This window comes from Hydrangea phyllody phytoplasma, from assembly GCF_036985185.1.
Lineage (GTDB): Bacteria > Bacillota_I > Bacilli_A > Acholeplasmatales > Acholeplasmataceae > Phytoplasma > Phytoplasma asteris.
Genome location: NZ_BSDA01000002.1, coordinates 1 through 57,671, shown reverse-complemented (window position 1 = coordinate 57,671; position 57,671 = coordinate 1). Strand labels below are relative to the sequence as shown.

Genomic DNA, 57,671 nt, shown 5'->3' with positions numbered 1-57,671 from the left:
CCTTTTTAGCAGGAAGGTGGGCTTCTAAAGAAGCTCTTTTTAAAGCTTTTCAAACACCCCAAAAAATCGACCCTACTTGCCAAAACTATTGCAACTGGTCTATTCTTAACGACAAAAACGGCGCTCCTTATGTGAAAAACAACACATGCACCACTTTTTTCAACCCCATTTTAATTTCTATCACTCACACCGATAATTACGCCTTAGCCCTTGTTATTGTAAAAAAGTTGCCACAAAGCACGCCATAATCAAATTCGTTTTATTTTTTTTGATTATCCTACAATTTTATTTATTTTGTCAAGTGTTTTTTAGGTATAATTAAAAGTGTATAGCAAAAATAAAATTAAATAAAAAAAACAAAGAAAAAATCCAAAGGAGTTAATAACAAAAATATGAAAGTTATCGTTGTTGGTTGTACTCATGCAGGAACTGCTGCAGTAAAAACAATTAAAAAAAACAATCCCCAAGCTGATGTTGTTGTATATGAAAGAAACGATAATATCTCTTTTCTTTCTTGTGGAATTGCCTTGTATGTTGGAGGAGTTATCAAAGACAGTCTAGGACTTTTTTATTCAAATCCTGATGAACTGGTAAATATGGATGTTTGTACCAAACTTAAACATGAAGTATTAAAACTAGATTTTAACAAAAAAGAAGTTTTAGTTCAAAGTTTAGAAACTGGCAAACAGTTTAAAGACAACTACGATAAATTAGTAATTGCAACTGGTTCTTGGCCTGTTATTCCTCCTATTAAAGGAATTGATTGCAAAAATATTTTAATGTCTAAAAACTTTGATCATGCCAAAGATATTATTAATTACAGCAAAAACGTTAATAAAATCACAGTAGTAGGCGCTGGCTATATCGGAATTGAGTTAGCTGAAGCATTTGCGGTACAAAAAAAAGAAGTAGTTTTAGTAGACGCAGAAGATAGAATTATGTCTAAATATTTAGACAAAGAATTTACAGATGTAGCTCAAAAAACCTTAACTGACCACGGAGTTACACTAGCATTAGGACAAAAAATAGCAGGATTCGAAACTAAGGACGGCTTAGTGACTCATGTAAAAACTGATAAAAACACCTTTGAGACCGAAATGGTAATTATGTGTATCAGCTTTAAACCCAACACTCAATTATTTGCTCATCATCTCGAAACATCCTTTAATGGTGCTTTAGTTGTTAACGAATATATGCAAACTTCAGACCCTGATGTTTATGCTTGTGGTGATTGTGTTAACGTTTATTACAACCCTACCCAAGAAGTAAAATACATGCCTTTAGCAACTAATGCTATTAGAATGGGAACACTTGTAGGACTTAACATTGAAAAACCTTGCGTAAAATATTTAGGAACTCAAGGAACAAGTGGCATTAAAATTATTGATTTGAGTATTTCTTCAACAGGACTTACTGAAAATGTAGCCAAAGCTTTAGGTAAAAACTATGGTACTGTTACAATCAAAGATGCTAATAGACCTGAATTTATGCCTGATTATGATGCTGTAATGTTAAAGCTTGTTTTTGACAAAGAAACTCGTAAAATTTTGGGAGGACAAATTGTTTCTCGCGTTGATTTAACTGAAAAAATGAATACTTTAAGTGTTTGTATGCAAAACCAAATGACAGTAGAACAACTTGCTTTTGTTGACTTTTTCTTCCAACCCCATTTCAACAAACCTTGGGGATTACTCAATTTAGCAGGACTTAAGGCTTTAGAAGTTAAATCTTAATAACTATTTGTAAACTACCAAATGCGCGACAAAATAAATTAGATAAAAAAACACAAAAGACAAAAACACAACAAAACATTGTTTGTTATAATTACAAACAGTGTTTTTTTATTCCATTTTATCACAATTAACCCCTCATTCCAACACTACCCCCCAAAAAATCTTTTCATTAACCATTAAAGGAGCAAACAAATGAACTTTACTCTACTTTCTCTTCCTTATCAATATGATGCTTTAGAACCTTTTTTTGATACTCAAACTATGCAATTACATCATCTCAAACACCATCAAACATACATTAATAACCTTAATGATGCTCTCAAAAAACACCCTCAACTAAATTTATCTTTGGAACAAATGCTAACTGATTTATCGTTAGTACCACAAGATATTAGACAAACAGTTAGAAATAATGGTGGCGGACATTTTAATCATTCTTTTTTTTGGAACATTCTAAAAGTAAATAATGGCAATACTCCTCAAGGATTATTAAAAGAAATGATTGACTGCGAATTTGGTTCTATAGATTCTTTCAAAGACAAATTTGCTAATGCTGCTAAAACCATTTTTGGAAGCGGTTGGGCTTGGCTTGTATTAACTCCACAACAAAAACTTGCAATTACTTTTACTCCTAATCAAGATGTAGTTCTAAACCAAGGAACTCCTCTTTTGGGTCTAGATGTTTGGGAACATGCTTATTATTTAAGTTATCAAAATCGTAGAGTTGATTATATTGAAGCTTTTTTTAGTGTCTTAGACTGGGAAAAAGTAAAAAATAACCTTACTCAAACATTAAAATAATTTACCATGAAACATCCTCAAAATAAAAAAGAATCACGGTTATTACGAATTGAAGTGATGAAATTATTATATCAATATGATTTTTACCAAAATAATTTGACTTTGTCACAAACAAATCCCAATCCCATTTTTACTTTTTTTCAAAAAATCATCACCAAACTTAAATTTATTGATGAAATCATCACAAAAAGTTTATATGATTATAAAATAAATCGCCTTAACAAAGTAGACAAAGCAATCATTCGCTTAGCTACTTATGAATTGTTAGAAACAAACATTTCTCATGCCATTATAATCGACGAGGCAATAGAACTTACCAAACAATTCTGCAATTTAAACGATGAAAAACAACATAAATTCAACAATAAATTATTAGATCAAATATATCAACAATTACAAATGTATAAAAAAACTTATTACCTAATTGAATTGAAAAAATACCCAAATAATAAATAATTTTTTAAAGACTTTTCTAATTGAAAGGTCTTTTTTTATTTTATTTGATAGCATACCTTAAATAATTATGAAAAATTTACAATAATTCTATACCAAAAAAATAAAAACAACAACAATAAAATAATTAACATCTCAGCAAAACAAAACACCAATTTTAGATCGTTTTAAAAAACTTTTAAAATAACAAGTTTAGTAAAAATTCTTTTTTCTTTAGAAAGCATAATTAATGGCTCATTTTTATAATAATTTTTTTGATTTGATAACAGTAGCAAAAAACAAACTTGCCAAATTAAAAAAATATAGATATCCTCCTTAAATCTTTTTAATTACAGAAACATTCAAAAAACTTTAGCTTGAGCAGTTAAAAAAACTACAATAAAATAATTATTTGGTATTCATTTAACCCTATTATTTTATTTTTTATTAAGGAAACAAATATTTTGAATATTAAATTATTTAATCAAAAATATAAATTAGTGCCTTTTTTATGTGTTATTTCATCAATAATATTAGTATTATTGTTATTAATATTAAGTTTACAAAAAAGACATTCAACCTTTAGATCATCAGAAAAAATACAATTAACTAACAACCAAACCCAAAAACCCAATCAACAAAATTTCGTCAAAACTCCCAATTTGACAAAACCAAAAACACAAGAATTACAACAAGGAAAAGAAACACTACCTCTTTATATTCAAACAGTAAATGACAAAAAACATTATCATTTTATAGTGCCTGATAGTGAATTTATGCAAGATGGCACACTTAAAAATTCTGAAACCCATGTTTATATGGAAAATCTAAAACCTACTTTAATGCATAAAATTATCTACAAAATACAACCTCAATATGATGGTTGGGTAGCTTGTTTCCCTTCATTTAATGGACAAGATCTTGCAGGCGCTTTTTTATATAGCGTTATGACAGGAATCAAAACTCCTCCTTTAGATTTAGTAGGGATTTATTTTGAATCTCCTTTTGATAAGTTTGATATTAGTGATTGGAACAAATACACTTTAGATGATATTTTACAAATGAAAAATGAAAGCCAAAATATTTATTTTTTTTGGAGAAGCCCAAAAATGACTAACATTTACAAAAAATATCATTTATTTAAACCAGGTAAGGAAAAATACCATCCTACACTTAACAAACCTATAAGTCCTCAAAATGCCTTAATGCTTACCGAAGAATTTATAGATAAATTCATCCCCAATTCACCTTCAAAAAATTCCAAAGAAACTGAACAATAAATTATTTAGTTAGTTCCAATACTTTTCAAAATATTTAAAACTTGCCATATTTTCAAATTAAAAACAAATTAAGATCGACTTTAAGTTGGTCTTTTTTGCTAATTATTTATTATAATTTTGCTTGCTATACTACTTATTTATTCTTATTTTATAATTTTTTTGTCAAAATAAAAATGTGATTTAATTGGATTTTAACATAATTTATAACTTTAATAACTTTAAAATTACAAAAAAACACTAATTTTGTACTTAGAAACTATTTTTTTGTTATAATAAATTTTGAATTAGATATTAAATAATTTAACTTTACAATGATTTATAATAGTTATTTTAAAAAACTTAAAAAAGAATAAAACAACCTTAACAAACTACCAAACCCAATAACCAAAAAAATAATAACTATAAAATATCATTTCACAATCAAAAACCAATAAAAATCATAAAAATTAATTCTACCAAGCACAAACCACATTAAAACCCACAAAATCAAACTAAAACCAACCAACCAAAATATAAAGGAAATAAACAAAAAATGAACATAGAACAATTAAAAGAAAGGCAAAAACGCATACGTAATTTTTCCATTATCGCCCACATTGACCACGGTAAATCAACTTTGGCCGACCGTATTTTAGAATTTACAGGCACAATTGACAAAAGAATAATGAAAGAACAAATTTTGGATTCCATGGACTTAGAACGCGAGCGCGGAATTACTATTAAATTAAATGCTGTAGAAATTAACTACAAGTCCAAAGATGGCAAAAATTATATTATGCATTTGATTGACACACCGGGACACGTTGATTTTAGTTATGAAGTATCGCGTTCTTTGGCAGCTTGCGAAGGTGCTCTTTTAATTATTGATGCTGCCCAAGGCATTCAAGCCCAAACTCTTGCCAACGTTTATTTAGCTGTTGATAACAATTTAACCCTTATTCCTGTTTTGAATAAAGTGGATTTGCCAAGCGCAGATGTTCCTAAAGTTAAAGAAGAAATTAAAGAAATTTTGGGACTTGACCCTGAACAAGCCTTAATTGCAAGTGGAAAAACAGGGCTTGGAGTCATTGATATTTTGGAACAAATAGTAACTAGAATATCACCTCCTCAAGGAGACATTCAAAAGCCCTTGCAAGCCTTAATTTTTGATTCTTATTTTGATTCTTATAAAGGAGTTGTACCTTCCATTAGAATCGTCAATGGCACAGTTAAAAAAGGCGATCAAATTCGTTTTATGGCAAGTAATAGTGTTTATGAAGTAGTTGAAGTAGGAGTTTATAATCCCAAACAAATTGTAAAAGATTTTTTGGCACCAGGTGATGTAGGTTATCTTACTGCTGCTATTAAAAGTATTAATCATGTAAGAGTTGGAGACACCATTACTTCGCAAACCAATCAAGCTTTGCTACCTTTACCGGGATACAAACAAATGAATTCAGTAGTTTTTTGTGGACTTTATCCTGTCGAAACTAATAAATATAACATCCTTAAAGAAGCTTTGGAAAAACTAAAACTCAACGATTCTTCCTTAATTTTTGAACCTGAAAGTTCTAATGCTTTGGGACTTGGTTTTAGAACTGGGTTTTTGGGACTTTTGCATATGGAAATTATTCAAGAAAGAATTAGTCGCGAATTTGGAGTAGAAGTAATTGCTACTGCTCCTTCTGTTATTTATCATGTTTATTCTATCAAAGGAGAAAAACTTTTAGTTGATAATCCTTCCAAACTTCCATCCACTCAAATGATTGACCGCATTGAAGAACCCTTCATTAAAGCTACTATTATGTGTCCTGAAATCTATATTGGTAAAGTAATGGAGCTTTCCCAAAATAAAAGAGGAGCCCTTCAAAATATTGAATATATTGATAGTCAAAGAGTAATGATTAATTATTTGCTGCCTTTTTCAGAAATTATTTATAGTTATTTTGATAAGTTAAAATCATTAACCAAAGGCTATGCTTCTTTTGATTATGAAATAGATAAATATCGTGTTTCTAAATTACAAAAAATGGATATTTTATTAAATGGAGAAATTGTTGATGCTCTATCTTTAATTGTTCATCATGATTTTGCCTATGAAAGAGGAAAGGCTATTTGTGAGACTTTAAAAGAGTTTATTCCTAAACAAATGTTTGAAATTCCTATTCAAGCAGCTTTGGGTAAAAAAATTATTGCCAGACAAACTATCAAAGCTATGCGTAAAGATGTAACAGCTAAACTTTATGGAGGCGATGTTACTCGTAAAAAGAAATTATTAGAGAAACAAAAAAAAGGTAAAAAGAAAATGAAAACATTAGGAAAAGTGCAATTACCTCAAAAAGCCTTTCTTGCTATTCTTGCTACTAAATAATTATTTGTTTCAAAGATATAAAAGAATATTGAAAAAACTCCTTATAATATATAAGGAGTTTTTGTTTTATTTATTGTTGACATTTATATTTATTTTTATTATTTTTTGGGGGTATTTGTATTATTTTTGGATTGATTATTTTTACCATTAGGAGCAATTTGTGGTTTTGAATATATTTTACTTAAAATTAATTGGCTAAATGTTCTTCCTTTCATACTATCTACACCCATCAAAAAACGAGCAAAAAACAAATGGAAGGGATAAAAGTGCACATATCCAAAAAAATAATTTAACCATAATAAGAAAATTTTTCATTAAAGGGTGTAATGTGGTATTTTGTTTTAAAATACTATCTATATGAAATGAAATAAACCCCGAAGATAACAAAATTACCAAAAAGAAAAGGAAATTAAAAATATTTCTAATTTGAGTTTTCCAATTATCTACTTGCTTTCTTCCTTGTTTATCTAATTCTGGTTTAAAAATAATAAATTTGATTCTAAACATTTACTTGCCTCTTTTCTTTTTATAATATTATAATGATTTTAAAAATAAATATTTATATTATATCAAGTTTTTTAAGTTAATATTTTGATGATGAAATGCAATAAACGAATTAAAAATACTTATTTCAACGTTTTTATGCTTTTATATGCTCCTCTTTAATTGTGTATTTTATTATAACATATAAAAACAAACAAATTAACAAAACAATAATAAATTCATTTGGAAAACTTTTATATAATATGCTTAAAAAGCTTAAAAAAATGATAAAATAAAAGAGATTTACAAACAATATAAAGGAGAATATTATTTGATGTTAAATAAAGAAGATATTCAAAAAATTCTAAATTTATCTTTAGATAAGGGAGCTGATTTTGCAGAATTATTTTTTGAAAATGCTTATTCTCATACCCTTAAAGTAATTGGCAAAGATGTAGTTTCTGCTGATACTTCTAATACTTTTGGAGTAGGAATTCGCTTATTAAAAGGCTTTGATGAAGTTTATGGCTATACCAATAAAACTGATTATCAAAATGTTTTATCCTTGCTTTTAAAATTAAAAAAATCTTTTCAAGGAAAAGCAAATAAAGTTATTGCCTTGCAAACCAAAAAACCCCTAAAAAATACTATCCAAAAACCTTATAACAGCATGACTCAAGAACAAAAAGCCCAAAAATTACTTAAATTATCGGCTATTATTCAAAATTATGATCCTCAAATTATTCAATCCATCACCTCTTTAAACCAAAAAGAACAACATGTTTTAATTGCTAATACTTTAGGAGTTTATCAAAATGACACACGCAATTATATTAGATGTGGGCTTGTAGGAGTTGCACAAAGAGGACAAGAAATGCAAGAAGCCTTTGAAGGTCCTGGACGCGCAATGGGATTGGAATTCTTGGATGTAATTGATTTAGAAACAATTGCCAAACAAGTAGCAAAACAAGCAGTTGCTTTATTAGATGCTAAATCTTTAAAACCTCAAACTATGCCAGTTGTAATTAATCATGGTTTTGGAGGCGTTATTTTCCATGAGGCTTGCGGACATCCCCTTGAAGCTACTGCAGTTGCTAAAGGCCTTTCTCCTTTTTGTAATAAATTAAATCAAAAAGTTGCTTCTGAAGTTGTAACTGCTTATGATGATGGAACTATTAAAGCGTCTTGGGGCAGTCTTAATTTTGATGACGAGGGAAATCCCACCCAAAAAAATCTTTTAATTGAAAAAGGTATCCTTAAAGGTTATTTAATTGATTTTAGAAACGGACGCAAAATGAAGATGCAATCTACCGGTTCTTCACGTAGACAATCTTATAAATACTCTCCTACTTCGCGCATGAATTCCACCTACATCGAAAAAGGCACAGAAACCCCCGAACAAATTATTGCAGATACTCCTTACGGTCTTTATGCTAAAAGTCTAGGTGGTGGAACAGTTGTTCCTGCTACTGGAGAATTTAATTTTGTAGTTAATGAAGGCTATTTAATCGAAAATGGTAAATTAACAACCCATGTTAAAGGAGCGATGTTAATTGGTCATGGAGCAGATATTTTATTTAAAATTGACCGTGTTGCCAATGATTTAGTTTTAGGTCAAGGAATGTGTGGTTCTTGTTCTGGTTCTCTACCAGTTGATGTAGGACAACCCACTATTAGAGTAAAAGAAATGATTGTAGGAGGAAATCAAAAATGATAAAAGACGTAACTAAAACCCCAAAACCCCAAAGCCAAACCACTCACACAAACCCCACTCCTAACAATTATAAAAAATGGTTAGAAAAAGGAATGCAACAAGGTTTTGAAGCATTAGAAATTGCAATTCATGAAAGTCAAACTTTTAAACTATCTTTGGATAAAGGCAAAATAGATGCTTGTGTTTGGAGCGATGTTGCTTCTGTAGTTATAAGAGGTATTTTTGCCAATAAAAAAACTTCTATTGTTTTAGAACAATTAACTGACAGCGCTTTTGATAATGCTTTTGAAACCCTCAAAGAAAATTGCCAAACAATTACTTCTAAAGAACCTGCTCTTATTTTTGAAGGATCTTCCAGTTATCCTGAAGTATTGGAAAATAACTTTGATTTTGGACAAGTTCCATTAGAACAAAAACAAAATTTGTTGTTGCAGTTAGAAAAAACAATGTTGCAAAGTTCCCATTTGCAAGCTACTAATGGCATTATTTACCAAGAAGTTTGTCATAAAAAAACATTATTAAATTCCAAAGGGCTCAATTTATCGCACCAAAACAGCTTTGCTTATTTGTATGCTTCTGCGGTTTTTCAAAAAGAAAGCGAAATTGAAAGTTATGGCAAAAGTATTTTAGCTAAGGATTTTGTAACCTTCAATCCTGTTAAATTAGGTACTGAAATTGTTGAGATGGGCGAAAAAAAATTAGGAGCTAAATCTTTGGTATCTCAAAAATATCCAGTTATTTTTTCTAATGAAATGTTTGCAGACCTTTTGGAAAGTTTCAGCGATATTTTTACTGGTACAAGTGCTTATCGCAACTTAACTAAATTAAAAGATAAAGTTAATTGTTTAATTGCTTCTGAAAAAGTTAGTATTATTGATGATCCTTTAAACGATGGGGCTTATTTTAAAGAAAAATTTGATGATGAAGGAGTAGCTTGCCAAACCAAACCCATTATTACTAAAGGAGTTTTTCAAGGATTTATCCACAACTTAAAAACTGCTCGCATTTTTAAACAAACTCCAACTGGAAACGGTTTTGATGGCAGTACTTCTATGATTAATTGTTATTTGGTGCCTGGCAAAAAAAGTTTTTCAGAAATGATTGAACCTATTCAAAATGGTATTTATATTACTGATTTAGTAGGGATGCATGCAGGAATTAAAACTGTTAGTGGAGATTTTAGCCTACAAGCTAGTGGTTTTAGAATTGAAAAAGGTAAAGTTACAACTCCTGTTAAAATGATTGTTGTTTCTGGTAATTTTTTTGATATTCTTAAAAATGTAGACACCATTGCTAATGATTTTGAATTTCAAACTTCAGGATTTGGTAGTTCTAGCGTTTATGTAGGGGATTTAAATATTGGAGGAAAGTAAATTTTTCTTTGTAAATGATTTTTTGCCCCTTTATTATTTTGTAATTTTTATCGAAAAAAATAAATATTAAAATAATAATTGAAGTTTTGAAAACTTTTTAATTATGTATAAAAACAAAAAACACCATCTTAAAGATGGTGTTTTTTATATCTTAATCAAACAAATACTTGCGAAAAAACATCAGAAATGTTTGATACAGGAATAATATTTAATTTAGTTCTTACTTCTTCAGGAATATCTTCAATATCTTTGATATTTTCTTGAGGAATAAAAATAGTGTCAAGACCGCTACGATTAGCAGCAATAGCTTTTTCTTTTAAGCCTCCGATAGCTAAAATATTACCTCGTAAAGTAATTTCTCCTGTCATTCCCAAACCTTTTTTAACATATTTTTGGGTAATTGCAGAGACAAGGGAAGTTGCAATAGTAATTCCAGCTGAAGGACCATCTTTAGGAATGGCTGTTTCTGGAAGATGAATATGAAAATCGTTTTCTACAAAAATATTGGCATCAATTCCTAAATTTTGACAGTTAGCTTTGATGAAACTTAAAGCAGTATAAGCACTTTCTTTAAGGACTTCTCCTAATTTACCTGTAAGGACTAATTGTCCTTTACCTTTGTAATAAGTAACTTCTACTGGAAGCAAATCGCCTCCAAAATAAGTATAGGCAAGTCCGTTAGTGGATCCTATTTTTTCTTTTTGTTCATCTAAAAGATGTAGGTATTTTTCTTTACCTAAGTATTTAGTAACGTTTTGAGGAGTAATAATTACTTGTTCTTTTTTGGTAATTAAACATTCTTTAACTGTTTTTCTAGCTAGTTCTGCAAGGATTCTATCTAACTCTCTTACTCCTGCTTCTTTGGTGTAATGTCTAATTAAATAAAGGATAGTATCATTGTCAATAACTAAATTTGTGTCAGTGATTCCGTGATTTTTGAGTTGTTTTTTTAAAAGATATTTAGAAGCGATGTTAATTTTATCTTTTTCAGTGTAAGAACTTACTTCGATAATTTCCATACGGTCTTTTAAAGCTTCGGGAACATTGTCAAGGTAATTGGCAGTGGTGATAAATAATACTTGGGATAAATCAAATGGTTCGGATAAAAAATGATCCATAAAATTAATATTTTGTTGTGGGTCAAGGACTTCTAATAAAGCTGACGCAGGATCAAAGTTATAATTGGCTACTAGTTTGTCAATTTCGTCTAATAAAAAGACAGGATTAACTGTTTTGGCGTCTCTAATGCCTGCAAGAATGCGTCCAGGCATAGCTCCAATATAAGTTCTTCTGTGGCCTCTAATTTCTGATTCTTCTTTTAAACCGCCTAAGGATTGTCTGACAAATTGGCGTCCTAAAGCTTTGGCAATAGAAGAAGCAAGTGAGGTTTTCCCCACTCCTGGAGGACCTACAAGACATAAAATATTTTGAGGGTTTTTCTTAGTCATTATTTTGACTGCTGCATATTCTAAAATACGTTCTTTGACTTTTTCAAGTCCGTAATGTTGGTTATTTAAGGATTTTTCAATGGCAACTAAATCGTTTTCATCTTGGCTGGTTTTGCCCCAAGGTAATTCCAGTAAAAAATCAAGATAATTTTTAATTACAAAAGATTCTGCCATTAAAGATGATGATGATTGGTAACGTGATAATTCTTGTAAAGCTTTTTTTTTGATTTCAGGAGGTAAAGGAGTTTTTTTGATTTTATTGCGCAATTCTGCAATTTCTTCTTCCTTTTTGGCTTTGTCCCCTAATTCTAGTTGAATCGCTTTCATTTTTTCTCTTAAATAAAATTCTTTTTGGTTTTCATCAATACTTTGTTTTACTTTTTCATTGATTTTTTGTTCTAAATCAAGTCCTATAAGTAAGCTTTGGATGTCTTGAAGAATATAAAAAATTCTTTTATTAAGGTGAGCTTCTTTAAGGTATTTATATTTATCTAAAACATCGATTTTTAAATTAAAAACAATGATATCAGTGATATTTTCTGTTTCTGGTTCTGTTTTGATGATATCTAAAAAATTATTGGTGTTTTGAACAAGCAGTTGAAAAGGTTTGTCCATAATTTTTTCTATAACTAGCTTGATTAAGGCTTTTTCTTCTTCAACGTTTCCATAAATGGTGTTGACTTTTTCATATGAGGCTTTTAAAAAAGGTTCTTTTTGCAAAAATTTATCAATTTTTACTCTTTGTAAAATGCGAAATCTCACTTTAAAATCGCCGTGAGGGATTTTTACTTTGGTAATTATTTGTGCCAATACACCGTAACGTTGAAGATTAGTTAGTTTGGGTTTGTTGGGTGATAAATCTTTTTGAGTTAAAAGAATAACAAAAGAATTTGCGTTAGTTTCTGATTCTTTTAAAGCTTTTAAATAAGAATTGTCTGATACTTCAATACGAAAATCAACATTTGGAATAGGCATTACTTCGCTGATAACTACAACTGGAAGTTGTTCAGGAATTTCTTGAAAAATATCTTCAAATGCATCCATAGAAAGATCGGATTTTAATTTTTTGCTTTTGGTTTTCATATATTTTCATCCTTTTGATATTTTTTTAACTTTTAAACTTTTTCATTTTTAAGTTGTGGAGTGATTTTTTGGTGGGGTGATAAATTTTATTTAGCAACAACAGCTTTATTAATAACAAGTTCTAAGGCTTCATCCATCAAAAGAGAATGTTTTAGGTTTTTTTCAGGAAGGTTTTGTTTGATATGGTTAACTGGAACTTTGTAATGGTTACTTAAGTTTTGGTATTGTTGTTCGATTTTTTCTTGGAAAATAGTTAGTTTTTCTTGGGCTGCAACTTGTTCCATAATAAGTTGATATTGGAGGTTTTTTTGTGCTTGTTGGCTAAATTCTTTTTCCATTTTTTCATCATCAATACCTAAATATTGTTTGTATTGTTCCAAAGTTAAATTTTGTTGTTTTAATCGTGCTTCAAATTCTTTTTGGAGGCGGATTTGTTCTTGGGAAACAATTTCTTGAGGAATTTCTAATTCGGAATTTTTAACTAATTGTTCTATTACTTGTTTTTCAACGTTTTCTTTGTCTTTGTGTTTTTTTTGAGCTAAAAGAGTTTGTTTAGTGTTGTTTTTTAATTCTTCTACGGTTGAAGCATTGGCAAGTTTAAGTGATTTTACCAAATTATCTGTTAGTTGAGGTATTTTTTTAGTTTTGATTTGGTGTAGAGTTACTTTAAAAACAGCTTTTTGATTAGCTAAACTTTTTTGGTGGTAATCGCTTGGAAAAGTGATATTAATGTCTTTGGTTTGTCCTTGTTTCATCCCTAACATTTGGTCTTCAAAACCATGTAAAAATTGACCAGAGCCAATTTCTAAACTAAAATCTTTGGCAGTGCCGCCTTCAAAAGGTTTGCCATCAACAAAGCCTTCAAAATCAAAAATAGCATTGTCTGTTAATTCCAAAAAGTCGTTTTGGGTTTTGGGTTCCAAAGTTGTTTGTTTTTCTAATAAGGAATTTATTTTTTCTTCCACTTCACAATCTGTTACTTCAAGATCGTCTTTTGTAATTTCTAACCCTAAATATTTTTTTAAAGTAACTTTAGGTTTAACGATAAATTCCAGTCCGAAAGTAAAATTTTGATTATCTTTAAGTTTTTTTTCGTCTAAATCAATTACTTGAGGCATTCCCATACTTTCGAAATCTTTTTTTTGTAGGACTTCTTGATATTTGGTTTGCACGATATTTTCTAATGCATCGGAGTATAAATTGTCTTTACCGAAACGATTTTCAAAAATTTTTCTTGGAACGTGCCCTTTTCTAAAACCTTTAATTTCTACTTTTGGTTTAATTTTTTCATAAGCACTAGCCAGTTGGGTTTCTAATTCCTTTGAAGAAACTTCAAAAAAATATTGTACTTTTTGATCGTTGATTTTTTTAATTTCCATTTTTAATATCTTTTCCTTTTTGGTTTGTTGGGGTTTGTTTTATGTTTTGGGGTGTTATTTATTTTGATTATGAAGCATCAATAAAAACTAAAAAATATTGTTGTTGGGGGGTTATTTGGTTTGATTGGTGCAAATAGTTGCAAATAATTATGAGTTTTTTCATTTATATATTGATTATATAAGCAAATTCCAATTAAATTAGTGTTAATTGTTTTTTGGGGAAACAAGTTGGGTTTTTGCTTTTTTGTTTTACAATTTGGCAACTAATTTATAATTAAGTTTTTTAACTAAATTAAAAGTTGTTTTTTTGGGTTCGCGGTTTTATTTAGTTTAATTTTTTAGCTTTTTTTAATTCATTTAATCTTTTTTATAAATATTTTGTGGTAGAAAAATAATTGTCATTTATAAATTTTGTAATTGTGTAAATTACTTTTCTTTCCTACTATTTATTATACCATAATAACTAAATATTTCTTGAAATTATTAGTAATTTTTGCTTTCTGATTAAATGGTTTTTTGGTGAGGTTGTAATTAAAATATTTTTTTGTAGAAGGACAAAATATTTCCTAAAATTGTTTGGTTGGTGTGAGTTTAAAAGTGGTTTTTGTTTTTGCCCATTTTGCAATTTTACTTAAATATTAGTTTTTTAAATTGTTAAATTGATTTTAATTAGTCCAATGTTTAGGATGTAGTTAGTTGGGATTTATCTAAATTAAAAGTTTGATTTCATCTTTAAATTTTGGATTTATTTTTCTTCGTTAAGAATCTTTTTTAAATATTTACCAGTATAACTTTTTTCATTTTGGCTTACTTGTTCTGGGGTTCCTGTTGCAACTACATATCCGCCACAAGCTCCTCCTTCAGGACCTAAATCAATGATATAATCAGCATTTTTAATTACATCTAAATTATGTTCAATTACAACAATAGTAGCTTTTTGATCTGTCATTTGATGAAGAACTTTAAGCAATTGTCTAACGTCTTCTGAATGAAGTCCTGTGGTAGGTTCATCTAAAATATACAAAGCACCTGGAATAACTTTTTTGTGTAGTTCGCTTGCTAATTTAACTCGTTGGGCTTCTCCTCCGGATAAAGTTGGCGAGGACTGTCCTAATTTAATGTAGCCAAGCCCTACATTTTGTAAAATTTCTAATTGATGTTTAATTTTGGGATGATTTTGGAAAAATAAAACCCCTTCTTCAACACTCATAGCAAGAATATCTGCAATAGTTTTATCTTTGTATTTGATGCTTAAAGTTTCTTTTTGATAACGAGTTCCTTTACAAGCTTCGCACATAACATAGACATCTGGTAAAAAATGCATAGATATTTTTTTAACTCCATCGCCACTACAAGCCTCACATCTACCGCCTTTAACGTTAAAAGAAAAACGCCCTTTTTGATAACCTTTCATTTGGGCTTCTTTAGTTTTGGAGTAAAGTTCTCTAATTTCATCAAAAACACCAGTATAAGTAAGGGGATTGCTGCGAGGAGTTTTACCAATTGGGTCTTGTGAAATTTCAACTATTTTTTTGACTTTGTTAAAATCGTTTACTAAATGACTAAAATCTTTTTGTTGAGTTTTGTTTTTTTTGCTGTATTTTTGTTGTAAACAATCAAGTAAAACATCATTTACTAAAGTAGATTTTCCCGAACCAGAAACGCCTGTAACTACAATTAATTGTTGCATAGGAAAGCAAACATCAATTGATTTAAGATTATTTTTAGAAGCTTTGGTAACTAAAATATGATCTTTATTGCCTTTTCTTCTATTTTTGGGAAATGTAATTTGGATTTGTTTAGATAAGTATTTTCCTGTAAGGCTGTTTTTGTTTTGCATTACTTCTTGGGGTGTACCAAAAGCTTGTACTTTCCCTCCCAAAATGCCTGCTTGAGGACCAATATCAATTAAATAATCAGAGGCAAGCATTGTATCGTGATCGTGTTCTACTACAATTAAAGAATTGCTTAAATCTCGCATTTTTTGAAGTGATTTAATTAAAAGATCGTTGTCTTTTTGGTGCAATCCAATGGAAGGTTCATCAAGGACATAAAGTACTCCTGAAAGTTGGGAGCCAATTTGAGTAGCAAGTCTAATTCTTTGTGCTTCTCCTCCCGAAAGAGTTGCTCCACTGCGCGATAAAGAAAGATATCCTAACCCAATTTCTTGTAAAAAAGTAAGACGATTGATAACTTCTTTGAGAGCTAAATTAATAATTTTTGTCTCTTCGTTGGACAATTCTAAATTTTGGAAAAAAGCAAGGGTTTGTTCAATTGATAAATCAGTTATTTCATAAATATTTTTATTATTAATTTTAAAAAGTAAAGCCCCTTGATTAAGTCTTTGTCCTTGGCATGTTTTGCATTTTTTTTCCATCATATAATTAGAAAGCCATTTTTTGAGCCATTCGCTGGTTGTTTCTTCAAAACGTCTTTTAAGCATAGAAGCTATACCTTCAAAAAAATCATATTTAGGAGTTTTGGTGGTGGTATTTTTGGAAAAACGAGAAAAACGCAAAGGAGGCGTTAAAGTAATTTGGTCAGGCGAACCATAAAGAATAATATTTAGTTTTTGGGGATCTATTTTTTTTAAAGGAACAGTCATATCAATTTGATAATGATTGCATACAGCTTTTAATTCTTGTTCTTTGCTAGCAAAATTATTATATTCATTATTACTTTTAAAAATTAAAATTGCACCTTTATTTAATGGTTTTTCATAATCTAGCATCATATCGCAATCAATTTCTGCTGTTTTTCCAATACCTTTACAACTTTGGCAAGCTCCTAAAGGAGTATTAAATGAAAAAAGTCTTGATTCGCGCAAGGGAATATCAAAATTAATGCCTTCTAAATGATAATTGCAATTTAGTTTTAATATTTGATGGTTTTTATTGTTGTTTTCATTCTTATTACTATCATTACTATTTTTATTTTGATAATTCATAATAAAAACTTTTCCTTGAGCTAAATTTAGAGCTTGTTCTAAGGCTTCAAAAAGACGAGTTTGATTATCTGAATTAACTTCAAAACGATCAATTACTACATAAATATTATGATATTGATTTTTTGATAAAGAAGGAATCTCATCCATTAAATAAATAGTATCATTAATCATTACTCTATTAAAACCATCTTTGGCAAGAGCTTCTAAGGTTTTTTGATGGGTACCTTTTTTTCTTTCAATTATAGGAGCAAGAATTAATATTAGTTGCTTGGAAAATATTTGATTAGTTTTAGTAATCATTTGTTCTTTGGTTTGTTTTTCTAAGACAATATTTTTTTCAGGATGAAAAGGAACTGCAATATTCGCATAAATTAATCTTAAATAATCATATATTTCTGTAATAGTTCCCACAGTAGAACGAGGATTATTAGAAGTTGTTTTTTGGTCAATACTAATAGAAGGACTCAAACCTTCAATACTATCTACATCAGGTTTTTCAAAACTACCTAAAAATTGTCTAGCATAAGCACTTAATGATTCTACATACCTTCTTTTTCCTTCTTGATATAAAGTATCAAAAGCTAAAGAAGATTTGCCAGAACCTGATAATCCTGTTATAATAACTAATTTATTTTTGGGAATATCAATATTAATATTTTTTAAATTATTTTGACGAGCTCCGCGAACTTTAATAAATTGATGTTTATTGGTTTTCATTTTAATTCCTTTAATATATTCCTTTATATTTATATCGGCTTATATATATTATTTATAAATAATAATTTCTTTGTTAATTATAACAAAAAAGATTAGCAAAAAGTAATAAAAGATAAGAAAATGATATAAAAGGTGAGAAAAGTAATGGAAAATGAGCAAAAAACTTGCAAAAAAAAGAGTAAAATAAAGGTAAGGTAGTTTTTTATTCCCTGAAAACTAAAAGGAGAAAGGAGAGTAAAGGGATGTTTTTTTGGTATGTATGAACTGTTCCGTTTTTTAGACATTTTTTTATTTAAAAATTACTCTTTAAGACTTAAAATTAAATAGATAATTTCTTATCTTTTCAAACTAACAAATAATTTCATTAAACTTAAAAAGTGTCTAAAAAAACGGAACAGTTCAATGCCTTAAAAGAACAACAAAATCTTTATAATGTAATATACAAAGAATTATCTCCCAAAGGAAAAGAAGAATTATACAAAAATACTAAATAAAAATTGATTAACTAAACAATCCATATATAAAGATAAAAACTATTTTCATTAAGAAAATAGTTTTTTTATATCTTAGATTAAATTTTAATTATTTCTTTATTTGTTCCCAAACAGTAGCAGATATATAATATAAAGGAATTGAACACAAACAAACAACAACACCCCAAGCTAATAAATTAGAAAAACTAAAGTTAAACCCTTTTTTATTTGATTTAACATTTTTATTATCTTTGGTTAATTTAGTTTTATTATTATATTTCTTACTTTGTTTTAAATCATTATTGTTTTGTTTTTTCTTTTTCTTATTATCATTATTCTTATTATTTTTATTTGTTTTCATTACCCTATTTTCTTTCCTTAATATATGTCATTATAATTTATAATCAAGTCAAAGACTTACTTATATTTTAACTGGAAATAAGTTTTTTTCAACAATTTATTGCAACAAAATTAATTTATTACTAAAATACTTCCAAATTACAAAAATACTGGTATAATATATATGATTTAAGGAGGTTTTTAACTTGCAAAACTATATTCAAAAAAAAATATTACAACTTCAATTCCAAACTTTAACTCCCATCCAAAAAGAAGTCTTTTCACAATTTGAAAAACCAGGTAATCTAGTAGGAATTGCTCCTACAGGAACAGGCAAAACCCATGCTTATCTTTTACCGATATTAAGTAAAATTGATTTCCAAAAACCATTTACTCAAGCAATTATTTTAGTCCCTACCAATGATTTAGTATTTCAAGTATGGGAAATGTTTAAACAAATTGAAAAAACTAATTTTACCAAAATTCTTTACGGAGGAATGGATAAACAAAAAGCAATTGCTACTTTTGAAAAAAAACAACCTCCATTAATTATTGCAACTCCCGATAAGTTATTAGAATACGCGTTTAAACTCAAAAAAATTAACTTAAAATATGTATCTTATTTAGTCCTTGATGAAGCTGATATGATGTTTGATGAGGTATTTTTAACTTCCCTAGACCCTTTAATTAATCATCTTAAAGCCAAAATTTTATTATTTTCAGCTACCATTACCGAACAATTAAAACCTTTTATTAATCGTTATTTTGGTAAATCTACTTTTATTGATGTTTATAAACAAAGTAATCTTAATCGTACTTTTTATTTATTAGAAACAACTACAAGCAGAATGCAGACCTTAATTCATCTTACCAAAGTCCTTAATCCTTATTTAGCACTAGTATTTGTCAATGAAAAAAAAGAACAAGAATTAATATTTCAAACTTTACAAAATGACAGTCTCAAATTGCTTAATTACAACTCTGCTTTATCAGTTAAACAAAGAAAACAAAGCCTTAAAGCTATCCATAAATTAAAATATCAGTACGTAATTGCATCAGATCTTGCAGCTAGAGGAATTGATTTTGATGCTTCTTGTGTTATTCACTACAACTTACCTTCACACCTTGAATTTTTTTTCCACAGAAGTGGTAGAACATCAAGAATGGGCAAAAAAGGTGAAATCATTGTTTTGTACGACCCCCAAGACATTAAACAAAAAGACAAAATTAATAAATTAATTCAATTAGGAATTACTTTTCATCAAGCCTCTTTAAATAAAGATGGTTTTATAAGAACTCAAAATTACAAAACTATTACAACTACCAAAACTGATAAGCCAAATAAAAACAATAAAAATACCAAAAACATTCAAAAAAATCAAAATAATCAAACTAACCAAAAAAACAATTACAACCAATCTAGCCAAAAACAATTTTTCAAACAAAACAAATTTACCAAAGAATCCAAACTTCCTAAAAAAGAAAATAATAAAGATTCTGCTTTGGAAACACCAAATAAAACTCAAAACACAGTCCAAGAAACAAACAACAACAAAAAAACTAAAAGCAAACAAGTAAAACCCAATTATAAGAAAAAGAACCAAAAAGAAAACCAATCCCCCAAAAGCAAAAGTACTTTTTTGCAAACAAAATTCAAACCAAAAGCCAAATACAAATCAAAAAAAACCATCAAAAAAATAAATTAACGAATTACAAAACTAATTATCAAGAAAAAACTAAACTAATTTATAAATAATAACCAAAAAAACCAATAAAGGAGCTTTTATCATGTTATTTTTGGGAAGCCATGTTGCTATGAAAAAACCACATAATTTTCAAGGAGCCATCCAAACTGCCATTTCTTATGGTGCTAATGCTTTGATGGTTTATAGCGGTGCTCCACAAAATACGATAAGAACCAAAACCGAAGAATTAAAAATTAAAGAAGCCTTAGAAATTGTCCAAAACAACAATTTATCTTTAAATAATTTGGTAGGGCACGCTCCTTATATTATCAATCTTGCTAATCCCGACGAGACTAAAAGGGCTTTTGCAATTGATTTTTTATCCCAAGAATTAGAACGTTTTGCAGCAATGAAAATTAATAAAATGGTTTTACATCCAGGAAACTATCTCAAAACAAACCCCCAAGAAGGAATTGGTTTAATTGCTCAAAGCCTTGATTTAATTTTTGCAAAAACTAAACATTTAAAAACCCAAGTTGCCTTAGAAACTATGGCAGGCAAGGGAACTGAAATTGGTAAAAACCTAGAAGAATTGCAACAAATAAGAACCCAAGTTAAAAACAACACAAGAGTTTCTTTTTGTCTTGATACTTGTCATCTTTTTGATGCTGGCTATGATTTAAAAGAAAACTTAGAAGAAATTATCCAAAAGATAGATTCCATTTTAGGATTTCAAAATATCTCTGTAATTCATATTAACGACTCTAAAAACGAATGTAATAGTCACAAAGACCGCCATGAAAACATCGGTTTTGGCAAAATCGGTTTTGAAACTTTAATCAAAATTATCTATCATCGTGCTTTTGCTTGTATCCCTAAAATTTTAGAAACTCCCTATATCAATGACAAAGCACCTTATAAACGCGAAATTGAAATGATTAAAGCCAAAGCTTTTAACCCCGAATTAAAAAAATTATTTTAAAAAACAAACTAATCATTAAAACAAGTTTGAAAAAATCCAAAATCACTTATAATTAATATTGGTGTTTATTGTTTATTAAAATATTTTCTAAAACTATTTTAGACTTTTAATATAGAATTTTAATAATGTTGAACATCGAAAAATACAATCATTAGTAAGGTTTTAAAATCATCGATAAAAAACAAATTATAAGCAATATATTTTCTTTTTGGAACACATTAAATCCCAATTATCAAATGATAATTATTGCTTTTATCATCGGATTATTTTTTTTCTTTTTACGTAGTATCATCAAAATAATTATTGGTATTATTTTATTAATTTTAATATTAAAATTTGGTTTAAAAGTTGATTTTTTAAGAAATATTAACTAACCTTACCAAACTAGATAAAATATTTACTTTCTAATTAAAAAAATAATTTATTATTTAACAACTCTTTTGCAAATTAAAGGGTTGTTTTTTTAATTTTAATTAGGAATACCAAAATATAAAAAGAGTACTTTTTAACATTTAGACTATTTTTTAATATTATTTAATAAAATTTTATGAATAAAAAAATGCATAAATGCATTTAAAAACATTTTATTACTAAAATTAACCCAAACCAAACCCAACAACAAAAATTTTTTTGCAATTCTTAATATTTTTCTTTCTAATTTACAAATACCAAAATAAGTATCTTAACTTTTTTCAAACAAAAATTATAAAAAATGCTATAATAGTTTTATAAAATATGTTTATATATCTTAAAATATCAAAAATGTTTATCAAAAATGTTTATCAAAAAATTAACGAGACAAATTTTAGGTAAAAAGTTTTTAATAATTTCATTATTTTATCATTTATTGTCATCATTCAGGAATCATTTTTTATTTTACAATCCAAAAAGAAAGGAACTGCAATCATGAATTTACAAACCACCAAAAGCAAAATCCAAAATGCAATCCAAAAAGTTTTATTAGAAGAATTAATTTTACAAGAACAACTGGAAAATGACAAATTTGATTTTTCTTTACCTTTGTTTGCTTATGCCAAAAAAACCAAAACTAACCCTCATATTATTTTTGAAAATATCAAAAAAAACCTTGTCACAATAAACGAAATCCAAGAATTAATGTTTTTAAACGGTTTTTTAAATATCAAAATTAAAAGAGCTTCATTAGCTTACGAAATATTACTCAAAATCAACGAATTACAAGCTAATTATGGCAATTTTCCCAATCAAAATCAAACCATAGTTATTGATTATTCTTCTCCTAATATTGCTAAAAACTTTTCTGTTGGTCATCTGCGTTCTACTGTTATTGGAAACGCTCTCAAAAATATTTATCAAAAATTAGGTTTTGAGGTAGTAGGAATCAATCACTTAGGAGACTGGGGAACGCAATTTGGTAAAATGATTGTAGCTTATCAAAAATGGGGCAACAAAGAAAAAATCCTAAAAGACCCAATTAACGAACTACAAAAATTATATGTTTTTTTTCATCAACAAGCCAAAACCAATCCTGAATTAAACGAACAAGCCAATTTTGCTTTTTTACAATTAGAACAACAAAACCAAAAATATCTCGATTTGTGGAAATGGTTCCGCGAAGTGTCTTTACAAGAATTTTGCAAAATTTATGATATTTTGGGGATTTCATTTGATTTTTTCTTGGGAGAATCTTTTTATAATGACAAAATCGCTCCTCTTTTTGAAGAATTAGAACAAAAAAAGCTTTTAAAAGAAGAAGACCAAGTTTTGCTTATAGAACTTGATAATTTACCTCCTGGTTTAGTGAAAAAAACTAATGGCAGCACCTTGTATTTAACAAGAGATCTAACTACTTTTAAATATCGTTGTAACACTTTTAATTGTCAAAATGTTTTATATGTTGTAGGCAACGAACAAAAACTTTACTTTAAACAATTAGCCCAAATAATTGAAAAAATGGGATACTGTGACACTAAAATAAAACACATTAATTTTGGTTTAGTTTTGATGGATGGCAAAAAAATTTCTACTAGACATCACAAATTTTCTACCTTAATTGAAGTAATTAATCAAGCTACTATTTTAGCCCAAAAAATCATTGAAGAAAAAAATCCTCATTTATCAAATCTTAAACAAACTGCACGCAAAATCGCTGTAGGAGCCATCATTTTTAACGACCTTAAAAACGATAGACATCTAGATATTGATTTTAATTTAGAAACTATTTTACAATTTAAAGGACAAACAGGACCTTATCTTCAATACACAGCAGCACGTCTAAATTCCCTTTTAAACAAAGAAAAACTAGACACAAACTTAATTGACAAAACCATTTATCAAAAAGACCATTATTTTATTTTAGTAAAATTATTAGACCAGTTTCCTTTAATTTTGCAAAAAGCCCAAAAAGACAATATGCCAAGTATTTTGGCAAAATATATGTTAAAAATAACTCAAAATGTTAACTTTTTATATTCACAAGAAAAGATTTTAACAGATGATAAAACCACTACAAACACTAATCTTTTATTAATCCAAGCAGTTTTTATCACTCTTAAAGAAAGTTTAAGAATTTTAGGGGTTCCTTTTTTAGAAAATATGTAGTAATTTTTAAAAAATACCTTATTTTTCATAAAACAATTAAATCCCAAAGAAAAATCTGCAAAGACTTTTTTTATTTTGGCTTGGAAAATCAAATCCACAAATCCAAAACTAAAAAACTAAAAAAAGAAAACCCAAACAACCACCCAATAATTAAAAGAAGGAAGTGATTATTTTCATTGATAAAAAACATTTTTTTAAAAAAATTTTCCAAAATACCAATAAAAACCAAATGTTAAAAATTACTGCATTATTAATTAGTTTTTTATTTTTAATATGGTTGAATTTATCAATATTTGGATATTTCCATATAAAAAATAATTCCAAAAAGAAAACCATTTTAAAAGTAGGAGTTAACAACAATTCTGCTCCTAATGTTTTTAAAGTTTTAGAACAAAATGAGGGAAAGAAGGCCAAAAAAGCTGTAAACGGTGAATATATAGCGGGTTTTGATATTGATTTAATCAATAATATAGCTGATAAACTAGATTTAGAATTAGAATTTCATGTCTTTGATTTTGCAGGACTTCTTAATGCCTTAGAACAAGAAACAATTGACATCGCAGTTGCGTCTTTGAGTATTACAGACAAAAGAAAAGAAAAATACGATGTTTCTAAAGCCTATATGCAAACTGGAACCAGCATAGTAGTAAGAAACAAAAGATTTGATGATTTATTGGATAATTTAAGAAAACAACAAGAGCCAAACAATAACAAAGAAATAAAAATAAATTATAATGAATTTTGCCAAAAATTAAAAGATTTAGGAAAAGAAAAACCCATTAAATTTATAACATTTCTAAATACTGTTGCAATCCCAGTAATTGAAAAAATCAAATCAGATACTAATAAAGAAAAAGAATATGTCATCAAAAATAACGAATTAACAAGTTCATCTGCATGTTTTACTGATATTTTACAAGGAAAATCAGATATGTTTATAACAGATAATTGTTTAGCTAGATGGGCTTATGAAATAAATCAAGATTTGACATATTTTGATGTGTATTCTAATAACTTAGAACATTCTACTTGTCCCCAAGGTTTAGGAATATTTTTTCCTAAAAAAAATGATGAAGATAGAAGAATACCAAATTTACAAAAAAAGATAAATGCAGCATTGGTAGAATTGGATTTAGTTAAAAAAGATGAAAAAGGCGAATTCCAAGACATCATAGACTTAAAGAAAAAAAATCATGAATTAAAAGAAACTAGCAAAGAAGAAGTTAGTTCAGAAGATAAAAATAAAATAGAAGAAATAGAAAAAAAAGTAAAAAAACGACTAGATGAAGTCTTTAATGAAAACAAAGAAACAATTGAACTACCAACAAAAAAGATTTTTATCCAAGCCCAAAAAACCATTCCATCTTATCTAAAAGGACTCAAAACTACTTTAATTTTAGCTATTGACAGTCTTATTGTTGGCTTTTTATTAGCTATTATATGCACTTTAATTAAAAATATAAAATTAGATTATCACAAAAATAATTTCTTGATAGTTGCTATAATAAAAATATTAAATACTTCCATAAATGCTTTGTTTTTTGTCTTAAAGGGCATTCCTGTAGCTGCCCAAGCAATGCTTATTTATTACAGCATTACTTTTCTTTTTAAAGGAAATTTTAATCCTTTACACGCAGGAATTTTTGTTTTAATACTTAATTCTTTAGCAAGTATTACAATAATTTTAATGCAAAATATTAAATTCTTAGATAAAGGACAAATTGAAGCTGCTCATTCTTTGGGGATGAACCAAAAGCAAGTTTTTCTCTCTATTGTCTTTCCTCAAACTTTAAAAAGGTCAGTTCCTTTTATTTTGCAACAATTAATCACAAACATTAAGGATAGTTCTTTTTTTGCCATTATAGGAGTTGCCGAACTTTCTTGGCAAGCACAAAGCAATATGGGCTCTACCTTAAATCCAATCTTGCCTTTTGTAATGATATCTTGTTTTTATTTAATAATTATTAGTATGACTGGTTTTTTAAGCAAAATGTTAGAAAAAAATATTAAATTGAAAAAATAAAAGAAAAAGAATAGAAAAGGAAGTGAACAATTTCATTAATTTAATTAATAAAAACTCATTTTTAAAAAATATTTTCCAAAAGAAAAATAATATAAAAATATTCAAAATTATTACATTATCAATTAGCTCTATATTGTTGGTATGGTTGCATTTTTCAGTATTTGGATGGCATTTTTCAACCAAAACAAAAAAAATAGAAAGTGAATCAGAAACAAGATTAAAAACAGTTTTTGACAACCACAAAGACATGCTTTCTAAAAGCACTACTTGGCATCAAATCAAAGAAACTTTTCCATCTTATCTAGAAGGACTCAAAACCACTTTAATTTTAGCTATTGATGGTCTTATTATTGGTTTTTTATTTGCAACTTCATATACTTTAATTAAAAACTCTCAATCCCATAATAAAATAATATTAAATATTAACAAAGGAACAACTTATTTTTTAGATACTTTATTTTTTATTTTAAAAGGAATTCCTGTAGCTGCCCAAGCAATGCTTGTTTTTTATGGTATTGGTTATCTTTGCAAAGATCTTTTTGAAATTAAACGTTTGTATGCAGGTCTTTTTGTTTTAGTACTTAATTCTTTAGCAAACATTACTGTAATTTTAATGCAAAATATTAAATTCTTAGATAAAGGACAAATTGAAGCCGCTCATTCTTTAGGGATGAACCAAAAGCAAGTTTTTTTCTCTATTATCTTCCACCAAGCTTTAAAAAGATCAGTGCCTTTTATTATCCAACAATTCATCACAAACATTAAGGATAGTTCTTTTTTTGCCATTATAGGAATTGCCGAACTTTCTTGGCAAGCACAAAGCAATATGGGCTCTAACTTTAATCCGATTCTACCTTTTGTTACAATATCTTGTTTTTACTTAATCATTATCAGCATTACTAATTTATCAAACAAATTATTAGAAAAAAATATTAAATTATTACAACCAAAAGCATAATGAAATATTTAAAAAATCAACACTATAAGAAAGACCATTAATAATGTGGTCTTTTTTTATACGATTTTTAGCTATTTTTGTGTATAATAAAAATAAGTGTAAATATTTAATTTTTCCCAAATAAATATTCTAAATATCAAAAACGTCAGGAGATAAAAGCAATGAATGTTAATTTCAAATATAAAACTACATATTTGTATCAACTTTATTGTTTTTATTATTGTTTACAACTCAAATTTTAATTATATTAGGAGATAACGATGGGCGTTGATGTTAGATACAAGACTAAATACTTATATCAATTTTAGCATATATAAATAGCAAAATATTTAAAAAAGAAAACCAAAGAAACAAAGACACAAAAAAGACAAATACAATCCAAAAAAGAACAAAACAATCAAAAAATTATTATAAAAAACAGACTAAAACTATCATTACTATCATTTTTTATTTTTTATCATTTTTTATTTATTACAATTAAATTTTATCATTTAATTTATTTAATTATCAAAATTAACAGTAAAAAAGGATGTAAAAAAACATGAATACAAAACGGTATTTTTTTTCAATGTTTTATCAAATTTTTTTAAAAACGTTTTCAAAAATAAAAAAAATATAAAGATATTTAAAATTTCTACATTATTAATTAGTTTTATAATTCTAATTTGGTTGCATTTCCAAGTTTTTGGAATTAACATTCACCAAGCAAAAAAATCATCCAAACCCAAATTAATAGTGGCAACAACTAACGATTCTGCTCCTAATGTTTTTGGGGTATTAAATCGTTGATGGAGCTGATTGTACCGTCAGAATTGTACTCGGTACGCTTGATTTCCTTACCTGTTTGGGGGTCGTACTCGGTGATGTAGCTGATTTTACCGTCAGAATTGCAGTTGGTTTCTTTGGTTTTATTACCTGTTTTGGGATTGTACCAGCTGATTAACTTGATTGTTTTGCCATCTGGGTAGTATCCGATTTGTTTGAATGAGTCAGGTAAAGTTAATTTGTCAATTTCTTTTTTTAATTTTACATTTTCTTGATGTATTTTTTCATTTAATTTCTTTGCTTCTTCTAATATATCAGTTTCTAATAATGTTCTTCTTTTTTCAGTTTCTAAATGATATTTATAAGTATGAGAAGCTATCCAAAACACAAAATACAGTAATGTTACAGTTGTAATTAAAAAAGGAATTATTTTATAATGTTGGTTGCGTATTCTAAATCCGATATTTTTAATCCTCTTTTCTTAGTATTTAAATACCCATAAATATTGTAAATTAATAAAAAATGATAAAAAGAAACCCAATATTATTATAACCTTTTGAAGCAAAAATAAAAAGTATTTTAAAATAATTTCAATAATATTCATTATTTTTAAAACATTTTTAAACAACAAATCAGCTATTTTAGTGAAAGCATTTAAAAGAAAAGAGGTGACTTCTTTCAAATAATAAATAACAGTGCTACCAACAGTAACCGTAAAAATTACCTTTACTATCTCTACTATTTTATCCCAAAGACTTTCACTAACGCTTATTTGTTTTATGTCGGTAAGAAATGATTTAGCATAGGTAATATAACCTATAATACTATTAACAATATCAAGAAAAATATTTAATATTTGTATTAAAAAATCAAACAAATAACTAAATAATTTCAAAGGATAAATTAAAAATGTTAATTGTTCCCATATAAAAACAAATATAGTTTTTATAATATTATAAATATTAATAAAATTAATATTCCAACCAACATTAAAACCAAATAAAAAAGATGATTTAGTAAATAAAATACTATAAAAAATACTATATAATAAATAAAAAAAATCTTTAAAATCAAAGGAAATTAAATATTTTAAAAAATTAAAACTAAAAATCATTTTCAGTGTCATCAATAGATTCCACAATTAAAGGTTTTTTTGTATTATTTAATTGATTTTTTAATTTTAAATTTTCTTTTAAAATTTCATCTAAATTATTATTTTCTTTTTTTTCATTATCATCATCTTTTTTTATTTCATCAAAAAGTCCTTCAGAAAAATTAAGTCCTCCATGTTCTCCAAATTCTTTAATCATTCTATTAACATGGTCTTTATATATACCCAAATAATTACCCATTTGAGATATTATCCTAATTAAAGCTCCAAACTCTCTAACAGTAATTTGTCCATTTTTAATATATTTATTTACTACACAATGTAATTCATCACTAAAATTATACTTACTTTTTAATTCTTTAATATAAAAATAAAACCAATAAATAAAAATACCAAAGATAAAAGAAATAAAAGAAATAAATAATTTTGATTCAAAAATATTAATAATTGTTTGTTGTATATCCATTAATTTTTCCTTTCTATAAAATTATTATATATTCTCCTTAATGAACGTTTTTTTAAAAAACGTTCATTTATTTAAGCCATGTAATTTTAGTTGTATCAGGAACAATAAAACCAAATTTATAAGCTACAAATAGAAAAATACAACAAAGAGCAGATAAAACTAATATTTGTCTTAAATTCATTTTTTTCCTCCTTTTTATTATTTAGCTATTGATAAATAACCTTTTGAAGCAAAATAAACAGCCAAAGGAAGAACAATACCTAATGTAGGTAAAACCCAACACATAAAAAAACCGCCTAAAGTTAATTTATTTCTTCTAAAAGATTTTTTACTGAAATAAGAAGGTCTGTAAATTCTTGCCATTTTAATCTCCTTTTTTATTATTTAATAAGAAAAATATTTTTTAGTATTTAGAAACAATAAAGAAACCAACTTTAATGGTTCTTTAATCGCCTACAATATTCTAGATATTATAGATTTAAAAAATAAACTTAATAGCTTGGAAAACAAATTAGAAAGATGAGCAAATCCAGAAACACAAATTACACATGAAAATGAAGAAATAAAATTAACAACAAAACAAATAGAACAATTAGGAAAAATCACAGATATTGACACACTAAAAGCAAAACTTAAGGAACTTACAAATCCATTAGAACAAAATAAATCAATTTTAAGTGATAATGAAAAACAAAACTTAATAAATGAAATTGCAAAAACAAAAAAACAAATTACAAACATAGAAAAAATAACCAAAAAATGGGTAGACGATATTTTTGAAAACCATCAAGAAACAATTAATCTAGCAAAAAATAATACTTGGTCACAAATTAGAAAAACTTTTCCATCTTATAAAGAAGGACTTAAAACTACTTTAATTTTGGCTATTGATGGTCTTTTTTTAGGCTTTTTATAGCTGTTTTATGCACCTTAATGAAAAATGCCCAATCCAATAATCCTTATATATTAAAAATTAGCAAAGGAATAAGTTGGATCTTTGATATTTTATTTTTCATTTTAAAAACGATGCCAACAGCAGACCAAGCAATGCTTGTTTATTATGGCATTGGAAACCTTTGTAATAAAGGTGTTATTACTTCTCTTAATGCAGGACTTTTGGTTTTGAGTCTTAATTCTTTAGCAAACATTAATGTAATTTTAATGCAGAATATCAAATTTTTAGATAAAGGACAAATTGAAGCGGCATTGAGTTTGGGAATGAGCCAAAGACAAGTTTTTTCTCTATTGTTTTTCCCCAAGCTTTGAAAAGATTAGTGCCTTTTATTATCCAACAATTCATCACAAACATTAAAGATAGTTCTTTTTTTGCTATGATAGGCATCTCTGAGTTAACTTTAGTAGCTAAAAATAATACTGGAGTGACTTTTAATCCGATCTTGCCTTTTGCTATGATAACTGGTTTTTACTTAAGTATCATTGTTATTACTAATTTATTAAACAAAATATTTACTAAAAATATCCTTCATAAATAAATAATTTTTCAAAGTTTTAACACCGAAACCTGATAAAAGGCTATTAGCTAATGTGGTCTTTTTTTGGGTGGCGAGCATGTAAATATTATTTTGGTTTATGATTTTGAGGAAAAAAAACAAAAATCAAAATAAAACTGATATAATATATAAGTATGATATTTTTATCATTTAAAACAAAAAGCTGATGTGGCGGAATGGTAGACGCACTTGACTCAAAATCAAGCGAGCAATACTCATGTCGGTTCGAGTCCGACCATCAGTACCATTAATTTATTTTTATTTATAATTGCATCTATGAAAAGAAATAACAAATAAAAAATTGCATGAATTTCATGTGTTTTTTTATTTGTTTTATTTTTTAAAAAACGATTTGAAATAACAATTTTGATTTCTTGCCTCTTTCTTGCCTCTTTTCCCAATCAACTATTAGGTGGTATTTATTGTGTCTACTCATTCATTTAAACAATTTATCGAACAAAAAGGTTTTTGCAAAAAATATTTTCAAAATCCTCAAGTAAAAAAAATATCAGTTTGCCAAAAAAGCCCAAAATGGGTTTTACAAATCACATTTAAACATTTACCTTTAGTTTGTGATTTAGCATTTTTTTTAGAACAATTACTCCAAGAATTAACTATTTTATGGAAAAACCAAGCGCAAACCAAACCTAATTTGCCCCAAATTGAATACCACATCGATTTTGAAAATTGGGATTATCTAGAATCTTTGGCAGAAAGTTATTTTAATTATATTATAACCCAAGCCAGTTTAATAAAAAAATATCATGATTTAGATTATTTTGCAATTCAAAATCACCAAGTAAATTTTCAAAACGGCAAATTTATCATTTTTGTAAATCCTAATGCATTTAAATGTTTAAATAAAAAAATGGAACTTCTTCAAGATTTTTTTTCTAAATTTTATGGTTTTAAAAATGAATTTATCTTATCAACAGATAGAAAAATTGATATCAATAGAAAAAAATCCACAAATATTGAAATCGAAGAATTGCAACAAAATCCGAATCATCAAACCAACTCCAACGAACAAAATCAAGAAAAAAATCCAAATAACAAATCAGATCCAACTTCTCAAACCGATCAAACAAAACAAGCAAAAACAACACCCCAAGCAAAAGCATATAATAATAATAAAGGAGCTTATAATAGCAATTCTAAAATGACAACTAAAGATACAAAAATAAAAGATCTTCCTAAAAATAAACAAGAGCTGGAAGAATTCAACCGTCAAAATCCCAATACTTATGTAATTGTTGAAGGTTTTTTGGCTCATCCTATCAAAGAAGCTAATTTTCAGTATTCTTATTTAAAATTTGTTATAGAAGAAAACGACAATGATTTTTCTATCGAAAATAAAGATGCTATTTTAATTCAAAAAAAAGTGTCCAAAGATGAAAAAGAGCAATTTTTAAAAGCCAATTACCAAACTGGACAATTATTTAGAATCACAGCTCGAATTAATTATAGTGCTTGGGATGATGTTCATTTAATGATGACACAATACGAAACCCTAGAATCAGATTCAATTTCGCCTTCATTAATCCGCCAAGACTTGGGTTTTCAAGGCAAAAAAAGAATTGAATTTCACACTCACACTAAAATGTCTAATTTAGACGCCATTAACAGTGCCAAAGAATATTTACAAATAGCAGAATCATGGGGACACGAAGCGATTGCTTTTACGGATCATGACGGCATTTATGCTTACCCTGAAATTAACGAACATGCCAAAAATAAAAAAATCAAACCTATTTATGGAGTGGAAGTTGATTTTATTGAAGAAAAACCTATTTATATCACCAATCAAAAAGAAGATAATTTAGAAAAAGATTTTGTTTTAAAAGAAGCTACTTATGTGGTTTTTGACTTGGAAACTACTGGATTATCTAATGTTCGTGACAAAATTATTGAAATCGCTGGAGTAAAAATTAAAAACGGAAAAAAAATAGGCGAGTTTCAAAAATTTATCGCCCCGCAACAAAAATTAACCAAAACTATCACCGATATTACCAATATTACGGATGAAATGCTTCAAGGACAACAAAAAATTGACCAAGTTTTACCACAATTTTTAGCTTTTGCCAAAGACTGTGTTTTAGTGGCTCACAACGCTTCTTTTGATATTAATTTTTTAAAAGAAAAAGCAAAAGAACTCAAAATATCTTTGGAACCACAACCCATTATTGATACCATGGTATTGTCTCAACGTTATTTCAGTAATCTTTTAAAATATTTTTCTTTAAAAAGATTGGCAACTTTTTTCAAAGTCAAATTAGAAGACCATCACCGAGCACTTGCGGATGCCACTGCCACAGCAGAAGTTTTTATCAAAATGATTGATCAATTGGCAGATCTAACCAAAGATCCCAAAGACGAACAAGTAATTACTTTTTTTGACTTACAAGAAAAAATCGATCCCAAATACGAAAGACCTTATCACATCAATATTTTAGTGGCTAATCAAACCGGTTATCGCAATCTTTTTGAACTTTTAAGCAACGCTTTAACTAAGGATTTTAACAAAAGCCCTCGTGTTTTAAAATCTAATTTAGCTAATTTAAGACAAGGTCTTTTAGTGGGTAGTGGTTGCATGAATAGCAATATTTTTGAAATAGCTCTCAATCAAAACATTTCCAAATTGAAAAAAGCTATTTCTTTTTACGATTACATCGAAGTGCAACATCCCCAAGCTTATAAACATTTAATTCATGATTTAGGCAAAAACGGGCTTCAAATCATTGAAACTACTCTCAAAACCATCATAAAAGAAGCCCAAAAACAAGCAAAAATAGTAATTGCCACTGGGGACGTTCATTATATTCATCCTTGGGAAAAAGATTATCGCGAAATTTATATTAGTGCCAAAATGGTAGGAGGCGGCTTACACAAATTATCTAGATACGAAAATAAAAACTTGCCAGAAAATCACCTTTTGACCACCCAAGAAATGATAGATGCATTTGCCTTTTTACAAGATGAAAAATTAATTTATGAAATTGTAATTGAAAATACTCATTTGCTTAATTCCAAAATTGAAAAAATCAAAGCTTTTTCTTCGGAACTATTTTCTTTCAAAGACGAAGCTTTCAAAGCCAACTTACAAATACCAAGCATCAAAGAAGAAATTAAGCGTTTGGTTGATACAAAAGTTAAACAAATGTACGGCGCAACTCCCCATCCTTTAATTAAAGAAAGATTGGATCAAGAGTTAAAAAGTATTATCGGAGAGACAAAAAACGAAAAATCTAATCAAAATATTGCTCCTGTTTATTATTTATCACATTTATTAGTTAAAAATTCTTTGGAAAAAGATTATTTAGTAGGCTCACGTGGTTCGATTGGTTCTTCTTTAGTAGCAACTATGTTAGAAATTACCGAAGTAAATCCGTTAAAACCACATTATTATTGTCCACAATGCAACTACACTATTGTCCAATTAAAACCACAAGAAAAAGAACAATATTACAACTCAGAAGAAGAAAAATACCAAAACGAACTTGATAAGGTTTTTTCGGGATACGATTTGCCAAACATGCCTTGTCCCAAATGCAACACTCAGTTCAAAAAAGACGGTCATGACATTCCTTTTGAAACTTTTCTAGGCTTTGAAGGCAACAAAACTCCTGATATTGATCTAAATTTTGCAGGTGATTACCAAATCCAAGCCCACAATTACATTAAAGAATTATTAGGAGAAAAACACGCTTTTAGAGCAGGAACCATCCAGACTGTTGCCCAAAGAAACGCTTATGGCTATACGATGGGTTTTGTAGAAGAAAAACAAAAACAATGGCGTAAACAAAAAGTAGCCCAAATTGCCAACAAAATCAAAGGAGTTAAACGTTCTAATGGCCAGCATCCAGGAGGAATTGTTGTTGTGCCGCCCGATCGCAGTATTTATGAAGTAACTCCTGTCCAATATCCAGCTAATGACACCAATTGGAAAACCACTCATTTTGATTATCATTCCTTTGAGCAAAATCTTTTTAAATTAGACATTTTAGGACATGATGATCCTATGATGATTAAATTTTTGATGGATTATGTTAAAGAAAATCAAAGAATTTTCCCTTTCACAAGAGCCCAAGATATTCCTGTAGATGATCCCGAAGTTTATAAATTGTTTTCCAACGAATTCAAAATTGATTCTTCTGTAAATCCAGGAAATAAAATCACTATTGATTCTTTGGGTATTCCTGAATTTGGAACTATTTTTGTCAAACAAATGTTAAAAGATTTAACAACCGCTAAACAAAATTCACAAAAACAAGCAATTAAAATTAATTTTGCTGCTTTAGTAAAAATCTCAGGACTTTCACATGGAACTGATGTTTGGAACCAAAACGCCAGAGATGCTATCAACAAAACAGGCGAATTTGAAAAATACAAAAATAAAACAATTTCTTTTGATGATATAATTGGTTGTCGTGATGATATTATGTTACAACTACAAGAAAAAGGGCTTGATCCTTTAAAAGCTTTTGATATTATGGAATTTATCCGCAAAGGCAAACCCCAAGATGATTTTCAAACATGGAACAAATACAAACAAGAAATGAAAGACAAAGTAGAAGCTTGGTATATTGATTCTGCTGCTAAAATTAAATATTTATTCCCTAAAGCGCACGCCACTGCTTATGTTATTATGGCTTTGAGGATTGCGTGGTTTAAAATGCATGCACCATTAGCTTTTTATAGTGGTTATTTTTCTAAAAGAACAGAACAATTCGACCACCAAATCATGATTAGTAACGATATAAAAATTATTAAAGAAAAATTAAATAAGCTTGCAGAATTGAAAAAAAGTAAAAAAATTAAAGCCAAAGAAGATGCTTTAATAAATACTTTAAAAATTGCCGAAGAAATGGTACATCGTGGTTTTAAATTTTTAACTGTTGATTTTAATAAATCAGATGTTAGTGTTTTAAAAATAGAAGATGGTGGTTTTTTAAGGATGCCACTGCTTTCGCTTGATGGTCTAGGTTTGATTGCTGCTAATAAAATTGTAGAGGCGCGCCAAGAAAAACCATTTACTAAAGCTGATTTTGCCACTCGTTCTAAAATTAATAAAACCATTTTAGCCAAAGCAAAACAAGAAAACCTTTTAGATTCTTTAGAAGATGAATGAAATTAAAAAAACAAATAATAAATAAATTTGATTAAATCCACAAAAATATTAAAGATGATTTTGCTATAATAAATCATTTTGTAAAAAATAAAAAAGGAGGTGATAAAATTGATACCAAATAAAAGATTAGTGTCAGGGATCAAACCAACGGGCGATCTTACTTTAGGAAATTATATTGGGGTTTTAAAACCTTTGCTATATTTGCAACAAAACTTAAAAAATTTTGATTTTTATCTTTTTATAGCTGACTTGCACGCCCTTACTTTTTATCAAGAACCCCAAACACTAAAACAACAAATCAAAAAAATAGCAGCTCTTTATTTGGCATCAGGGCTTGATCCTGAAAAAATAAATTTGTTTGTTCAATCTGAAGTAACACAACATACTTATTTGGGTTATCTCTTGGAATGCAATTCTTATTTTTCTGAACTACAAAGAATGATTCAATATAAGGAAAAAAGCAAAATTAATGCAGAAGGAATAAGGACTTCTTTATTTACTTACCCCACATTGATGGCAGCTGATATTTTGATGTATGATGCAAATTTAGTGCCTATTGGCAAAGATCAAAAACAACATTTAGAATTAACTAAAAACTTGGCTACAAGATTTAACAATTTATATGGTAATACTTTTGTTGTTCCGGAACCTTTTTTTAATCCTTTGGGTTCGAAAATAAAATCTTTGCAAAACCCTTTGAAAAAAATGAGTAAAAGTGATACGGAAAATCCTAAAAGTTATATTTTACTTTTGGATGATCCTCAAATAATTAAAAGTAAAATTGCCCAAACTGTTACAGATTCCCAAAAAATAATTAAATATGATCCAGAAAATAAACCTGGAATTTCTAATCTTTTAACCATTTATGCTTCTTTAAAGCAAATTAGTATTTTTGAAAGTGAAAAACTTTTTCAAAAAAGTAATTATAAAGAGTTAAAAAATAAAGTCGGTGAAGAAATAATTAATTTTGTTGTACCTTTGCAACAAAAATTTTATCAATTAATTAATAGTGCAAAATTGGATGATATTTTAAATAAAGCAGCTCAAAAAGCTTCCTTGATTGCAGAGAAAAAAATCCAACAGGTACGAAAAAAATTAGGTATTTTAAGATTTTGATGTATAATATTTATAAATAAAAAAGACAACCTTTTTAGGGTTGTCTTTTTTATTTAATAACTTTTTTTATTGTGTGCTTTAATTACTTGTTGTAAAGCTTTCCAAGGAAGACTTATACAAACGACTCTTCCAGGAAAATTAATAAAATGTTTAAATAATAGTAATTCTTTGTCAAATTGAGTTTCATCATATATTTGATTATTAATCATAGCTAAAAAATGATTTATTTTTTCTAATGTTTGTGGAATTTCTAGATTCTTAAGATGTATAGACATCAAACTTGCTGAAGCGCGACAAATAGCACAAGCTTGAGTTTCGTATTTAATATCTATTAATTTTTGATTTGAGATTTTGATTTGTAATGAAATAGAATCACCACAAGAAACATTTTTATTAGTTATGTTTATAAAATCAGGGTCTTGGGAAAGTCCCCAATTTTGAGGTTCTTGATAATGTTTAATGATTAAATCACGATATAATTTATTTATTTCTAACATTTTAATGCCTTGAGTTATTTATTAAATTTGGAGAAAAAAGTTTGCGTTTTTTTTAAGTTTTTAATTAAAATATCAACGTCTTCTTGATTGTTGTGAATGCCTATAGAAACTCTAATTATACTTGTTTGTTTTAGTTTTTGAGTAGCTAAAAAAGCACAACATCTACCAGTTCTTACATAAATATTTTCCTGAGCTAAAAAAGCTTCTGCATCATGGGCATGAATTTGATTAAAGTTAAAAGTAATGATGTTAGAAAAAGCTTGAGGATTATAAATTGTGATGTTAGGAATTTGTTTTAATTCTTTCATTATATTTTGATAAATCTTTTTTTCATGTTTTTGGATGTTTTCAAAACCAATTTCTTCCACAAATTCCAAAGCTTTTTTAAAAGCAAGAATTCCTGAAATATTAGGAGTTCCTGATTCAAATTTATTAGGACCTGCGTTGAGTAAAAAATGTTTTAAAGAAAATTCTTTAATGGAAGTTCCTCCAAATGAAGGAGGTTGTAATTGTTCTAATAAATGATTTTTGCCAAACAAAATCCCTATTCCAAAAGGACCGTATAATTTGTGGGATGAAAATGCTAAAAAATCTACATCTAAAAATTTAACGTCTATGGGTAGGTGACTTGATGATTGGGCAGAATCTAAAATAACTAAAGCGTTTTTTTTGTGAGCTAAAGTTGTTATTTCTTTAATGGGAGTTTCGTACCCTAGTAAATTAGAAACATGAGTTAAAACAACTATTTTAGTTTTGTTTGTTAAAACCTTAGCAAAATTTTCTACAGTTATTTGATTCTGTTCGTTTAGGGGAACAAAAATTAATTTTGCTTTTTTTAGTTTGGCTTGTTTAAACCAAGGAAACGCGGAAGAATTATGTTCTAATTCTGATGTAATAATTTCGTCACCTTCTTGAAGGGTTTCTCCTAAGCTTTGAGCTAATATATTTAAAGAATCAGTAGTTCCTTTAGTAAAAATAATTTCTTCTGATTTGGAATTAATAAAATTAGCTGTTTTAATTCTTGTTTCGTTCATTAGTAAAGTGTTTTGATGAGACAAAACGCCAAAAGATTTGGTATTGAGTCCATTTGTGCTATAAAATCTAGTCAATTCATCTATTACTTTTTGAGGTTTTAAAGAAGTAGCAGCATTATCAAAGTAAACAATCTTGGGGTTGGTTTTGAAAATTGGGAAAAAACAGCGAAAAGGATTATTTTGCATTTTGGAAACCTCTTAATTTGTTAAGACATATTTTTTCATAAATGAATTAATAAAATAAATAAAAAGTTATTAATAATTAAAAGACTATTAAAGCGTTGTTTTTTTTGCCTTTTTTCAAAAGGACATATTTATCAAATAAAGTGTTTTTTTTGGTTATTGCAAAATCAAGGGATTTGATTTTTTGATTAAATAATTTAATAGTGTTGTCTTTGATAAATTCACGAGCTTCACTTTTAGAAGTTGCCAGTTTTGTTTGAACTAAAGCATCAACTAATAAAATATCTTCTTTTGTGGAATGACAAAACAAAGTTTTTTGCAATAAAATAAAATCTTTTTCTTGGAAAGATTCTTTTTTAGCATTAGAAAATAAAATTTGGTTAGTTTTTATACATTCTTGCAAAATATCTGAGGAATGAATTAAAGTAATAATGTTTTGGGTAAGAGCTTTTTGAGCTAATCTTTGTTGGGGGTTTTCCAAGGTGTTTTTTTCTAATTCCAAAATTTCTTGCTTGGGGATTAAAGTAAGCATTTTTAGATAATTGATTACTTCTTTATCAGAAACATTTAAAAAATATTGATAAATTTCATAAGGGGAAGTCATTGAAGGATTTAACCATAAAGCCCCTTTTTCGCTTTTGCCAAATTTCGTTCCATCTGAATTTAACAAAAGAGGAGTGCTAATTCCTAGGGCATCGGATTTTTTTTCTAATTTTCTGATGAGTTCTAGTCCGCTTGTGATATTTCCCCACTGATCAGAACCGCCTAATTGTAATCTAACTTTATGATTTTTGTATAAATGATGAAAATCTAAAGATTGTAAAATCATATAAGAAAATTCAGTAAAAGAGATGCCAGAAGCAAGTCTTTTGGCTACTGCGTGTTTGGAAAGCATATAGTTAATGTTAAAAAGTTTTCCGTAGTTTCTGAGGAAAGAAATGATATCTATTTGAGAAAGCCATTGATAATTATTAACAAATTCTACTTGTTTGTTTAACAATATGTTTTTAAGTTGACATTCAATACTTTTAGCATTTTGCAATGAATTTTCTAAAGATAATAATTTTCTTTCTTCAGTTTCTTTGGGATCTCCTATTAAACCTGTAGCCCCACCTACTAAAATAACGGGTAGATGTCCTTGTCTTTGCATTAATAAAATCATTGTTATTTGAACTAAATAACCCACTGTTAAAGAATGAGAAGTAGGATCAAGCCCACAGTAAAACTTAACTTGGTTGTTGTCTAATAATTCTTTAACTTGTGTTTCGTTACTACAATCTTTAATTAAATTACGCCATTTTAATTCTTCATAAAAAGACATTTTGAGCTCCTATTTTATTTTTAGAAATAATTTTCTTGGTTTTGAAAAAAATCATTAAAATAGAGTTGTTTTTAATAATTTTCTAAATTTTGTTTATTAAAAAAAAGGGGAAAAATATATTTAAAAAATGTTATTAAAAGTTTTTTATTATAAAAAAATGTATTTCTTTAAACAAAAAAACAATTTATCTTTGTTCTTTAATGCGAGAAGCTTTAGAAGAAAGGTTGCGAACATAATGCAATTTGGCGCGATGAACAATACCACGACTAACTACTTCTATTTTCTCGTTAGTAGGGGAATGTACTGGGAAAGTTAATTCAATTCCTACACCAGCAAATATTTTTCTTACAGTAAAAGTTTCTGTAACTAATCTTCCTTGGCGTTTAATAACTAAACCTTCAAAAATTTGAACCCTTTTGCGGTTTCCTTCATCAATTTTGATAAATACTTTAACTGTATCACCAGGTTGGAAAAAAGGGACATCTTTAAGTTGGTGCTGGTTAACTGATTCTATTAAATTTTGTCCTTTTAATTGAGACATAATTTTGCTCCTTTGTTGAATTCAAATAAATAATTCTTGAATTATTTTTGTAATTCTTGTTTAATTTCTGTTAAAAGTTTGGTTTGTTCTAAAGTTAATTTTTTATTTTCCAAAAGATCAGGTCTTTTTTGTAAAGTTGCCTTCAAGCTTTCTTTTTGGCGCCAACATCTTATTTTGGCATGGTTTCCAGATAACAAAACAGCAGGCACTTCGTGATTCAAATAACTTTGCGGGCGGGTGTATTGAGGATATTTAAGCAAACCTTGTTGATGGGAATCTTCAAGATAAGATTGTTCTTTGATAACTTCTGGAAGCAGTCTTGTAATTGCATCAACCAAAACAGTAGCAGCGATTTCTCCTCCTGTCAAAACATAATCACCTATGGAAATTTCTGCATCAATATATTGCAATATTCTTGCATCAACCCCTTCATAATTACCGCATAAAATAATTAAATGAGTTTCTTTTTGAGCAAAATTAGTGGCATGCATTTGATTAAAAATTTGTCCTTGAGGAGATAATAAAATAACTTTGCTTTGGGGAGTTTTTATTTTTTGTAGACAATCAAAAAAAGGAGGGAAAAAAAGCAACATTCCAACTCCTCCTCCATAAACGCTATCATCTACTTGATTATGTTTATTTTTGCTATAAGTTCTTAAATCATGAAGTTTTATTTGAACTTTTTTTTGTTCTAAAGCTCTTTTAATAATGGAAGTTTCGCAAAAACTTTTAAAAAAAAGCGGAAAAATAGTTATAATTTCAATAATCATAAAATTTAGTTTTTAACCGTTAAAGGCGCTTTCATTTATTTTTGAAATTGAGAAAAAAATTATTTTTCAACTTTAGTGTTAGTTTTTGCAAAAAATTTATTTTTTTTAAATACTTTTTTGACTGTTTTAGTTGGTTGAGCGCCATTGGATAACCATTTTTGTACTTTGTTGTGGTCTAATTCAACAATATCTAAAATAGTGTCATAAGTTCCTAAAATTTCTAAAAATTTACCATCTCTAGCATTTTTAGATTCGCTTGCAACTACTCTGTAAAAAGGTCTTTTATGCACTCCGAAACGTTGTAAACGCATTTTTATTGCCATAATAAAAACCCACTTTCTATTTTTTTATTAATCGTTTAATCGTAAATTAAAAAGTTCATCTTAAATATTATCACATAAAATAACTGAATTGTCAAGTGTTTTTGATAAAAAAGATGAGAAAAATGTTTTTTGATGAATTCTTAAAAAAATAAAATCTTTTGAAGATTTTAATTAAGGTGAAAGATATTTCAGTACATTAAAAAATGTTTAAAAATCAATAACAATAAATAATAAAGGGAGTGATTTTAATGAAAAATAGTGTGCTTTGTTGTTTTCAAAAAATAAAATATTAAAATTGTTCTAAGACAAGACAAAAAGAAAACCCAAAACAAATTACTTTGGGAAATTATTTATTCTTTGAAATGCCTTTTTATCTTGGCTTTTCCTATAATTATTTTTTTTATATTGGCTATTGATTAAAAAAATAATTAACTTTGTATTTTTATTTTTTATTCATGAGGAGAACTAATAGGTATTTTGGTTAAATATCCATTGATAAATTCGTCGATGTTTCCATCCATTACTTGTTCTAATTGAAAAATTTCTTGATTAGTGCGGTGATCTTTAACCATTTTGTAAGGATGAAAAACATAGCTTCTAATTTGAGAACCCCAACCATTTTCTTTTTGGTCGCTTTGAAATTTTTTAGCATTTTCTTCTTTTTGTTGTTTTGATGCTAATTGAAATAACTTGGTTTTTAGCATTTGCAAAGCTTTTTCTTTGTTTTTGATCTGACTACGTTCATTTTGACAACCCACTACTAATCCTGTTGGCAAATGAGTTATTCTTACTGCTGAATCAGTAGTATTTACGTGTTGTCCGCCTGCACCACTACTTCTAAAAACATCGATTTTAAGATCTTCTGTTTTTAAATTAATTTTGATTTCTTCATTAATTTCTGGCAAAACATCGCAAGCTACAAAAGAAGTATGTCTTTTGGAATTAGCATCAAAAGGAGAAATTCTTACCAAACGATGAACTCCTTTTTCCGCTTTTAGATAACCATAAGCATAAGTTCCTTTAATTAATAAGGTAGCTGATTTGATTCCTACTCCTTCACCTGGTTGATAATCAAGAATTTCGGTTTTAAAATTCTTTTTTTGAGCATATTTTTGATACATACGGAAAAGCATTTCGCACCAATCTTGCGATTCAGTGCCTCCTGCTCCTGGATGGAATAATAAAATAGCATTGTTAATATCATAAGGTTGATTCAAAAAAATTTTAATTTTGAAATCAAAAACGGCTTTAGTAAGGTTTTTTAATTCTTCTTCTAATAAAGCAGAAGTTTCATTTGGGCTTTCATTTAAATTAAATAAAGTTTCTAGATCCAAATAATTTTGTTCTAAAGTTTCTAAAGTAGTTTTTTTGTCTTGCAAGTCGTTGAATTGTTGGCTTATTGTAACAGCTTTTTGGGGGTCTTGCCAAAAATCTTCTTTTTGCATGGCACAATTTAATTTTTCAATTGTTTGATTGGTTTTTTTTAAATCAAGGGCTTGTTTTAAATCTTGAAGGTTTTGATGCAAGTTTTGTAAAATTTGATTAATTTCGTATTTTTCCACAAATTAATTCCAAGGTTTTTTAGAAGTTCTTACTTTTCTAGTTCTTCTTTTTTTAGAAGATTCATCATCGCTTGAATCATTGTTTAAAAAAACTTTTTGGTTGGGAGGTGTTTGAAAACTATCTGCGAAAGAAAACTTTAAAATAGTAGCAGTAATGTCGTTTGCAATTTTTGCAATCATGTTATTGAATAAAACTTGTCCTTCTTTTTGATATTCAATAAAAGAATCTTGTTGTCCGTAACTTACAAATCCAATTCCTTGTCTTAAAGAACTCATGTCATTGATGTGGCGTTGGTAGTAATTATCAATTATTTTTAATGTAATCCATTTAAGACCTTTTGCAAAATATTGAGCTTTATCAGGGTCTTTTTCAAAAAAATCTTTTTGAGATTGTAAAGTGGCTTTTACTTTTTGCAATAAATGTTGTTGAAAAGAATCAAGGGAGTTTGTTTTAGGGTTGTTGCATAATTCTTGTACTTCTTCTAAATCAAAGGTTTGTTTAGGGAAAAATTTATTTTCTAAAAAAGTAATTAAAGTTTGGGTTTGACATTGGGTAGGGTTGTTAGTAAAATGTGGCAAAATAGCTTTATTAAGGGTCTTTTGCATTAAATCTTGAACGATTTGTTCTACTCTATTGCTAACTAGAATTTCTTTTCTTTGGTTATAGATAATTTCTCTTTGAATACGTAAAATATCATCATATTTTAAGAGGTATTTACGATAGTCAAAATTGGAAGATTCTACTTTTTTTTGTATTTTGGTAAAAAATTTAGTCACCATTTTAGATGAAGTTTTAGTTTCGGAATCGCTTATTTTTTGGAGCAAAGAAATAATTTTTTCTATTCTAGTGCCACCAAATCTTTGGGCAAGTTCATCTTCGCTAGAAATAAAAAAACGTGAATAACCAGGGTCGCCTTGACGTCCAGCACGTCCTCTTAATTGGTTATCAATTCTTCGTGATTCGTGTCTTTCAGTACCTAAAACAGCAAGTCCGCCTAATTCTTTAATCCCTTCGCCTAAACGAATATCAGTTCCACGTCCTGCCATATTAGTAGCAATAGTAACTGCATTTTTAAGTCCTGCCTTAGCAATGATGTCTGCTTCTTTAGAGTGGTTTTTGGCATTTAGAATTTCGTGTTTAATGGAATGTTTTTTTAATTTTTTAGAAATAATTTCAGAAACTTCTACTGTAGTTGTCCCAATTAAAATGGGTTGTCTTTTTTTGTGGCGAGAAGTTATTTCTTCAATTAAAGCGTCGTATTTTTCTTTTAAAGAAACAAAAATAAAATCGGGATCGTCAATTCTTATCATAGGAACATTGGTAGGAATTTCGATAACTTCCATGTTATAAATGTCTCTAAATTCATCTTCTTCGGTTTTGGCAGTTCCTGTCATCCCTGATAATTTGTGATAAAGACGGAAAAAATTTTGATAAGTAATAGTAGCTCCAATGGAAGTTTCTTCTTTAATTAATACTCCTTCTTTGGCTTCTAATGCTTGGTGAAGACCGTCGCTAAATTGGCGTCCTGGCAAAGCACGTCCAGTAAATTGATCAATAATTAGAACTTGTCCATCTTTGTAATCAACTAAGTAGTCTTTGTCTTTGTGCATCGTAAAAGCTGCTTTAAGGGCGTTTTTGACATGGTGGAGCAAAGAGGCGTGTTCTACGTTGTATAAATTATCAATTTGGAAAAAGTTTTCAGCTTTGGTAATTCCTTCTTCGGTAAGTTCAATTGTTTTAGTTTCTAATTCAATAAGATAATGGCTATTTTTAAGGGTGCGAACAAAACGTTGTGCTTCTTTGTATAAATTCTTAGTTTCTTTGACACTTTGGGAAATAATTAAAGGCGTTCTTGCCTCATCAATTAAAATAGAGTCTACTTCATCAACAATAGCATAACTGTAAGGGCGTTTCATTACCAAATTGGAAGCTTCAATTTCCATGTTGTCTCTTAAATAATCAAACCCTAATTCACTGTTAGTAGTGTAGAGAATATCACATAAATAGGCTTGTTGTTTTTGTGCGTGGTCTTTGTCTTTGGTATTAAGTCCTACTGTCATTCCCAAAAAGCGAAAAACATCACCGATGCTACCTTCAAATTCTCTTTTAGCTAGGTATTCATTGACTGTAACAATGTGAACAGGGTTACCACTTAAAGCGTTAAGATAAGCAGGCATGATGGCAGTAAGGGTTTTTCCTTCCCCAGTTTTCATCTCAGAAATATTTCCTTGATGCAAAATTACAGCGCCCAAAATTTGAACGTAATAAGGAGTAAGTCCTGTTACTCTTTTGGTAGCTTCTTTGGCAAGAGCATAGGCTTCGGGCAGCAGTTGGTTAAGGGTTTTTCCTTCTTGAAAGAGTTTTTTTAATTCTGCGGTTTTTGTGACAAAATCTTTGTCATCTAATAAAGCCATTTGGGCTTCTAAATTTTGTACTTTATTAGCTATGGTTCTAGCTTTTCTTAAAGCTTTTTTGGAAGAATTAAATATTTTTTTAAAAAAATTTAACATAATCGTTTTAATCCTTTATATTTTTTAGTTTTTGAATTTGTAATTGCGGGTTGTTGGTTCGTATTTCAATAATTCTTACTTTGGTTCAATATTAAAAAATGAAAATAAAATGAAGTGAGGTGAAAGTGCAATGAAAATAAAATAATGTTAATTTTTATCAAAAACCTGAGTGAAAAAACAAAAATTAACAATTTTAGGGGGAAACCAAAGTAATTGGAGGGGAAAAATGAAAATAATTGGGGTGGTATTTTGGGTAGCAAAAGTCCTTATTTGCAATCCCATTATTATTTATTTTAACATATATTTAGTGGTTTGTAGACATCATTTAATTATTTTTTGCTGTTTGTGGCTTTATTTGCGGATTTGGTGGTGGTGGTGAAAAAAAGCAAAAAGCGCGCGAGGAAAAAATGAAAAAAAGACTACCGCCATTAGATAGTCTTTTTTTAGTTAAAACAATTTATTTTGTGGTTTTAAAAATTGCTTTAAAAATTTGAACAATAAATGCGACCTAGAGAATTTTTTAATAATTTGGATTAATAATTATTTCAATTTATAATTATTTCAATTTATAATTATTTCAATTTATAATTATTTTGAATGTAATAATTGGGAATATATTTTAATTTTTTTCTTAGCAAAGACATTTTGCCTAACAAAATTTAGTTTTGTATGTTTGAGGTTGGGTTTGGTTTTTGTGTTGTAAAAAATCTTTTAAAAAGGTTTTGTCAATTTCCATCATAACATCCATTGGCAAAGAGGCCTCATCAAACCATTTTAGTTTAGCAACTTCATCATCTTGTGGGCTTAATTTTCCTTGTGTTTTAGTTACTACAAAAGCCATAACAACTGGATAGACAACATCTCCGTTAGGATAATTGATAACAAAATGTTTTCCACAATAGGTACGAAAGGGATAAATTTCTAAAGCTTTAAGACCTGTTTCTTCTTCTAGTTCTCTTACGCAAACATCAGCTCCAGTTTCTCCTAATTCCATTGCTCCACCATGAAGTCCCCAAACATTAAAATCTTTGCGGAATTGCAATAAATATTTATTATTTTCATAAACAATAACGGAAGCCCCAGGAGAAAATAAAGGGTCTTTTCCAATTTTTTGGCGCAATTTGTTGATATAGTTGCTCATTTAAAAACCTTTTTTCATTCTTTCTTTTTTAATTTATTTTTTTAATTTTAGCTTTTTAAATTTTAATATTGTTAATATTGTTAATATTGTCAAAAAGTTATTTTTGAATTAAGAAATAAATATTTTTGGTAAAATTAGTAAAAAGTGTAGATAGCATAGATAGCAAATAAATGAAAATGCAAATAATAAGTTTTTTGTAAAAATATTTCAAATTATTATTTGATTTATTATAAATAGTTGTTTAATTGATGGCTAAAATTTTGCTAATATTTTTCCTCCCAATATTTTTTTGGATAACTTTTATTTCTGTATTTGTTGGATGGCAAAATTTATGACTTTAATTTTTTTATTTTTTAAAGCAAACTTTACAAATGAAAGTCAACTTTTAAAATTAAAAACTTAGTGAAATAGGGCTTTAACAACCAAAATAAAAGATGACAAAACTAAAAAAATTATACTTACTATTTTATTTTAGCATTTTTTTTAATATTATGTTATTTTTTGCTAACTTTTTTTTATTTTTTTGTTGTTTTGTAATTTGAAAAAGGCAATTTTTAGTAATTTGTTAATTTGAGCTACTAAAAATACTTGATTATTCAAAAATATTGACTTTTATATTAGTTGTAAAAAGTGCAAAAATATTATAATAACTCAAAAAGGAAGCCCTTCAAAAAAAGGGCTTTTTTATTTCAAACATTTTATTATTAGAAAATTATAAATCTTATTTATTGTAACTTTTTTTTAAAGGATATTTTTTAGTAATTTCATCTAAATCTTTTTGAGATAAAGTTTTTTTAATTAATAATTTACGGGCTATTTCATCTAAAGCATCTTTATTATTTTGTAATAAATGTTCTGTTTTTTGTAAAAAGGCATTAAAATCTTTTTGAGGATAAGGAGAGAATTTATTTAAGTTATGTTTAGCACTATTATGGTCAAAACCAGAGCCTTTTCCTACTTGTAAACGTTTCATTTGATGGTTTTTGGCTAAAATATTTTCAGCAGCAGTTCCTCCAAAATTAACGAGTGTTTCTGTTTTGGGATCAGATTTTAAAACTTTGCAAGAAGTATGTCCCAAGGTTCTTTGAGTACGTTTAATTGTAACGTAAGGAACTTGAAAATTTTCAGGATATAAAAGAGCTATAAGAGTATGTCCTGCTTCATGATAACTTGTTATTTCTTCTTCTTCTAATTGTTTTTCTTTTAAAAAATAACTCAATAGATCATATTTCAAAAAGTTTTTAATTTTAGTGTGATTACCAAGATAAATAACAGTTATAAATAAAACATTAATTCCAATTAAACCCCAAAGCCAAATATGGATTAATTGATTTGACAACTTATTATCTAATTTTTGATAATCATTGTTTTTCTTCATAATGATAAACTCCACTCTGATTTAGCCAATCATTTATTTGTGTTATGGTTTGTTCTGGGGTTTTAAAATTTTGAAAAGAATTATTAAACCAATTAAAAGTTTTATTATGTGATTGAAGTGATTCAGAAGAAAGTGTTTTTAATAAATCTGATAATTCAGTTGCATATGTTTGAATTATGTCTTTTAAACCTTGTTTTAGGTTTTTTGGTTGATTGTTTAGTTCGTTTAAATGACTTTCATAAGATGCTAAAATTTGTTCTAGATTAAGTTCTAATTTAGGGTAATTGATAACTGGAGGAATTTCTTGTCCTTGGGGTTCTGGACATGTTTCTTTTATTTTATTTATTGTACTTTTTATGTTTTCTTGTTCTTGTTGTTTGTTTTGTTTTTTTTGTTGAACTTTTTCTTCCTCTTCTGAAATTTCCTTTTTCTTCTTTTTTTGTTCTCTTTGATTTGATTTTATTAATTCTATATTTTTATTATTTAATTGTAAAATATCTTTTTCTGTTTGAGTTTGTTTTTCCACATTAGGAAATAAATCTTTCAAAAAATTCATAATTTCATCATGTTTACTTTTAAAATTAGTATAATGTTTTTCTAAGTCATCTTTTAATTGATTTTGGTCTTTTTTACTTTTGTCGGTTTTTTCAGATAAGTTAGTGTGTAGGTTTTGCATAACATTATCAAGCCAAGTGTTTTGGTCTTTAAAAAGATTTTTGTCATCTTCTTTGATAATTTGTTCTGGAGTTTGGATTTTTTGAAAAAAAGTATTAATATCTTTTTTATAACTTTGATATTCATTTTCAATTATTGTTTCATTTTTTTTGTTTGTTGCATCAAAAATGGGTAGATTAGATATTTTTTCTTGTTGTAATTTTTGAATAAAATTATTTATATTTGTGTTATGTGCTTTTAATAAAAGTAATATAGTTTGAATATAAAAATAAGCATTACTGCTTTGTTTAAAATTAGTTTTTGAGTTGTTAATTAATTGATCGTAGTGTAATTCTTTATCTACTTCTTCATCTTGTAATTTTTTTAAGAAACTTAAAAAATTATTTTTTGTTAAAGGAGTTGCAAAAAACCCATTTAATTCATTATGTGGTTCTAAGTTATTAAATTTGGTTTTCATCTCTTCTGATTCTTCCAAAAGAGCTTGATATTTAACAATTAAGTCTTCTATTTTAGCTTTTAATTCAGCTAAACTTTGATCTACTTCTTGTTTAGTTTTGGCTTGTTGTTGGGTAAATTCTTCTCTTTTGGTACAATAATTATTATTAAAAGTATCAAAATCTTTTTTTAAAGAAGTTGTATTAAGATTATTAATTGTAGTTTCTTGGATAAATTTTTTAATATTGGTAATTTCTGTTTGAACCTCATTTTTGGAAGTTTCTAAAAGTTTTAATGGTTTATTAACATAAGTATCGATTAATTCATCAATTCCTCGTTGTAATTGTTCTTGTAAGAGATTTTCTTGTTGTAAATAAATTTCATAAGGTTTTCTATCTTTAAAACGATTAGTAATATCTTTTTTTTGAGTTTTTAATTCTTGTAATAAAAAAGTTTGATATTTTTGAATAGTTTCTTTTTGTTCTTGGTATATTTTTTCATAATTAGTATGAAGTTTTTCTAAATCTTTGAGTAATTTTTCTTTCATACCGTTTTGATTAGGATTATTGGAATCATTAGAAGTTATTGTTTTTAAAAGAGTATCTTGGTCTTCAATAGTACAACGTTTGTTTAGAATAAATTTAGCATAAACATCTTTTAATTGAGGTAAATTAGTATTTATTTGAGTATCGTTTTGCAAAACAACTTCTTGAGTAGCAGGTTGTATTTTTTTTTGAAAATAATCAATGAAATTATTTTTGTTGCGTCCATAAAAATCATCTATTAAAGTATCATCTCCATGAGCCAAAAAACGGTCAATTTCTGGGTCTATCTCATGAACTTCAAAATTATTTTTAGTTATTTCATTTGATAGTGTTTTGTGATTAACCGAAGTAAGATAATCATGTGGTTGTTCTTGCAAATGAAGTAGAGAAGAAGTTTTTTGCAATAAATTATTGTGATTGCTTATTTCAGTATAAAACTTTTCTACAATAGAATCGATATCTTGTTTTTGTTTTTCCTTTAATTCTAACAAAGTTTTAAAAAAGAGATTCAAAAACTCAATTCTAAATTGCAAATTAGAATAATCAGTTTGAAAACTTGAAAGTTGGGTTCGTTTTAGATTATCTTCATCTCTTAAAGAAAGTTCTTCTGTTTGGGAAGTTAGCTCTTGGGAATTGGAGTTTTTTTGGATATTGTATTCTTCCAAAACATATTTAGTTGTTAGAACTGCAATAAGATAATTAAAATATCGGTCTAAGGCACTTTCTAAATCAGATACTTGATTAGCTTTACTCAAGGATAAAATTTTTTCAAAAATAGGATTTGGTTTAGTTTGTCTTTGATTCCAATATTTGGTAAAAGTATCTTTATCATAAAAATAATCATATAATTTTTCGTATTGTTGTCTAGTTTCTTTTTCACAAGTTTCTCTTTGTTTGTCTTGTTGTTTTTTGGTTTGTTTATGTCTTTTAAAAACTTCATTTTCTTGGGCTGGTTCTGGTTTATATGGTAATTCTTGTTGTTCGTTTGGATTTGGAACTTCATCAGAAAAGACATAACAACTAATACTTATTTTTAAAAAGATTAATGCAAAAAGGAAAGGAAAAAGCCAATACTTATAAAAGATAATATAATTAGTATTTTTAGTAATAGTTTTTTTGGCAATAAGGTAATTATCCATATCAAATTAACCTCCTTTTAAAATATTTTCTTCAAGTTATGTTAGAGTATAAATTATAAATATTATACCATAATAATTGATTTTAAAAGCAATATTTTTTTAATAAATTATTGTTTTTTTTGTACGTCTTCGTCAATAAGTGGTCCTCGTGTTCCTAAATGATTATTTCTTGTTTCGTTATATAAAGAATTATTTATTTTTTTCAATGCCTCTTTAGCTTCTTGGCTTAAATTATTATTGTTTAAATAATCTTGTCTATGACCAAAATATTCACCAAAAGCTTCTTCTAAATCAGAAATTAAAATTTCTGAATGTCCATAGAAACCTGCTTTATTAGCAGCATTAGTAATTAAGTTTTCTAATTTTCTTCCTGATAAAAGGTCAAAGAAATGTTTTTTAATACCTTCTAAAACTTCTATATCATATTTAGGTTTGCCATTTTGGTCAGTTGGAGGATTATATTGGGTGCCTGCTTTTTTCATTTTTTCAAGTCTTTCATTTCTATCAACTACATTATTAACAGGGTCTAAGTTGCCATACAAATATTCTTTGTCTCCAATTTTTGTTCTACCTCTAACACTTTTTTTAGCAACGGAAGGAATAACATAACCATGTTCTATTGCTTCTGCAAACATTTCTGGATGGTCTAGGCAATAGTTGAAATTATCAGCAATAACTCTTAGATAATCATAAGTTTTTTGATTAATTTTGTAAAGTTTTGCCATAAGACGTAAGAATTTAATTCTTTCATTAGGTTCGATGTTTCCGATGTATACAGGTTCTAGACGAGAAACGATGGCAGAATCTATTTTTCCTAAGTGATTAGTTGCAGCCACAAAACAAATTGGTTTGTCAGGATCTGTTTTTACACCATCTAATTCAGCTAAGATTAAAGCGGTTTTTTTAGCATCACCTGGTTCTAAAAAGTCTTTAGAATCTCTGGCTTTAATAGTTTCTTCGGCTTCATCTGCAAAGACAATTGAAGGACTATTTTTTCTTGCTTTGGCAAAGATATTTTCTATTTCTTCCAAAGTGTTAGCGGGAGTAATAATATAGAAATTTAGCTGATGTTCTTTAGCAAAACATTCAGCTAAAAGAGTTTTACCAGTTCCTGGAGGTCCATAAAAAATAACTCCTCTAGGAAGTTTGGTAGGCTTTCCTTCTTTTCCTAAATTATATTTATGTTTTTTGCTTAGGTCAAAACGGTCCCCTATTTCTTTTAATTTTTTAATGGGTTCTTTTAATCCGAAAATAAAATCATAACGTTTAAAATTTTCAAAATTAAATTCTGGAGGAGTAAGCACATCTAATAAACCAGATAAAAAATCGGAGTTCATAGCAGAAACATTGGATGAATTATTTTGGGATTGGTCGTCGTCTTCATTGGGTTTTCCTGGAAAATTAGAATCTGGAAAAGGTCCGTTTACAAATTGATTTTCATGATCATTTTTAGTATAATTTAAAACCAAAGCAAGCACTAAAGAAAAAAAGGTTACTAAAATTAGAATAATTAAAGTTAAAGTAAGAGATTTGTTTTTTAGTTTCATTTATTTATACCTTTCTTAATTTAGGATTTCTAATGAATTTTATTTTTAAATATTGCAGGAAGTTTTTTTGTTTTTATTTCGTTTGCGTATGTAAAAAGAGATTTAACTGTTGTATCAATGTTTATGTTTAAATTTCGCAAATGTTTTTTTTCTAATTCAGAAACTTTAGAGGAAAAAGTTAGTTGATTGATTTTGGTTTTAGTATTAAGATATAGATCTAAAATATTTGCAAAAGCTCTTAGATACCCTCTTCCTTCTTGTAATTCTTTATAGTCATATGCAGGTTGTCCTGTTAATACATATTTTCCTGTCGTGCCATCTACTGCTGCTTTGTCTTCCAAATCCTTTTTAACGTTGTCTCTGAATTTACAACAATTTTGAAATTTTTCTACTAATACAATAATACCTTTAAGTGTGGTTCGTGCTGAATTTGCAGAAGAAGTACTAAGATTTGGGATATTTTTGTATTCTTTTTCAAATTGTTTTATAGCACTTTCAAAAATATGAGTTGTAACTTGGTCTAGATGATTTTGTAAATTAACTTCTTGAAGCCCTTCAAGATTATTTTCTAATCCTCTTAAGCAATCGTTGTTATCAAATTTCCAATCAGTAGTCTTTTTAACTTGTTCTAATTGTTTTTCCAATTCCTTACAAAAATTAGGTACTTCACCTTGAACTTCCTCTAAAGGATTGGGATTTGGAAGTGGAGTTTGGTTTGGTTCTGCTTTTTGTAATTTAGCTAAATCATTTTCTAATTTATTAATTTTATTATTAAATTGATAACATGCAAATACTAAAACAACAGTTATTAATACCAAAGCAACAACTGCTACTTTTTGCCAACGTTCTTTAGACAAATTTACTTGATTATTTTGTGTTAACATGGTTTTTTCCTTTTCTATTTATTTTATATCTTTTATATCTTTATATTTGTATTTAAAATGTATATTGTCCTTGTGAAGAAATAGTTCTTAAAAGCTCTATAAATTTTTCATAGGGTTTTTTGTCTTTTTCTTGGGGTGTGTTAGGTTCTAAACAATATTGATAGCGATAGATTACACGCGTGTTGGTTATTTACGTGCAGCCCCGCTCCAAACCGTACAAGCAAGTTTCCAAGCATACGGCTTTCCCTAAATTAATTATATTCAGGCTCACATCTCTTTTTTGAAGGCCAGTATTTCGCAACTGCTTTACCTAGGATACACCCTAGCTCCTCCACGAGTCCTTATTTCTTAACGAAATAATCGCTCCGCCCAGTTAAGGTCCTATATTACCCCGAATCCTGTTTTCATTTCGGTATGTCCCGCATTTATTCTAGGAAGTTTTCTTTTCGGACTTTTGTCTTACCACACCTAAGTGAGCCGTGACAGTCTTCCATTCTTATATGGTATTGTCATATAATTGGTGTCAGGGTTTGGGCGCCTAATAATATAGGTTTAACATTTCTGGATTCAGAAATTTAGACTCTTTTTTGCTTCTGGTTTAAATTAATTTACTGACTCCTTCGCCTTGTACCTAGCTTTCCTAGGCTCCGTGTGAGGGCAATTATCTTGGTTATTCCAAACCAAGTTTTAATTCCTCCGACTACTAAAAGTCTCTTTTTCCTTGAACCCAGAGGCATTTTAATTTCCTCTGTTTGGTATGGTTTTTAGGAATCTCGAATTTCCGACATCATTATGCCTGATAGTTTTAGGTTCGCTTTCGTTGTTAAAGCTTGTGGCTAGACTAGAACACTTTGTTTCCGTCAACGATATCATGAAGGGTGCTACTTAAAGCGACATGTGATTATATATAAAGACTTAAATCATATCTTCATATCTTACCTTCATTCCAGGGTTTCAATAACTTGCCCTTGAAGTTCTTAAATTACGATAATTTCCGCGATTAGGGATTTGCACCTTTTCCATGACTATCTTAGTCTTGCGAAAGCATCTTGGCTAGTTATTTCACCTCACTCCGCTTTTACGGTCTGCTGTAATCCACCATTCTTTCGTTTGGCTGACCGACCGCATGACCTCACGGAATAATCAAATCCGTGGCAACTGGCTAGATTACTATAATGATGCGTTTATTCGCGCCCATTTAAATTAAGATATTGACAATTAGGATTGAATTTTTTTATAGTATCCCAATTATTTAATAAAAATTGATTTTTTTCAAAAGTTTGTATAAATGCAGGTTCGGGTTTAGATTTGTCTTCTTGAAATTCTTCATCCATAAAGATGTTTTTGAAATTATTTATAAATTCAATTTGTTCTTGTGGATTTCTAAATAATGGTAAATAACGGTTATTTGCTCTGTCTTTCAACAAATTATCGAGTTTATAATTTTGCAATTTTTTACTTTGTGGGTTTGGTTCTTCTTTTTCAAATTGATGTTTAAGTGATTCATCTTTTGAAAGAGAATCAATTATATTTAAAAATCTAACTGTTTTAGAAAATAAATCATCATATTCAAAAGAAGTTTTTTTTCCTTTATTTGCTTTTTCAATTCCTTTTAACATTGACATTAAAGAAATAAGATGATGTTGAGTTTGATAAAAAGTAGTTTCTAAATATAGAATAGAATTTTGGTCTGCAAAATAATTATTTTTTATTTCTTCTTTTTTATAGTCTAATAAATGTTTTAATTCAAAGTAATATTTACTTATTTTTTTAATAGCTAATAAAAGATATTTAGTTTTAATAAGGGTTACTTGAAATAATAAAGCATCTCTTTCTTTTTTAACCATAGGATAAAAATTTGTTTCAAATTCGCTGTCTATACAATTTTTCCATTGTTGACAAGTTTGACATTTTTTAAAATAGTTTTGGGGTTTTTCGCTATGTTGGTATATATCAAAAGATTTAAGTTTTTCATTAAATTCATTTAAACATTTTATTTGTGATTCTAATTCTGTTTTTTCTTCTATTAAATGTTTGTATTCTTTCACTAAAGGACTTAAGTTTTCTTGAAGATTTTTAATTTTAGTTTGAATTGGGGGAAGTTCGTTATTTGTAATATTATTGATTTGAGTTTGATTAGATTGAACGGTGTTTTGTATATTTCTAATTTGTTCTTGAATATTACTATTATTCCTTCTTATTTCTTCTAAATTGCTTTCTGAGTAATTTTGTGATGTAGAACTTGGTTCGTTTTTGATTTGATTTCTCAAATTTGTAATTTTTCCTTGCAAAGAAGTATTTTTATTTTTTAAAGTTTCTAATTCATTTTCTAATTGTGCTTTTTTTCCTTTTTCTTCTAATTCTTGTTTTTCCAAAGGTTTTTTTTGATTATCTAATTCGGATAATTTTTGTTTTTTTTGATTATTTTCTGTTTGTAAATTCTCTATCTTTTTTTTATTTTGAGCTTTTTTATTTTCAATATAATCTTTTCTTATTCTTTTCAAATAATTAGTTTCTAATTTATTTTTAGGAATTTCATTAAAGTTATTTTGAAATATTTCATTATCTATATTATTTTTTTCTAAAATATCATTGACTTTATTAATAGTTTGTTCTACATTTAATTTATCATGATCCAGACTAAATGTTTCTGGTGCATCAAAAGGATATGGGGGATTATATGTAGGTAGTGTTTTTGTTTTTTTAAACCATCCAAAAGGATCAATAATAAGAATAGCTAATAATACAAATAAAAATCGAGATATAATTACAACTAGACATGATAATTGTTTTTGTTTTTGTTGTGTCACTTTTAAAACAACTGCCTTTCTTCTTATCCTAAATAAGAAATTGTTTTTTATTTTAAAAATGTAAAAATAATAAATTTTTAATATGATGATCAGTTTCCAAAAGATAAACAATTTAAAATGTTTAAAAACTTATAAAGCTCAATTTAGCTATTTTTGCAGCATTTGGAAAAACTTAGATATTATGCAAGCCAGTTTGTAAATTAATATAGTGAAATTATTACTTTTACATAAAAAAACCTTTCTTTTATTTTTGTTGTATATTAAGTATTGATAAATTAACAATTTGCAAATATTAATTACTAATTATAAAATTATTTATAAATATAATTATATCTATTAATTTATAAATATACAATTATAAATAATATTTTTAATCTAATTCTTAACAAATAACAAATAAGGAAAAAAACAAATTGTTAATTAACTATATTTTAACATCAAAAAAAAAAAAAACAACAAATATGCTTATTTATTTTAAATATTTGTATTTTTCCATCAATTTACAAATAAAAACTGCTAAAATATTAAAATATTGAGTAATTTTAAAAATATTGATGCAAATAACAATATATGTTGTATAATAAGAGTACTTATTTGTAATCTATGATTTGTGCTTTTGGTTTTAAGATTTAAAGATTTAGCAATGATAATTTGGCAATTTAGCAATTTTATAATTTATAATTTTATAAATAAGTTGTAGCATAAATGGGGTTTGATAAGTTATAACAAAAAAGAAAAGTAATTTTATGAAATTTGTAAAAAAAGAAACAAAAGACCAAAAAAACACAACAACTACCAAAGAACACAAAGACAAACACAAACAAAAAAAGCATAAATGGTCATTAATTCACATATTGTGCCTTATTTTAATGGTTATTATAATGTTTTTAAGTAGTTTTATTTTATATAACAAAGAACACAAAGACAAAATATTTACTCAAAAAAAAGAATCAACAAAACTACCAAATCCGATTATCCAAGAAAATAAACCAAATAAAGAAAATAATAATGAAATAGTTAACCAAATTAAATTAATTTCAAACGAAAATAATTTAATTGTTACAAACTCAAACGAAAATACCCAAATGATAAATATATACGATTCAATAACAAACAATTTAATCAAAAAAACTACTTTTTACCCCAATCAAAAAACTATTAATTTCATTGAAAAATACAACCCCCAAACTAAAAAATGCCTCCAAATAAAACACTTTACACAACAAGGAACTTTATTTTGTGTCATATATCTTGATCAAAATACTCAAAAAATAACAAAAATAATTTATTACCAAGACAATAACAAAATAGACAATGAAGCTAAATATAGCCTTCAAACTGGAAAAAAGATTTCTCATACTTACTATCTTAAAAACGGCATTGATATTGATTACATAGATAAATACAACGAAAAAGAAGAAATTTCAGAAACAATTGAGGTGTTCCAAAACTTTGGACAACTTTTTACTTTTTAAAAATTCTTTAAGACTAACTATTA

39 protein-coding genes and 1 tRNA gene (1 of these 40 running past the window's edge) are annotated in these 57,671 nt (G+C 27.5%); 19 read left to right on the top strand and 21 right to left on the bottom strand.

Annotated elements, in window-relative coordinates:
- The 8 genes from acpS to AACP42_RS01115 all read left to right on the top strand — a co-directional run.
- Nucleotides 1-248: the 3' portion of a holo-ACP synthase gene (acpS, locus tag AACP42_RS01150; RefSeq protein ID WP_212509069.1), read on the top strand. 136 nt of this gene lie to the left of the window's left edge; the window shows 248 of its 384 coding nt (coding positions 137-384); its start codon lies off the left edge, out of view; the stop codon is at nucleotides 246-248.
- Between the two features lie 144 nt (nucleotides 249-392).
- Nucleotides 393-1,733, top strand: a complete 1,341-nt coding sequence (locus AACP42_RS01145) for an FAD-dependent oxidoreductase (RefSeq protein ID WP_212775510.1) — start codon at nucleotides 393-395, stop codon at nucleotides 1,731-1,733.
- A gap of 192 nt (nucleotides 1,734-1,925) precedes the next feature.
- The gene (locus AACP42_RS01140) at nucleotides 1,926-2,534 is read left to right on the top strand and encodes a superoxide dismutase (protein WP_212509071.1); all 609 of its coding nucleotides are present in this window, start codon (nucleotides 1,926-1,928) and stop codon (nucleotides 2,532-2,534) included.
- 6 nt (nucleotides 2,535-2,540) lie between these two features.
- Nucleotides 2,541-2,990, top strand: a complete 450-nt coding sequence (locus AACP42_RS01135; protein WP_212775511.1) for a transcription antitermination protein NusB — start codon at nucleotides 2,541-2,543, stop codon at nucleotides 2,988-2,990.
- A gap of 440 nt (nucleotides 2,991-3,430) precedes the next feature.
- On the top strand, nucleotides 3,431-4,246 hold the full coding sequence (locus AACP42_RS01130) for a hypothetical protein (protein ID WP_212509073.1): 816 nt from the start codon (nucleotides 3,431-3,433) through the stop codon (nucleotides 4,244-4,246).
- A gap of 532 nt (nucleotides 4,247-4,778) precedes the next feature.
- A complete protein-coding gene (gene lepA, locus AACP42_RS01125) occupies nucleotides 4,779-6,596 on the top strand; it encodes a translation elongation factor 4 (RefSeq protein ID WP_212775512.1) in 1,818 nt (605 codons plus the stop codon).
- 817 nt (nucleotides 6,597-7,413) lie between these two features.
- The gene (locus tag AACP42_RS01120) at nucleotides 7,414-8,793 is read left to right on the top strand and encodes a TldD/PmbA family protein (RefSeq protein WP_212775513.1); all 1,380 of its coding nucleotides are present in this window, start codon (nucleotides 7,414-7,416) and stop codon (nucleotides 8,791-8,793) included.
- Complete coding sequence (locus AACP42_RS01115) at nucleotides 8,790-10,166, top strand: TldD/PmbA family protein (protein WP_212775514.1); 1,377 nt, start codon at nucleotides 8,790-8,792, stop codon at nucleotides 10,164-10,166. Before AACP42_RS01120 ends, AACP42_RS01115 begins: the two co-directional genes overlap by 4 nt.
- Nucleotides 10,167-10,321: 155 nt before the next feature.
- On the opposite strand, the gene lon is transcribed toward AACP42_RS01115, so the two are convergent.
- From lon to AACP42_RS01095, 4 genes are all read right to left on the bottom strand, one after another.
- Complete coding sequence (gene lon, locus AACP42_RS01110; RefSeq protein ID WP_212775515.1) at nucleotides 10,322-12,697, bottom strand: endopeptidase La; 2,376 nt, start codon at nucleotides 12,695-12,697, stop codon at nucleotides 10,322-10,324.
- An 86-nt stretch (nucleotides 12,698-12,783) separates the two neighbouring features.
- A complete protein-coding gene (tig, locus tag AACP42_RS01105; RefSeq protein WP_212775516.1) occupies nucleotides 12,784-14,076 on the bottom strand; it encodes a trigger factor in 1,293 nt (430 codons plus the stop codon).
- A gap of 745 nt (nucleotides 14,077-14,821) precedes the next feature.
- Nucleotides 14,822-17,740, bottom strand: coding sequence for an excinuclease ABC subunit UvrA (uvrA, locus tag AACP42_RS01100; protein ID WP_212775517.1), 2,919 nt, complete (start codon nucleotides 17,738-17,740; stop codon nucleotides 14,822-14,824).
- Between the two features lie 582 nt (nucleotides 17,741-18,322).
- Complete coding sequence (locus tag AACP42_RS01095; protein WP_042068320.1) at nucleotides 18,323-18,574, bottom strand: hypothetical protein; 252 nt, start codon at nucleotides 18,572-18,574, stop codon at nucleotides 18,323-18,325.
- 184 nt (nucleotides 18,575-18,758) lie between these two features.
- Between AACP42_RS01095 and AACP42_RS01090 the strand changes: the two genes are divergently transcribed.
- The 5 genes from AACP42_RS01090 (at nucleotide 18,759) to AACP42_RS01070 (ending at nucleotide 26,780) form a co-directional block, all read left to right on the top strand.
- Entirely contained in the window at nucleotides 18,759-20,258 is a 1,500-nt protein-coding gene (locus tag AACP42_RS01090) for a DEAD/DEAH box helicase (RefSeq protein ID WP_212775518.1), read from the top strand.
- Between the two features lie 82 nt (nucleotides 20,259-20,340).
- Nucleotides 20,341-21,219 carry a deoxyribonuclease IV gene (locus AACP42_RS01085; protein WP_212775519.1) on the top strand — a complete coding sequence of 293 codons (879 nt, stop codon included), beginning with the start codon at nucleotides 20,341-20,343 and terminating at the stop codon, nucleotides 21,217-21,219.
- A gap of 906 nt (nucleotides 21,220-22,125) precedes the next feature.
- On the top strand, nucleotides 22,126-23,799 hold the full coding sequence (gene argS, locus AACP42_RS01080) for an arginine--tRNA ligase (protein ID WP_212775520.1): 1,674 nt from the start codon (nucleotides 22,126-22,128) through the stop codon (nucleotides 23,797-23,799).
- A 163-nt stretch (nucleotides 23,800-23,962) separates the two neighbouring features.
- Complete coding sequence (locus AACP42_RS01075; protein WP_212775521.1) at nucleotides 23,963-25,822, top strand: transporter substrate-binding domain-containing protein; 1,860 nt, start codon at nucleotides 23,963-23,965, stop codon at nucleotides 25,820-25,822.
- 145 nt (nucleotides 25,823-25,967) lie between these two features.
- Nucleotides 25,968-26,780: an amino acid ABC transporter permease gene (locus tag AACP42_RS01070; protein WP_249402815.1), complete on the top strand. Its 813-nt coding sequence runs from the start codon at nucleotides 25,968-25,970 to the stop codon at nucleotides 26,778-26,780.
- A 760-nt stretch (nucleotides 26,781-27,540) separates the two neighbouring features.
- Here AACP42_RS01070 and AACP42_RS01065 read toward each other — a convergent pair.
- From AACP42_RS01065 to AACP42_RS01055, 3 genes are all read right to left on the bottom strand, one after another.
- The gene (locus AACP42_RS01065) at nucleotides 27,541-27,933 is read right to left on the bottom strand and encodes a DUF2963 domain-containing protein (protein ID WP_249402816.1); all 393 of its coding nucleotides are present in this window, start codon (nucleotides 27,931-27,933) and stop codon (nucleotides 27,541-27,543) included.
- 715 nt (nucleotides 27,934-28,648) lie between these two features.
- Entirely contained in the window at nucleotides 28,649-29,122 is a 474-nt protein-coding gene (locus AACP42_RS01060) for a hypothetical protein (RefSeq protein WP_339332555.1), read from the bottom strand.
- Nucleotides 29,123-29,320: 198 nt separating this feature from the next.
- Nucleotides 29,321-29,485, bottom strand: coding sequence for a hypothetical protein (locus tag AACP42_RS01055; protein WP_212509203.1), 165 nt, complete (start codon nucleotides 29,483-29,485; stop codon nucleotides 29,321-29,323).
- Between the two features lie 570 nt (nucleotides 29,486-30,055).
- Between AACP42_RS01055 and AACP42_RS01050 the strand changes: the two genes are divergently transcribed.
- From AACP42_RS01050 to trpS, 5 genes are all read left to right on the top strand, one after another.
- Nucleotides 30,056-30,388, top strand: a complete 333-nt coding sequence (locus tag AACP42_RS01050) for an ABC transporter permease subunit (protein WP_212775560.1) — start codon at nucleotides 30,056-30,058, stop codon at nucleotides 30,386-30,388.
- Between the two features lie 8 nt (nucleotides 30,389-30,396).
- The gene (locus AACP42_RS01045) at nucleotides 30,397-30,615 is read left to right on the top strand and encodes a hypothetical protein (protein WP_249402820.1); all 219 of its coding nucleotides are present in this window, start codon (nucleotides 30,397-30,399) and stop codon (nucleotides 30,613-30,615) included.
- A gap of 180 nt (nucleotides 30,616-30,795) precedes the next feature.
- Nucleotides 30,796-30,880 (top strand) — tRNA-Leu (locus tag AACP42_RS01040).
- A 165-nt stretch (nucleotides 30,881-31,045) separates the two neighbouring features.
- Complete coding sequence (locus AACP42_RS01035; RefSeq protein WP_212775559.1) at nucleotides 31,046-35,761, top strand: PolC-type DNA polymerase III; 4,716 nt, start codon at nucleotides 31,046-31,048, stop codon at nucleotides 35,759-35,761.
- A gap of 111 nt (nucleotides 35,762-35,872) precedes the next feature.
- Complete coding sequence (gene trpS, locus AACP42_RS01030) at nucleotides 35,873-36,877, top strand: tryptophan--tRNA ligase (RefSeq protein ID WP_212775561.1); 1,005 nt, start codon at nucleotides 35,873-35,875, stop codon at nucleotides 36,875-36,877.
- Nucleotides 36,878-36,930: 53 nt separating this feature from the next.
- Here trpS and sufU read toward each other — a convergent pair whose 3' ends face one another.
- The 14 genes from sufU to AACP42_RS00960 form a co-directional block, all read right to left on the bottom strand.
- Nucleotides 36,931-37,374 (bottom strand): Fe-S cluster assembly sulfur transfer protein SufU, encoded by a 444-nt coding sequence (sufU, locus tag AACP42_RS01025; protein ID WP_212775558.1) that lies wholly within the window; start codon nucleotides 37,372-37,374, stop codon nucleotides 36,931-36,933.
- Nucleotides 37,375-37,388: 14 nt separating this feature from the next.
- Nucleotides 37,389-38,594 carry an aminotransferase class V-fold PLP-dependent enzyme gene (locus AACP42_RS01020; RefSeq protein WP_212775557.1) on the bottom strand — a complete coding sequence of 402 codons (1,206 nt, stop codon included), beginning with the start codon at nucleotides 38,592-38,594 and terminating at the stop codon, nucleotides 37,389-37,391.
- A 76-nt stretch (nucleotides 38,595-38,670) separates the two neighbouring features.
- Nucleotides 38,671-39,912, bottom strand: a complete 1,242-nt coding sequence (gene tyrS / locus AACP42_RS01015) for a tyrosine--tRNA ligase (RefSeq protein WP_212775556.1) — start codon at nucleotides 39,910-39,912, stop codon at nucleotides 38,671-38,673.
- Nucleotides 39,913-40,096: 184 nt separating this feature from the next.
- Nucleotides 40,097-40,453, bottom strand: a complete 357-nt coding sequence (gene rplS, locus AACP42_RS01010) for a 50S ribosomal protein L19 (RefSeq protein WP_212775555.1) — start codon at nucleotides 40,451-40,453, stop codon at nucleotides 40,097-40,099.
- A gap of 41 nt (nucleotides 40,454-40,494) precedes the next feature.
- Complete coding sequence (trmD, locus tag AACP42_RS01005) at nucleotides 40,495-41,223, bottom strand: tRNA (guanosine(37)-N1)-methyltransferase TrmD (RefSeq protein ID WP_212775554.1); 729 nt, start codon at nucleotides 41,221-41,223, stop codon at nucleotides 40,495-40,497.
- Between the two features lie 59 nt (nucleotides 41,224-41,282).
- Nucleotides 41,283-41,546: a 30S ribosomal protein S16 gene (gene rpsP, locus AACP42_RS01000; RefSeq protein WP_212509092.1), complete on the bottom strand. Its 264-nt coding sequence runs from the start codon at nucleotides 41,544-41,546 to the stop codon at nucleotides 41,283-41,285.
- A 449-nt stretch (nucleotides 41,547-41,995) separates the two neighbouring features.
- A complete protein-coding gene (prfB, locus tag AACP42_RS00995; protein WP_212509093.1) occupies nucleotides 41,996-43,108 on the bottom strand; it encodes a peptide chain release factor 2 in 1,113 nt (370 codons plus the stop codon).
- A gap of 3 nt (nucleotides 43,109-43,111) precedes the next feature.
- Nucleotides 43,112-45,619 (bottom strand): preprotein translocase subunit SecA, encoded by a 2,508-nt coding sequence (gene secA, locus AACP42_RS00990; protein ID WP_212775553.1) that lies wholly within the window; start codon nucleotides 45,617-45,619, stop codon nucleotides 43,112-43,114.
- 649 nt (nucleotides 45,620-46,268) lie between these two features.
- On the bottom strand, nucleotides 46,269-46,760 hold the full coding sequence (locus AACP42_RS00985) for an NUDIX hydrolase (protein ID WP_212775552.1): 492 nt from the start codon (nucleotides 46,758-46,760) through the stop codon (nucleotides 46,269-46,271).
- 721 nt (nucleotides 46,761-47,481) lie between these two features.
- Nucleotides 47,482-48,138: a hypothetical protein gene (locus AACP42_RS00980; RefSeq protein WP_212775551.1), complete on the bottom strand. Its 657-nt coding sequence runs from the start codon at nucleotides 48,136-48,138 to the stop codon at nucleotides 47,482-47,484.
- Nucleotides 48,122-50,932, bottom strand: a complete 2,811-nt coding sequence (locus AACP42_RS00975) for a hypothetical protein (RefSeq protein WP_212775550.1) — start codon at nucleotides 50,930-50,932, stop codon at nucleotides 48,122-48,124. The genes AACP42_RS00980 and AACP42_RS00975 overlap by 17 nt, the downstream gene beginning before the upstream one ends.
- A gap of 107 nt (nucleotides 50,933-51,039) precedes the next feature.
- Complete coding sequence (locus AACP42_RS00970; protein ID WP_212775549.1) at nucleotides 51,040-52,479, bottom strand: AAA family ATPase; 1,440 nt, start codon at nucleotides 52,477-52,479, stop codon at nucleotides 51,040-51,042.
- Nucleotides 52,480-52,508: 29 nt separating this feature from the next.
- Nucleotides 52,509-53,363: a hypothetical protein gene (locus AACP42_RS00965; RefSeq protein ID WP_212775548.1), complete on the bottom strand. Its 855-nt coding sequence runs from the start codon at nucleotides 53,361-53,363 to the stop codon at nucleotides 52,509-52,511.
- Between the two features lie 1,184 nt (nucleotides 53,364-54,547).
- On the bottom strand, nucleotides 54,548-56,173 hold the full coding sequence (locus AACP42_RS00960; protein ID WP_339332554.1) for a hypothetical protein: 1,626 nt from the start codon (nucleotides 56,171-56,173) through the stop codon (nucleotides 54,548-54,550).
- Between the two features lie 746 nt (nucleotides 56,174-56,919).
- On the opposite strand from AACP42_RS00960, the gene AACP42_RS00955 reads away from it, so the two are divergent.
- Nucleotides 56,920-57,648, top strand: coding sequence for a DUF2963 domain-containing protein (locus tag AACP42_RS00955; protein ID WP_249402838.1), 729 nt, complete (start codon nucleotides 56,920-56,922; stop codon nucleotides 57,646-57,648).
- Nucleotides 57,649-57,671: the final 23 nt, after the last annotated feature.

Bases quoted from the DNA above. Each gene is read 5' to 3' on its own strand.
- AACP42_RS01145 (WP_212775510.1), top strand. From the start codon at position 393: ATGAAAGTTATCGTTGTTGGTTGTACTCATGCAGGAACTGCTGCAGTA.
- AACP42_RS01140 (WP_212509071.1), top strand. From the start codon at position 1,926: ATGAACTTTACTCTACTTTCTCTTCCTTATCAATATGATGCTTTAGAA.
- AACP42_RS01135 (WP_212775511.1), top strand. From the start codon at position 2,541: ATGAAACATCCTCAAAATAAAAAAGAATCACGGTTATTACGAATTGAA.
- lepA (WP_212775512.1), top strand. From the start codon at position 4,779: ATGAACATAGAACAATTAAAAGAAAGGCAAAAACGCATACGTAATTTT.
- AACP42_RS01120 (WP_212775513.1), top strand. From the start codon at position 7,414: ATGTTAAATAAAGAAGATATTCAAAAAATTCTAAATTTATCTTTAGAT.
- AACP42_RS01115 (WP_212775514.1), top strand. From the start codon at position 8,790: ATGATAAAAGACGTAACTAAAACCCCAAAACCCCAAAGCCAAACCACT.
- lon (WP_212775515.1), bottom strand. From the start codon at position 12,697: ATGAAAACCAAAAGCAAAAAATTAAAATCCGATCTTTCTATGGATGCA.
- tig (WP_212775516.1), bottom strand. From the start codon at position 14,076: ATGGAAATTAAAAAAATCAACGATCAAAAAGTACAATATTTTTTTGAA.
- uvrA (WP_212775517.1), bottom strand. From the start codon at position 17,740: ATGAAAACCAATAAACATCAATTTATTAAAGTTCGCGGAGCTCGTCAA.
- AACP42_RS01095 (WP_042068320.1), bottom strand. From the start codon at position 18,574: ATGAAAACAAATAAAAATAATAAGAATAATGATAATAAGAAAAAGAAA.
- AACP42_RS01085 (WP_212775519.1), top strand. From the start codon at position 20,341: ATGTTATTTTTGGGAAGCCATGTTGCTATGAAAAAACCACATAATTTT.
- argS (WP_212775520.1), top strand. From the start codon at position 22,126: ATGAATTTACAAACCACCAAAAGCAAAATCCAAAATGCAATCCAAAAA.
- AACP42_RS01060 (WP_339332555.1), bottom strand. From the start codon at position 29,122: ATGGATATACAACAAACAATTATTAATATTTTTGAATCAAAATTATTT.
- AACP42_RS01055 (WP_212509203.1), bottom strand. From the start codon at position 29,485: ATGGCAAGAATTTACAGACCTTCTTATTTCAGTAAAAAATCTTTTAGA.
- AACP42_RS01050 (WP_212775560.1), top strand. From the start codon at position 30,056: ATGAAAAATGCCCAATCCAATAATCCTTATATATTAAAAATTAGCAAA.
- sufU (WP_212775558.1), bottom strand. From the start codon at position 37,374: ATGTTAGAAATAAATAAATTATATCGTGATTTAATCATTAAACATTAT.
- AACP42_RS01020 (WP_212775557.1), bottom strand. From the start codon at position 38,594: ATGCAAAATAATCCTTTTCGCTGTTTTTTCCCAATTTTCAAAACCAAC.
- tyrS (WP_212775556.1), bottom strand. From the start codon at position 39,912: ATGTCTTTTTATGAAGAATTAAAATGGCGTAATTTAATTAAAGATTGT.
- rplS (WP_212775555.1), bottom strand. From the start codon at position 40,453: ATGTCTCAATTAAAAGGACAAAATTTAATAGAATCAGTTAACCAGCAC.
- trmD (WP_212775554.1), bottom strand. From the start codon at position 41,223: ATGATTATTGAAATTATAACTATTTTTCCGCTTTTTTTTAAAAGTTTT.
- rpsP (WP_212509092.1), bottom strand. From the start codon at position 41,546: ATGGCAATAAAAATGCGTTTACAACGTTTCGGAGTGCATAAAAGACCT.
- secA (WP_212775553.1), bottom strand. From the start codon at position 45,619: ATGTTAAATTTTTTTAAAAAAATATTTAATTCTTCCAAAAAAGCTTTA.
- AACP42_RS00985 (WP_212775552.1), bottom strand. From the start codon at position 46,760: ATGAGCAACTATATCAACAAATTGCGCCAAAAAATTGGAAAAGACCCT.
- AACP42_RS00980 (WP_212775551.1), bottom strand. From the start codon at position 48,138: ATGAAGAAAAACAATGATTATCAAAAATTAGATAATAAGTTGTCAAAT.
- AACP42_RS00975 (WP_212775550.1), bottom strand. From the start codon at position 50,932: ATGGATAATTACCTTATTGCCAAAAAAACTATTACTAAAAATACTAAT.
- AACP42_RS00970 (WP_212775549.1), bottom strand. From the start codon at position 52,479: ATGAAACTAAAAAACAAATCTCTTACTTTAACTTTAATTATTCTAATT.
- AACP42_RS00965 (WP_212775548.1), bottom strand. From the start codon at position 53,363: ATGTTAACACAAAATAATCAAGTAAATTTGTCTAAAGAACGTTGGCAA.
- AACP42_RS00955 (WP_249402838.1), top strand. From the start codon at position 56,920: ATGAAATTTGTAAAAAAAGAAACAAAAGACCAAAAAAACACAACAACT.